This window comes from Embleya sp. NPDC025285 (assembly GCF_055558835.1).
Map to the genome: position 1 here is coordinate 1 of NZ_JBVHLU010000052.1, position 56,939 is coordinate 56,939.

Sequence of the window (56,939 nt, forward strand, 5' to 3'; positions counted from 1 at the left end):
CTTGTGCTCCTGGTGCCGCGCCCGGACAACGGCAAACGTTGCCGGGCGCGGCACCAGCCTCGATGACAGAGCAAACAACGTGGAGGTCCCCCGATGCGGGTCGACGTGCTGACGGTGCAGAGTTGCCCGAACGCTCCGGTCATCGAGGCGAGGGTGGTCGAGGCTCTGACCGGACGGGACGACGTCGACGTCGTGCGCCGCGAGGTGGTCGACGCGGAGCAGGCCGCGCGCCTGAGCATGCACGGCTCTCCCACCCCGCTGGTCGACGGCCACGACCCGTTCGCGGCGCCGGGGACGCCGACGAGTTTCGCGTGCCGCCTGTATCGAGCCGCAGACGGTCGAACGGACGGCGCGCCGTCGGTCGAGGGCCCGCCGCGTCCTGGGCGGCGGGCCGGAAATCGCCGGGGCGGGCGGGCCCTCGGACGCGCCGGCCGGTCCCGCCGAGCGGGGCGGGCGGGGCCGGCTCGCCCCGGCAAGGGCGGCCCGCGGGCAGTGCAACAGGCCGTACTTCGCGCGTTCGCCTGCGGTATCGGTCCGCTGCCGGCCCGACACCGGGGGTGACGCCGTCGCGTCCGCGTACACGGCGGCGGCGGGCGGTGCGGACGTGAGGTCGCCGGGCCGATGGCGAACATGGCGGGGTGTCCACACACCGCGCGCGAGGTGCGATGCCAGGCACGACCGACTCGCGGGCCGACAACTTGACCTTGTCGTAGCGTCAACGTTTCTACTGGTGGCATGCGAATCGGAGAACTGGCCGCCATCGCCGGCGTCACCACGCGCGCCGTGCGCCACTACCACCGCATCGGCCTGCTGCCCGAGCCACCCCGGCAGCCCAACGGGTATCGCGAGTACTCCCTACGCGATGCCGCCGAACTGGCCCGGCTGCGCCGACTGACCGAGCTCGGCCTGAGCCTGGACGAGGTCAAGGACGTGTTGGCGAACGACGCGGGCCGGGATCTCGTGGAAATCCTCACCGAGCTGGACGTCGACCTGGCCCGCCAGGAGGACGCCATCCGGCAGCGCCGCGCCCGCCTGCGCCAACTGCTCGAACAGGCCGAGCGCACCGGACGATTGCCCGCCGAGGCCCCCGTATCCCCCGAACTCGCGGCCGTCTTCGAGGACATGGCCCGCACCTCCGCGCTGCTCCCCGGTCCGGAGCCGGCGATGGCCGCCAAGGAGCGGCAACTACTCGCCCTCTTGGAGACCGGATCACCGGACGGCGACCGAGGCTGGCTCGACGCCCTCGTACACACCCTCGGCGCCGACCCGGAGGCGATGCGGCGCGCGTACGACGTCTACGCCCGACTGGACGAACTGGCCGACGCCGCCGAGGACGACCCGCGGGTGGAGCAGACCGCCCGGGCCGTCGCCGAGAGCATCCCGGACGCGGCGCTGCGTGCGATGGGCATCCCGGACCGGGGCGTGGCGAAAGACGAAAGCGGTTTCCTGGACGCTTTCTTCGAGGATCACTCCCCCGCCCAGGCGGCGGCCATTCGCCGCGCCATCGTGCTGCTCCGGGAGCGTGCCGGATGAAGGGGCCGAGGAAGATCGTGCGTTGGTCCTTCGTCGCGCTCCTCCCCGGGGAGTTCACGGTGATCCTGTGTCTGGTCGGCGGCGTACGGGTCCCTTCGACCGCCCGGGCCGCCACGGCGGCGGCGACGCTCACCATCGTCGTGGCGGCATCCGTCCTGCTTGCCCTCGACCACCGCCGCCACCGGCGTGCCGGGCTCGCACGCCGCCCCGCCTTCCTCGCCGCGATCGCCGACACCGTTCCGGCGCCCGTACGCAGGCTCACCGCCCACGAGTTGTTCCTCTCCACCAGCTTCCTGCGCTGGGCGACCCGTCGCGGCCCGCACGGGGTCCGCGACGGCGACCTGCCCGTCGCGTACGCCCCCGGTCAAACGGCTTTCGTGTACTGCTTCTTCTTCGTCTCCGTCGTCGAGACCCTGGCCCTCGCGTTCCTGATTCCGTGGCCGGTCGTGCACGCCGTCACCCTGGTCGTGGATATCTGGGGCTGCTACTTCATCGTCGCCCTGCACGCCTCGTGCGTGGTCCGCCCCCACGTGATCGGCCCGGACGGTTCCCTGCGTCTGCGCTACGGAGCCCTCCTCGACATCCACATCCCCGCCGACCACATCGCCTCCGTCCGCCTCGAACGGAGGTTCCCCGAAGGCAGGTTGGCCACCGTCGACGACAACGGTCTCGCGGACCTGGCGGTGGCGAGCCAGACCACGATCACCGTCGAACTCACCGCGCCCGTCCCGTACCGACGCCCTCTCGGCAAACCCGCCCAGGCCCGCGCCTTCCGCTTCTACGCCGAACACCCCGAGCCGGCCGTGGCAGCCCTGAAGACCCGTGTCGCATCCCTCGGGAGCAACGCCGGCGCCGAAACCCGCACGTCCACCGCGCCCGAACAGCCCCGGAGCCGCTGACCGGCGGCCCGCCGACACATCGGGGGCGTGTCGGCCATCCGGCCCTGCCCGTCGTCGGGTCGACCGGGTTCGATGCCGCCGTCACCGAACACCGGTCAGCACACCCGTCGTTCGTGAGAGAAAAGTGCATCGTTCGCAGAGAAAGTGGCATTGGCCGCCGGAATCCGGCGTGCATACGCTGATTCGACCGCACGCGTGCGACGCGTGGCCCCACTCCCGCTGGTGTCACTCCGACCTCGCCACTGCGACTCGCCCCGTATCCCCGCCTACCCCATGGACGGACCACAGGGACCACAGACATCCTCGGGAGCCTCCAGTGAGAAGCACACGAATTGTGCTGTGCGCACTGCTCATCACCTGGGTCGTCAGCGTTTCACCCGCCACCGCTTCGTCGACCGCACCGGCGTCGTCGGCGGATCGGAGCGCGTTCGCCCTGTCCAGCGCCGCCTTCGTCGACGGCGGCTTCATCCCCAAGATCCACGAGTGCACCAGCGGGGGCGGCAACGACCCCGCCAAGAAGAACGAGTCCCCGCCCCTGACCTGGTCCGGTGCCCCGGCCGCCGCCAAGAGCTACGCGATCGTCATGCGCGATCTCGACAACGCCAACCTCATCCACTGGGTCATCTACGACATCCCGGCGAACACGACCTCCCTCCCCCAGAACGTCGACCACGCCTACCGCCCCTCGGTCCCCGCGGGAGCCAGGCAGATCTACTACCGGGGAAGCGCGAGCCTCTACGGCTACCAGGGACCCTGTTCACCCTCGACGGTGAACACCTACGAGTTCGTCGTTCACGCGCTCAACCAGCCGTCCCTTCCCAGCCTGAACTCCGGCTCGTCCACCCAGACCGCCGCCAGGACCATCGCCGCGGCCTCGATCGCCTCGACCAGGATCCGCGGCGAGTCGTAGTTCTTCCCGCGACGCTCCGACGATCCCTGACGGTGGTCTCCTGGCCCGGATGGCGTAGGCGCGTGGGTTCGGGCACGGGTGTCCTCTCCGCCGCGGACCCGTGACCGGCGTCCCGCCGTGCCCGAACGCGCCCGTGACCGTCCCCGTCCCCGGGGTGCGGCCCCCGCAAGTGTCGGACCCCATCCGTACGGTTCCGTCGGCGCGTGTGACCGTGCCGCCGGTATCGAGGGGGATTCGTGGGAGCTTCGGGTTGGAGTCACGTCGTGCCGTATCGGACCGACTTGTCGGCGGCCCTTCGAGAACTTCGGGAACAGGTCTTCGAAGCCGGTGAGTTCCACAGCCCGGCCGAGTGGGGGTTGCCGGTACCCGAAACGCTCGCGGAGTTCGACGCTTTGGGCGGCGACGAGACGTACGGCGAATTCCTGGGTACCTGTGGCACGCATTCGATCCTCGACGTCGACGCCGTGATCGTCGACGCCGCAGCAGCCAACCGGTCCTGTGCCTTCCGCCCGTTTGACACCCGCCGAAACACTGGCCGTGTTCGGGACGGAGCGGCCGACGCGCGTGGACTACGAGCGGGTCGGCATGCCGGACAACGAACTCGAGCGGTGGAGCGGTAGCTGTGTGGTCCTCCACCACGACGGGGAGCCCGCCTGGATCGCGTTCTGGGGTTGGTCCGGGGACTGAGTGCGATACCCGGCGCCCACCCGCACCCCTCCCAGGGTGGCCGGCCGCAGTCGCCGAGGCCCGACTCGCATCCACCGATGGGTGTAATCCGGCGCGCCGGAGCGTAGTCCGACCCGCCGTCGACCGGTCCCCGGGTCAGGATGGCAGCGATGCAGCGCCGCGTAGCCGACGCGCGGTGCGCACGGGTCGCCGGGAGATGTGAGCGTATGACGATCGATCGACGGGGGTTTCTGACCGCTCTGGGTGTCGGGGGTGCGCTGGCGGTGACGGGGCCTGCGGCCGCAGCGAAGGCGCGGAGCGGGATGCCGGTGTTGCCGGCGTACGACGCCCGGCCGTTGCGGAGCATCGCAGGGCAGCGGGTGCCCGGGTCCGTGGCCGAACCCCCGGACTGGGCCGCGTTGAAGGCGCGGCTCGATGGGCGGTTGCTGTTGCCGGAGGACCAGGCGTACGGCGTGGCCCGCCTCGGATACAACGAACTGTACGACGATCAACTTCCGGCGGCGGTGGCCCAGTGCACCTCTGCGGCGGATGTTCAGAGTTGCCTGGATGCGGCCCGTGGGCACGGGGTGCCGATCGCCGCGCGCAGCGGAGGGCACAGTTACCTCGGGTACAGCGTGCCCGACGGCGGGCTGGTGATGGACCTGCGGCCGATGGCGCAGGTCCAGGTGCAGGCGGACGGCACCGTGCGAGTCGGGTCGGGAGCCCGGCTGATCGAGGTGTACGCGGCGCTGGCGGAGGCCGGGCGGCTGATGCCGGCCGGCTCGTGTCCGACGGTGGGGGTCAGCGGACTGGCCCTGGGCGGCGGGATCGGGGTGTTGACCCGCAAGTACGGACTCACCTGCGATCGGCTGGTCTCGGCGGAGGTGGTCACCGCCGACTCGCGGGTGCTCACCGTCTCCGAGTGCTCCGAGCCGGACCTGTACTGGGCGCTGCGCGGCGGAGGCGGCGGCAACTTCGGCGTGGTCACCCGGTTCACCTTCAGCACCGAGCCGGCGCCCGAGCTCACCGTCTTCTCGCTGCGCTTCCCGGCCGGTTCGGCCGCGTCGGTGATCGGGGCCTGGCAGGAGTGGGTCTCGGACGCGCCGCCGGAGCTGTGGTCGAACTGTGTGGTGTCCGGCGGTACACCACCGACCTGTCGGGTGGGCGGGTGCTACGTCGGAGCGGAGGGCGGGCTGAATCCGCTCCTGGACCGGCTGATCGCCGCCGCGTCGACCCAACCGAGCTCGCGCACCGTGCAGGGCAGGAGCTATCTGGACACGATGAAGTACATGGCCGGCTGCGCGAACGACACCATCGCGCAGTGCCATCCGACCTTCGAGGGCGGGCGGCTGCCGCGAGCGGCCTTCGTCGCCGTCTCCCGGGTGCTGACCGCTCCGCTGGACGCGCAGGGGGTGGTGCGGTTGATGGCCGGGCGTACCGGGATGGACCTGCTGCTGGACGCGATGGGCGGCGCCGTCTCGCGGATCGCCCCCGACGCAACGGCCTTTCCACACCGCTCGGCCCTCGCCACCGCACAGATCTACGCGAGCACCACACCGGCCGGCAAGGAGGAGGCGACAGCCGCGGTGGACGCCGTCCGGGACGGCCTCGAAGCGCTGGGCGCGTCGGGCGCGTACGTCAACTACATCGACGCGAACCTGCCCGACTGGGGTACGGCCTACTACGGCGAAAACCTGTCGCGGCTGAAGGCGGTGTCCCGACACTACGACCCGGACCAGGTGTTCACCTTCCCCCAGTCGGTGGCGCGGGCCTGAGCGGCGCGGTCCAGGTGGGGCGGTGGAGGTGGGCCTCAGGGGCCGGAACTCGGAACGCACCGCGGCGATGCTCCGCGGGCTGCTCCGAATCCCGGCGTCCGCCTGCGCCGGAGGGCTTCACGACGGCGCGGATTCGGACGCGGACGAGCGGTCCTGGCCACGCCGGGCGGTCGGCCGTCGCTCGTGTCGTGCCGCTCGCACGGCGGTTCCGGCCCTGGGAACCGTCCTTGGTGTCGGGGGTGCGAAAGCACGCGGCTTGGCGCTCGTCCCGAGGATCCGCACGGCGTTGCACACCGCGTTGCACACCGTGGTCCCCGACGCATGGGTCGACGCATGGCGCGGGTGGCAGGTCGGCGGGTGGGAACCGTCTCGGGTGAACTCGCATCCGCAATAGGCACGAATGGGTTTGGACGGCCCGCACGGGAGCGTCCGCATGCCCGACGGCGCCGCACGAACCGAGGGAAGAAGTGGCCATGGAACTGCGTCCGAGTCGGCGTGGGGTACTCGGCGGGGTCGCCGCAGCAACTCTCGGCCTCGTTCTCCCCGTCGGCGGAAGGGCCTTCGCACAGGGCACGGACGACAACGAGCGGATCGTCGGGCGGTTGCGTGCCCTCGAGGAGGCGCATTCCGCACGGCTGGGGGTCTTCGCGTGGGACACGGTCACGGGCAGGACCGTGCACCACCGCGCGCGCGAGTTGTTCCCGATGTGTTCGACGTTCAAGACGATCGCCGTGGCCGCGGTCCTGAGGGACCTCGACCGGGACGGCGAGTACCTCGCCCGGCGCATCCGGTACACACGGAAGGACGTCACGGAGTCGGGCTACGCGCCGATCACGGGTTTGCCCGAGAACCTCGCCGACGGCATGACCGTCGCGAACCTGTGCGCGGCCGCCATCGACCACAGCGACAACACCGCGGCGAATCTCCTGTTGCGCGAACTCGGCGGACCGAGCGCGGTCACCCGCTTCTGCCGTTCGATCGGGGACGAGGTGACCCGGCTCGACCGATGGGAGCCCGCCCTGAACTCGGCGGAGCCGGGCCGGGCGACCGATACGTCGAGCCCCCGCGCGATCGGCCGGACGTACGCCCGGCTCGCCCTGGGAAACGCCCTCGACGCGCAGGACCGCGAGCGGCTGACCGGCTGGCTGCTCGCCAACACCACCGGCGGCAACCGCCTGCGGGCAGGACTGCCCAAGGACTGGATCGTCGGGGACAAGACCGGCACCGGCGGGTACGGCACCACCAATGACGTGGCCGTCACCTGGCCGCCCGGCCGGGGACCCATCGTCATGGCGGTCCTGTCCACCAAGCACGATTCCGCCGCACCCGCGGACGAACCACTGATCGCCGATACCGCCGCGCTGCCGGCGGCGGTACTCGCCTGACCTCCAGCCGCGCGGGACCGCGCTCGGGGCCGACGGGACCCGACGGGCGGCGGACGCGTCGGCGGCCGGCAGGGCCTGTACGCCCACCACCGTCGGCCGCATCGGCCCATCGCCCATCGGCCCGCGACGGCAGTGCAGACCCCTGCGTCGAGCCGGTTCGCCGGGTTCACGACAGCCTGTACAAATCGTTGGCGGCGCCAATGGATTCGGATATAGTTGGCGACGCCAATGTTGGACACGCCAACGAAAGAGGAATGCCATGTCCCCGAACACTCCGATCGACGACCGCAACGAGATCGCCGACCTGCTCATCCGTCTCGCGCGCCTGCTCGACGAGAGGCGGTGGGAGGATGCCGGCACCGTGTTCGCCGACGACGTGGCGGTGCACTCGCCGCACGGAGGCGAACTCCAGGGCCTCGACAAGGTCGTCGACTACATGCGCCGGGCCGAGGTCGAGGGGGAACTCACCCAGCACATGACCACCGACATCCTGGTCGATGTCGACGGCGACCGGGCGGTCGCGTCGGCAAGCTCGCTCGTGTACTTCCACCGCGACGGCCAGGCGCCACATCTGACCAGCGGTCTGCGATTGAGCTGCATCGCGGCACGAACGCCGGCGGGCTGGCGTATCCGCGAGTATCGGATCAAGCTCGCCTGGACGCAAGAGAGTTGAATTCTCCCGTGGGTTCGTATCGAACACGCGGGTCTGCCGGCGAGAGGAATGCGCCGGGACGGTGCGCTGCCGGGACGGTGCGCTGCCGGGACGGCGCGCCGTCCGGATGATCAGGGCAGGGTCAGAATGCGGGGGCCCTCTTCCGTGATGGCGACCGTGTGCTCGATGTGGGCCGCACGGCTGCCGTCAACGGTGTACAGGGTCCAGCCGTCGGGGCCGACGCGATAGTCGTTGTGTCCGCCGGCCATGAGCATGGGTTCGATGGCGAGGGTCAGGCCGTGGCGGAGGGGGAAGCCGCGGCGGGCGCGTCCTCGATTGGGGACGTCGGGGTCTTCGTGCATGCGGCGGCCGATGCCGTGACCGCCGAAGTCGGTGGGCATGCCGCAGCGTGCCGATCGGGCGACGTTGCCGATGGCGTGGGAGATGTCGCCGATGCGGTTGCCGACTTTGGCCGCGGCGATGCCGGCGTCGAGAGCGCGCTGGGTGGCGTTGATCAGGTCCACGTCGGCGGGTCGTGGGGTGCCGACGGTGAAGCTGATGGCGGCGTCGCCGGTCCAGCCGTCGAGTTCCGCTCCGCAGTCGACGCCGACCAGGTCACCGTCCCGCAGGCGGTAGTCGGTGGGGATGCCGTGCACGATGGCGTCGTTGACCGACGTGCAGATCACCGCGGGGAATGGGGTGGGGGCGAAGGAGGGCAGGTAGCCGAGGAAGGGTGAGCGTGCCCCGGCTTCGCTCAGGACGGCGCGGGCCGCTTCGTCCAGTTCCCGCAGGGACACCCCGACGCCGGCGGCTTCCCGGGCGGCGGCGAGGGCGTGGGCCACCACCCGCCCGGCTTCCCGCATCGCGTCCAGGTCCGTATCGGTCTTGATCTCCACCATGTCCTGCGTCTCCATGTCTCACGTGCGGAATCCAATTCTTATACCGGTATTAGTATCACGCACAAGACGAGACTCCTTCGCACCCCGGGGGACGACAGCGCGAAGAGTGTTCGACGCGCGGACGCTTCGTGCCCGGGGCGAGGCGGAACAGGTCTGACCGGCAAGCGCGTTCACCGTGGTCGGGTCGCCGCCGAGGGGCTCGGCGCATCGTGCGGATGATCGGCCGCGATCTGCGACTCGACGTGCCGCCGGCCGGTGCGATACCGCGCACGGCGGCGCCCGGCGAGACCGACGGCGACCCCCGCCCGGCCGCGGCGCCGGCGAGGCCGAAGAGGATCAGGCCGGCCACCAGCGTGGGTTTGCGGCCCAGGCGGTCGCCGACGGCACCGAGCGGCTGCAGGAGCGCGGCCAGGCTCAGGGTGTAGATGTCGATGATCCACAGGATGGTGCCCTGGGACGCGTCGAACTCGACGGCCAAGTCGGGCTGGGCCACGTTGAGCCCGGAGACCGAGGCGATCACCGCCATCAGCGCGACGCACACGGCGATCAGGATCGTGCGGCGCTGCCGCGCGTCCGGCCCGTTGTCGCCGGGGACAGGGGCGGGGGCGGGGACACCGGATGGGTCGGCGCTCGAAGGACATGCGGGGCGCGGCACGGAAAGGCGCACGCGGGACGGTCGATTAGGTGGCCGTGGGCCGTCCGGGGGCGCCGGGAGCGACCGCCCGGGCGGCCGTCACTTGATGCTGGTGTCGCCGAGAGCTTCGAGCACCCGACGGAGGCTGTCGGCGGAGTTCTCGACCACGTCACGGTCCACGTCCGCGAGCAGCCGCGCGTAGCTCGCCAGATGGTCGGCGAACAGAGCCCGGGTGACCTCGTGCCCGCGCTCGGTGAGGTGGATCTTGACGGTGCGCCGGTCCTCCCCGTCGCGCACGCGTTCCACCAGGCCCTTGGCCTCCATCTTGTCGATGCGGTTGGTGATCGTGCCGGAGGACACCATGGACGCCTTGAGGAAGGTCCCGGCAGTGAGGGCGTACGGCGGTCCGGAGCGCTGCAGCGTGGTGAGGACGTCGAACTCGCCGACATCCAAGCCGTGTTTGACGGCGCTTGCCTTGACCGACTTCTCGACCACCAGGGCCAGCCGCTGGATGCGCCCGAAGAGCTGCACCGTCCAGAGCTCATCCACCACGTCGGGGCGCTCCTCGGCCCACTGACCGATGATCGCGTCCACGGCATCGCTCATCGTCGTCACGCCTCTCGACACAGACTCTCTCGGTACGGACTCTCTCGATAGGAACTCTACCAGTAATAACTCTCTTAGATTCGAGATACTTGACCCTGGGAGAGTCGAATGCTTGTATGTAGCTATTGAGATTGTCGGATCCGAGCGGTGCGCCGCCCGAATCGCTCTCCCGACTTCACCGCCGCTCCCCCGCCGACAACCGCCGACCACCCCTGCCGACCACTCCGCTTTCCGGAGGCTGCCGTGTCCCCGCACGCCCAAACCCGTCCCGGCCCCCGCCACACCGCACCGACGAAGCCCCTCGCCTCCACCCCGATCCGGCCGTCCGTCACGTCGTCGGCCGCCGCGCCCGCTTCGCGTCGAGTACCGGTCATGTGGCTTGCGTTGCTGGCCACCCCGATCGCCGCAAGCGCCAACAGCCCGGTCCTGATCCTTCCCGACACGGCCGACTCGCTCGGCGTCCGTACGGCCACCGCGACCTGGCTCGTCACCGTCTTCGCCTGGGCCATGGCGGTCGGCACCCCGCTGATGGCCAACCTGCTGCGCCGCCGCGGCCTGGGCACCACGCTCAAGCTGAGCGCCGCCCTGATCGTGACCGGCACCGCGGTCCTCGCCGCGGCACCCTGGCTGCCGGTGGCCATGGCGGGCCGGGCGGCCCAGGCCGCAGGCGGCGCGGGCCTGGTCACCGCGGCGATGAGCCTGGCGGGCTCGGTCCGCCGGATGGGCGTGATCACGGCAGGCTTCGGAACGCTGGGGGCGGTCGGCCCGCTGCTCGGCTCGACCATCGCGGACATCGCCTCGTGGCGACTGTCCATGGCCGTCGGCACGCTCGCCCTCCTCGCCCTGCCGGCGGTCATGCGCCGCGCCGACCTGTCCACACCGCGGCGCAGCACCCTGTTCGACGGTCGGGGCGCCGCCCTGCTGGTCCTGACCGCGACGGCCCTGGTACTCATTCCGCGCTACCCGATCCCCGCGGTCGCCGCCTCACTGGCAACGGGCGCGCTGCTGGCCCTGCACACCAGGTCCAACCCCACGGGCTTCGTACCGGCGGCACTGCTGCGCACCCGCGCCTTCGTCCTCTCCGCCGCGCTCGCCTGCGCCTTCGCGACCTCGTACTTCACGCTGCTCTTCACCGTTCCGCAGTTGCTGCGCGACCGCACCGACTGGTCGGCCTCCACCATCGGCACGAGCCAGTTGGCCGCTCTCCTCACCGGTTCGGCACTCGCCATGCTGCTGGCTGCGGTGTCGGCTCGGATGAGTCGCCCCCGGGTCCTGACCATCCTGCTCACCGTCGGCGCGCTCGCTCCGCTCACCGCCGCTCTGACCCCGTGGGCGCCGCTGCTCCTGTTGGCCGCGACACTGGCCGTCTTCACCGCGGGCGCGGGCCAGGCCACGCTCGCGGTGTACGCGACCGCAGCTGCGCCGACCACCCAACGCCCCACCGCGATAGGCCTGTTCAACCTCTGCTACCAGCTCGGCGGCGCCTTCGGCCCGGCGATCGCAGCCGCGATCACACTGGGCGGCTGAACCACCACCCCCGATCCACTCCGGCCCTGCACCGCGCGGCACCGTACCCATGGGCGAGTTCGCGCCACCCAGGAGCCCGAAGCCTCGCAGGCGCACTCCCTCCACCGGCTCGCAACCACCGGGAACGACTCACCGGCAAGTACAGCCGCGACGACCTGACCGGGGCGAACACCGCATCCGGCGACGGCACCCGCAAGAGCCTCACCATCGCCAACGGGGCGCTCACCGAACGCAATCTCGCCATCGTGGACGTCGTGAAGGAGGTCGCCACGGAACTGGGCCGCACACCTGCCCAGGTCGGACTGGCCTGGACCCTGCGGAACCCGGGCGTGACGCCACCAACCATCGGCGCCCGAACGCCCGCGCAACTGGAGGGCAATCCGGGCGCCTTGGAGGTCGACTTCATCACGGCCCAACCGGCCCGCCTCGACGAGGCCGGCGCGATCGAACTCGGCTTCCCGCACGAGATGTTCGCCGGTGACGTGGCACGCACGCTGATCCGCGGCGACCTGAAGGTGGAAACCCGCCGCTGATACCCGATCGAGGGCGGTCCCATACGGACCTGCCCTCGATCGTGTGCGGCCCGCTACGCCTTGTGCCGAGATGCACGCGACGCCGGAGGCCGCGCCGTACAGGTCGAGCACGGACCGGTCGGTTCGACCCGCCGGCGGCATCAGGGCACGCACGGGTGCGCCTCATCAGGGCAGGTCCCGAGCACGGGTCGGGTTTGCCTTGACGCCGCGACAACGTCCACCGTTTCCGGCGGGCCGGCTCCCTGCGGCGTTCTCACGCACGATGGGCGTTCTCACGCAGGATGGTTCAGGCTACGAGGAGGCGCAGGCCGAGCTCCGCCGCGTCGAGGGCGACGAGTTCGCGGTTGCGTTCGACCCACCGGCCCGAGGAAAGGTCGTCGCGGAGTCTGTCCACCGCCCGCTGCTCGGCCTCCGGCCCGACTCTGGTCCATACCGATATCGCGCGGCGCACGTGTTCCTCCAGGTACGCCTCGGGGCGGCGCCAGTACGCCTCGAAGAAGCCGTCGGCACAGTCCCACGGGATGAGCACCGGCTCCAGGCGGGCCCCGATCACTTTGGCCAACTCGACCACCGATGGCCGGTCGGCGACCAGGCCGGCGACCTCGGGCAGGTAGTCGCGGGTGAGCCAGAACCGGTGAAGCCAGCCGGTGTCACTGGCGTCGTGCGTGAACACCACCACGCGGCGGGCCACGCGGCGCATCTCGCGCAGCCCGGCGATCGGGTCGTGCCAGTGATGAACGGTGCTGAACGCCATCGCGGCGTCGAAGGACTGGTCCTCGAACGGGAGGTTCTCTGCACTGGCGGTCACGCACGGCGCCGCGCCCGCGGGACGCTGGGCCCGCATGACCGCCGACGGTTCCACCGCCGTGACGTCGCGGTCGGGAGGTTCGTAGGAGCCGGTGCCGGCACCGACGTTCAGCACCGTCCGTGCGTCCCCGAGCGCATCCCACACCCTCTCGGCGATTCGCGGCTCGGTGCGCCGCGTCGCCGGGTAGGCGGACCCGATGGCTTCGTACAACTGCGCGCCGAACACTTTCAGTTGTTCCTCGGGCGTCGTCCTGATCCCCATTGCCCGTGCCTCCAGTTCCCTGTCTATGGCCGTCACCATGGCGGCGGCGCGGTCGCGCTGCTCCGACAACAGGCCGCGCAGCCGGTGCAGATGGGCAACCGCGTCGGTGGTCGGGTCGTCGACCAGATCCGCGATCTCGCGCAGTCCGAAGCCCAGCCGCCGATAGGCGAGCACCTCCCGCAACCGCTCCACGTCGCCCGCCGAGTAGGCCCGGTACCCGGCCGCGGTACGCGCGGACGGCCGCACGAGGTCGATCTCGTCATAGTGATGCAGCGTGCGGACGCTCACGCCGGCCAGCTCGGCCACACGTCCCACGGTCAGGTGCTCTTCCACGCCACCGACAATGCGGCATGACGCCACGTGAGGGTCAAGCACCTGGCTCCGATACCGCGCGCGGCGCGGCCGGTTCGACGAGCAGTCCGCCATGGGCAACAGGACCGGCCGGGGCCCGGCGCTCGACGACCTGCCGGTCACCGCATCTCTGCGTTTCGGGGATGCCGGGGCGTACAAAGGCGGTCATCGTGTGCGCGTGACGGCCGTCGCCTCGTCCCGAAGACCGCGACCACCAGGTCTGCGACGAATCGGTCCGGGTCGTCCAGCCCGGCTGCGGCCAGGATCTCCCGCCCACCGGCCGGCAGGTGCGGGATGGCGCCGTGCAGGCCAGGGTGAGCACGGTCGCGCGCTCCCGCGTCACCGGCAGCCCGGTCGATCGCGAGGCTTGCGCGAAGGACTCGAAGTCGGCGGCGGCGATCTCGTCCAGGAGTACGGCCGGCCACGGCTTGCGGGCCGCCTCGGAGCGGAGTTCGACGTACGCGAGCATCCGTGACCGGCCCGGGCCGGTCACGTTCGCCGGCAGGGTGGTCAGCATCGCCGCCAGGCTGTCCCGTCCGGGAGTTCGGCGGGCGGCCACATGGCGGCGCCGGCCGCGCTCACACCCGGCGAGCCGGCGTACCAGCCCGGCTTCGCGGACGCCGACACCTCCGTCATGGCGGTGATCCCGCGAATGCCTACGCCGCACCCGCCGGACACCGTCGCGGCGCTGCGGTTGCGCGGGACACCGACCGTGCGTCATGTAGCGGTGAATCCGCTGTTCACTGCGGAGGTTGAGGGGCGGGCACGCCGTCGCATCCCGGCGCGGGTGTGGTGCCGCGTAGGCGGGCGGTGACCGTGGCGATGGTCGCCGTGAACCCTGCCAGGTGAGCCTCGGGGATGTCCGCGAACAGGGCGGCGGCCATGACGTCGCGGCCTTCGCGCAGGTGGGTGACGACGGCGGTGCCGTGGTCGGTGAGCCGGACCATCGTGGCGCGGCGGTCGGTGGGGTGGGGCACGCGTTCGACGTGGCCGTCGGTTTCGAGGGCGTCGAGGAGGCCGGTGACGTTGCGCGGAGTCACGCCGAGGGCGTCGGCGAGGGCGCGTTGGGTCATCGGGCCGTGGTGGAGCAGGACCCACAGGAGGCGCGCTCGGGCGGCGGTGAGGCCGTGGGCGTCGATGCCGTGGGTCATCAAACTGCCCAGGACTTCGGCGAGTTCGAACAGCCGGTCCAGGGACACATCCGCCGTGGCCTTTCCGGCGTTATCGTGAATAGAGTTCACTATGTACTCCCTCCCACATCAAGGATAGCGGCCGGACGGCGGCGGCCGGGAAGGTGGTGGTCGATCGTGTACGAGACCAAGGCGTCGGCGAGGTCGGTGCGCAGACCGGTGTTCGCGCGGTTCTACGCGAAGGTGGCCGGTCCGGGTCTGGAGAAGGCGGGGGTCGGTGAGCACCGCAGGCGGTTGTTGGCCGGCCTGACCGGTGAGGTGCTGGAGATCGGCGCGGGGCATGGTGCGAACTTCGAGCACTACCCGCCGTCGGTGGCACGGGTCGCGGCGGTCGAGCCGGAGCCGCGGCTGCGGGCGCTTGCGGTCGAGGCCGCCCGAGCCGGCGCGGTCCCGGTCGACGTCGGGGGCGGCTTGGCCGACGAATTGCCGTTCCAGGACGAGTCGTTCGACGCGGTCGTGTTCTGTCTGACGCTGTGTTCGGTGCCGGACCCGCATGCGGCGCTTCGGGAGGGGTTCCGGGTGCTGCGGCCGGGCGGGCAACTGCGGTTCTTCGAACACGTCCAAGCGGGCGGTGCGCGGATGCGGCGGGTGCAACGCGTTGTGGACGCGACCGTGTGGCCGCTGCTGTGCGGTGGCTGTCATACCGCACGCGACACCGAGGCCGCGATTCGCCGGGCCGGCTTCACCGTCACCGAAATGGACCGCTTCGCGTTCCCGAACACCCGGATCCCGACGCCCGCCGCCACTCACATCCTCGGCACCGCTGTACGTCCACCCGGTCCGGGTGACGGCGACCCGGGGGCCGTGGAGGAGGGCGAGGCATGAGGACCGGGGCTGCGGGATCCGTCGAGTAAGCCGGGCGGACCCGTCGGAGCTACGGGCGCGCACGCGGACGCGGATGTGCGCGGGCACGGGCAGGACACGGGCACGGGCACGGGCACGGTACCGAGCACGCGGTCACACCGAGTGTCCGCACGTAGCCGCGGACGGTCGAGGCACAGCGGTGCGTGGGCGCAAGCAGCCGTGCCTCCGGCGCGCCCGAACCGCGACCGGGCGTGCCCTGCGCCCGTGCCGCCCCCTCGCGCGTCGAACGCCCGAGCGCGGCCCGGGCCGCCGGCGCGCGCTGCCGGATCAACCCGCGGTCGCGGGCGCCAACCCCAGTTGATCGAGGAACGCCAACTGGTCGAAGTACAGCCGATAGTCGACGATCCGTCCGTCCTCGACCGTCCCGGCGTCGCAGCCGTGGATGCGGACCGGTTTGCCGGTCGCCGGAAGCATCTCGCCGTCGGGGAGCTTCAGCGGGCCGGTGTTGGTCCCGTGGAACCACCCTTCGTCGATTGCGGTATCACCCACTTCGTACTCGTGTTCATATTCGAACTCACCATCCGGTACGGCGACGGCGAACTCGACCATGTACTCCGCGATCGCGTCACGGCCGCGGAAATTGCCTTCCGGCGTCGTGGCCACGGCGTCTTCCGCGAAACAGTCCGCGATGGACTTGACGTCCTTGGACTTCGTCATCGCCTCGGTGAGCCGGTCCATGGCCTCACGTGCCTGTCCCATGACCTACCTCCTGTAGGTTCGGCCCCCACCACCATGATCCTCCTCAAAGGTGAGGACGGCCGTCGCCGACGCATTCATGGGCCTCGTGAGCCGCGGGGCTGCCGTCCCCCGGGCGGCGGGCACGGGTCTCCCGCCTCGGCTACGCAGCCGATCGCGCCGACGGGCCGTCTCCCACGCGGCCACGTCATCGCGCCCGACAGGGATGTCGTCGCGCCCGGCCAGGACGAGTGAGCCGGCCCTGACGAATCAGCGGAGCCCTGGCGCGTCCGCAAGCGCCGGGTGGACGGACGCAGCCACGACCGCGAGTCCGCGCGGATTCGGCGAGCGCATCGGGGTGGGCCGACGCCGTCCGCCGACACATCGCGCGCAGCGTGACACCGGCCGCCCAGGCCCGCCCGACGGACGCGACCGCGGCCCGCCCAAGAGCTGATCACACGGATCGGCGTCCTGGCCGGGCCACAGTGGCGCACGATCGCGCACTCGGTGAATTCGGGTCTGTCCGGCGACGTTGCGCAGTGTCCTGCGGGCGCGGTGAACAGCGCGCCCACGCCGACGATCCCGGCGCCGCGTTCGTGTCGCGCATCCGGTCCGCCGGGGAATGCGATGTCGTCTCGTGGGGTTCCGGCATGCGCGACACTCGATACCGCACGCACTGGAGCGTTCATGAAGATCGGCATCATCGGCGCCGGCAACATCGGCGGCAACCTGACGCGTCGGCTCGCCTCCCTCGGACACGAGGTGTCCGTGGCCAACTCCCGCGGCCCCGAGACGCTGACGGCCCTCGCCGAGGAGACCGGCGCCACCCCCGTCACCGTGGCCGAGGCGGCCCGAGACGCCGAAATCGTCGTGGTCACCGTCCCGCTGAAGAACGTGCCCGACCTACCGGCCGGCCTCCTCGACGAAGCCGCCGAGGGCTTCACCGTGATCGACACCAACAACTACTACCCGCGGCAGCGCGACGGCCGGATCGCCGCCATCGAGGACGAGGGTCTGACCGAGAGCCGCTGGGTCGAGAAGCAGCTCGGACACCCGGTGATCAAAGCCTTCAACGGCACCTACGCCCAGGACCTCCTGGAAAGGCCCCTCCCGGCCGGACGGCCCGACCGCATGGCCCTGCCGGTAGCGGGCGACGACGAGTCGGCCAAGAACGTCGTCCGAGCCCTGGTCGACGAGCTCGGCTTCGACTCCGTGGACGCGGGCGGCCTCGACGACTCCTGGCGCCAGCAGCCCGATACCCCCGTCTACGGCCTGCGCGCCGGCATCGAAGCGGTCACCAAGGCCCTGACCGAGGCCGACCCGGAGCGCAAGGAGTCCTTCCGCGGCTGAGGCCGGTCCCCCCATGAGGGCATGAGGGCAACGGCGGGTTTTCCTGACGGTACGGTCGCCGGGTGAAGTCGACGAGGTCGAGCGAGTGTCCGTTGCACGGGGTCGGTGTGCGTCCCGAGTACCTGGTGGGGCGGCGTCTCGAGCAAGTGCTCGCTTCCTGGCACCTGTACGGCGCGGAGGCTCCGTCCGGCCCGCTGGACGTGTGGCTGCTCGACAGCGAAGGCGTCGCCACCCACATCACGACCGGCTCGGACTGGTGCCTGATCGTGGAGACGTCGCCCCCCTTCGCGGCATACGACATGCGGGAGGTCGGCCGCGTCGAGGTGGCACCGATCGGTGGCGAGACCCCGTTCGCGGAGCACCTCGGCGAGACCATATCGGCAATCGACGAACAGCGAGACCCGTACACCGGGCGGCTCGCACTGGAGATCACTTTCGGCTCCGGTCGTGTCCGGTGCGAGACCTGGTCGGGGGACCTCCGCCTGTCCGGCAGCTGATCGGCACGCCGACATCTGCCAGGCCCGTGTGCGGATCTCGCCGTTGTTGCCGGTGCCCATCCGTGTCGACGACGTGCACGGCGGGCGCGGCCGTGTCCGAGCCGCGCGTCGGCACCGCGAGTCGGTTCGGACGCCCGGCTGCCCAGCGCAGGGAACAGGCGGTGCCGAGATCGAAGCGGCCGGCTTCGATCTCGGCAAAGGGGCCGGCTCCGCTCCGGCCGGCGGCCACGTCGAGGAAGGACAAGCCGTCCCTGGACACGGCGGCGACGCGCGACCCGTCCGGACGGAGCGCGGCCATCGAGGCGGGCACGTACCAGCCCACCTCACGGGTACCGGCGTCCACGCAGATCGCGTCGGTTCCGAACAGACGGGTCCCGTCCGGCGACCAGACCGGGTTCTCGATCCACCGGCCGATGCCTTCCCGTACCTCGGCCCGCGTGTTCGGTGCGCCGGCGGGACGGGCTTCGCTGCCTGTTGCAGCGCTCAACGTCGGCGGGCGCGGTGGAGCGTGAAGATCAGTGCCGCGGAGGCGGCGACGATCAGGCCGACGAACGCCGGATGGATGTCCTTGGACAGGCTCTGCGCGCCGTCGGGCCGCACCATCCACACGGTGAGCGGGATCGCGAACGCGACGGTCACGATTACGGCTCCCGCCCGCACCGCCCGGTCGCGAACCCGAGTCAGGGCGCCGACCAGGGCCACCATGACCGGCACGCCGGCGATCAGCGCGAACTGACCCAGGACCATAACCGGAACCGCCCACGCGGAGACGGTCACCGCCCGCGTAATGCGCCGGGCCACCGCGTTCCGCGGCGCCGCGTTCTCGGGGGACGTCGGCGAGGCCGACACGACGTTCGATGGAGCCGACATGACGCTCTCCTCGGATGCGAGTGGCCGGACGTACGGATCCCAAGGACCCGCACCACCACGCTCACTTAGATGATTTGCCGTTCGTTATGAGTTATAACTTTCGTGCACGATCGACGTCAACCGCCTGGGTGATATCTTCTAACCAGAACTTGAATATGTAGCAGATTGGCTCAGGGAGAGGTACGGCGGCATGGCGGACAGCGGCACGGCGACCCCGCGCGAGCGCTATCGCGCCCAGGTGCGCGCGGAGATCAAGCAACACGCGTGGGAGCAGATCGCCTCGGCGGGGGCATCCGCGCTCTCCCTCAACGCGATCGCCAAGCAGATGGGCGTGAGCGGACCGGCGCTCTACCGGTACTACGCCGGCCGCGACGAGCTGATCACGGAACTCATCACGGACGCGTACCGAAGCCTCGCCGACACCCTCCGCGCGGCCGCCCATTCCGGTGGTGACCTGGCCGCGCCGGCCCACGCCCTGCGCGGATGGGCTCTGGCCGACCCTCAGCGGTACTTCCTCATCTACGGCACGCCCGTCCCCGGCTACCACGCGCCCGAGGACGTCACCGCCATCGCGGACGAGATCCTGGTGACTCTGCTCGACGCCTGCACCGCGCTGCCGCCGGACACCCGTGCGACGCCGCTCGACGCGCACCTCGACGATCATCGGCACTGGGCGGGCGACCATCCCGCGTCATCCGCCGTCCTCCGCCGGGTCCTGGCCTTCTGGACCCGGCTGCACGGCGTACTGTCCCTGGAACTCGCCGGACACTTCACCGGAATGCGGTTCGACCCCGCCCTGCTCTTCGCGGCCGAACTGGAAGACCTGCTGAACCCTGGTGCGGTGCCTCCCCGTCACGGGTGAGTGAGCACCCGGGCGTCGGAGCCGGCCGGGCGAGCGCGAGCCGCACGAGCGTGCCCGCCTCCGAGGACGGCGGAGGCGGGCACGGTACGGCAGCGGTCTCGCGTGGTCAGACGGCCGCCGAGTCCTTCTCCATGGGCGCGCCGGCCCCCGCCCCCGGCGAGGTCGCGGCCACCGGCGCCGGGCCGGCTTCGCCGAGCCCGAATCGGTCGTGGAACTTCCGCAGCGGGCGCGGCGCCTACCAGGCCGAACGGCCGAGCAGCCGCATCGCGACGGGCACGAGTACGCCGCGTACCGCGATGGCGTCGATCAGGATGGCCAGCCCGGTGCCCAGGCCGAACATCTGCATGAAGCTGATCTCGGCCGTTCCGAAAGCGAAGAAGCTCACCGCCAACAGGGCGGCCGCCGCGCTGACGATACGTCCCGTGTGCCCGAGGCCGTTGACCACCGCGGACTCGGTCCCCTCGCCCAGATCGTGGAGTTCCTTGATCCGGCTGAGCACGAACACCTCGTAGTCCATCGAGAGACCGAAGGCGATGCAGAACATCAGCACGGTCATCGAGGTGTCCATCGGCTGCGGTGTGAAGCCGAGCAGGGAGGCCATGTGCCCGTCCTGGAAGATCCAGGTCATGGCGCCCAGGGCCGCTCCCAGGCTGATCAGGTTCAGGACCAGCGCGCGCAGCGGCTGCACGACACTGCCGGTGAACAGGAAGAGGAGGAGGAAGGTGGTGACGGCGACCAGGGCCACCGCGATCGGGAGTCGGCCGGCGATGGAGTCCTTGGAGTCCACCAGTTCGGCGTCGGATCCGGAGACCAGGGGGTGTGTCCCGGCCGGCGCCGGCAGCGACCTCACCTCGGCGACCAGGTCCTGGGCGGCGCCCGATTTCGGCGCCAGTGCGCTCACCACGTCGATGCGCTGGGCGTCGGGGCGGCCCAGGGCAGTATTGCCGGGCCCCGGCGCGGTGGAGCGCCCGCCGACGTAGGTTCCCGTGGAGGCCGAGACGCGGATGACGTCCCTGTGCTTGGACAGTTCGGCAGCGTACGCGGCCAACGGGGCCTCGCCCACCGGCCCGTCGATGACGATGTGCACGGCCGCGGCGTCGTTGCCGTTGTAGTTCTCCCGCAGCGCGGTCGAGACCTGACGAGTCTTCGCGTCCTCGGACAACACCCGTTCGTCGGCCGTACCGAAGCTGATCCCCAGGAGCGGGCTCGCGGCCAGCAGCAGCACCGCGAGCACCGGAATCGCGGTGAGCGCGGGACGTCGCATGACGGTGCCGGCGATCCGGCCCCACAGCGGCACCCGGGCGTCGGTGCGCCCGAGTTTCGCCCACGGCATCCGTCCGCTGTCGACCTTGTGCCCCAGGAGGGCGAGGAGGGCGGGCATCACGAACAAGGTGGCGACCGCGGCGACGATGATGACCCCGACGCCGGCGTACGCGAACGAGCGGAGGAAGAACTGCGGGAACACCAGCAGCGATCCGAGCGCGGCGGCGACCGTGGCGGCGGAGAACGTGACGGTGCGACCCGCGGTGCGCACGGTGTGCCGGACCGCGTCGTCCACCTCGGCCCCCGACGCGAGTTGCTCGCGGAACCGGCTGATCATCAACAGCGCGTAGTCGATGCCCAGTCCGAGGCCCAAAGCCGTGGTCAGGTTGATCGCGAAGATCGACACGTCGGTGACGCTGCCGAGGACGGCGAGGACGGCGAACGTGCCCAGGACCGCGACGGTACCGATCACCAGCGGCAACAGCGCCGCGACCACGCTCCCGAAGACGACCAGGAGCAGCACGAGCGTCAGCGGCACGGCGATCGCCTCGGCCAGGACGAGGTCCTTGCCGCTCTGTGTCGCCAGTTCGTCGGCTACGGCGGTGGCCCCTCCGGCCCGGACGGTGAGCCCGTCCCCGTACCGACCGGTGTAGGTGTCGACGATGCTCTTGACGTTCTTTCCCTGCTCCGTGTCGTCGCCCTTCACGTGGGCGAGCACGATGGCCTCGCGGCCGTCCTTGGAGCGCAGGTTCGGGTTGTCCGTGTCCCAGTACGAGATCACGTTGTCGAGCTTCTGTTCCTTCTGGAGGTCCGCCACCAGGGCTCGACCGCTCTGTTTCGCGGCGGGACCGTCGACGCCGCCGTCGGCGGGGCGGACCAGCAGGACCAGGTTCGGCTCCCCGCCGAACTTCTCGTCGATGACCCGCCCGGCACGGGTGGACTCGGAGGCCGGATCGTCGAAGCCGCCCCCGCCCAGCAGCTTGCCGAACGCGCCGAAGCCCACGACGCCCATGAGGACCACGGCCAGGGCCGCGACCACGAGTACCGCCTTGGGCCGGCGAACCACCAGCTCGGCTATGCGGTCGAACACGCACTTCTCCTCTGCACTCTCACTGCGAAAACGACACGACAAAGGTCGGAACGACCTGATGGGGGTGGGGCCGGGCGTCCTTCCGAGCAGCGGAAGCGGGCGTCCGGGCCGGCGCCGACGAGGCGGGAGAAACCGCTCCTCCGCGTCCACGTGTTTCGCGTTCTCGGGACGGGATGCGATGTCGCCTTCCCTGTCTCCATGGACGACATTAGTGAGGTACAAGAATCTTTGGCAGTGTTAGATTTTCTTCACGGAGTGCGATTTTTGGTGCGGTGCGCGAAGGTTCGTCGTACGGTCGTCGCATGCCTCCAGCAGAAGCCCCAGCGGCCGTGCCCACCCTGCGCCAGCGGCGCCGGGCCGTCGCCGTCCAGGAGATCCTGAGCGCCGCCGAGAGCCACATCGCCGAACACGGACCTCACGCGTTGTCCCTACGAGCGGTCGCCCGGAGCCTCGGCATGACCGTGCAGGCGCTCTACCACTACTTCCCGAGCCGGGACGACCTCGTCACCGCGCTGATCACCAAGGCGTACGACGACCTGGCCGACGCCGTGCAAGCCACGGTCGACGCCGCGCACGACACGGCCGTACCGCGCCTGGTGGTGGCGGCCGAGGGTTACCGCCGATGGGCCATCGCCAATCCCGAACGGTTCCAACTGATCTACGGGGCCCCGTTGCAGCACTACCGGGCGCCCGCCGACGGCCCCACCACGCAGGCGGTCCGCCGGATGAGCGCTATCTTCCAGCAGGAACTGTTCGCCGGGCTGACCACGGAACAACTGGGCGCCGCCGACACGCCCGCGCTCTCGCCCGCGCTCCGGAAACACCTGGAGGGCCTGCCACCGGACGGTCTGGGAGATCTGCCGCCGGCCGCGGCCGCTCTCATCCTCAGCTCGTGGGGGCACATGCACGGCCTCGTCGCCTTGGAAGTGTTCGGGCACACCGCGTTCATCGGCACGCACCAGGCCGAGATCTTCCGCATGGCGATGCTCGACATGTACGACGACGTGCACCGCCGAATTCCTGCCGCCGAAGCGGGCGTTGCGCCGCCGGAGCCAACCGCCTGACCGGGCGGCGAGGCTCGATGCCCTGCTCACGGCGGGACAACCGAGCCCGATCCGCGTACGGCCGGCCCGCACGCATCCGCTGCCGCCGCCGCGCACGGGACCGGGTTACGGCTCTCGCAGGGGGAGTCGGACCGCCGGCGATCGCATCGAAGCGTCGTCGGTCGGCGAAGGCGCGGCACGGGGACGGAGGACCATGAGCGAGTCCTCCAAGGTCGCCACCATCGCGAAGGGGAACCGGTCGAGTTCGAGACAGAGTGCGACGTCGTCGGGATGGGCTCCCGCACGCACCCCCTCCGTCAACTCGGCGGCGGCGCGCGACTCGCCGGCGCGGCGGAGGAACTCGGCTGCGTCCGTGCCGGCCCCGGTGGCCCTGCGAGCGATGTATTGAGCGCAGGCCAGATCTTCGTCGGCCTGCCCGTCGTCGCCGGTGACCACGAACGTGACACTCTCACACTCGTGTGTCCGCAGGAGTCGAGCCGTTGCCTCCGCCACCACGAAGCTCGCGCACAGCACCAGCGACGCCTCCTTGACCGCAAGGGCACCGACCGTCCCTGCAGTGGTCTTCTGCACAACGGTCCGTCCGCCGAGGTCGATGGACCGCAGCAGGCCCGGCGAGTTGACGGTGTCGAACCCGGGCGCCGGCGGGCCGTCCTTGAGCGCCACCCAATCCGGGTGGCGACCCTTGAGCGCCAGGGCTTCGGCCGGTGACTCGGCGAGCACGATCCTTTCCGCCCCCTGGGCAAAAGCCCAGGCAGCCACCGTGAAAGCACGCATGACGTCGACCACGACCGCCACGGACGGGGGTTCGACCAGCTCGGCGATGCCGAGGAAACGAGCGTCCATCCGGCGATGATCGCGCATACCCGCCCCCCGGCGCCGTTAGGGCGCGTTCAGGGCGTCGAGGTCGGCCAGGCGCATCCGCACGATGGCACCGGCCGCCTACGCCCGCGGGCCCGACGCGCCTCGGGTGGACATCATCTTCGGCGGGTCCACCGACCGGGCCGACCACATCCGCGACGGCCGGGCCGATGTCGTCGCCTGGGCGCAAGACGACCGTCGAAGCCTGGTCGCCTCCTTCGTTGCCGCCGCCGCGGAGGCGGCAGGGATCGAGGACGCGCCAACGACCCGGATGCGCAGTCGACCACCGGACCACTGACGACGCGCCGCCGACCGACGTCGGCGGCCGATCGGCCGCACGGCGCGGAGGTGGATGCCCGCCCGTGCCGCCCGAGGGCTCGGTCCCGCCGGCGCTACGCCGACGGTGCCGGTGTCGCCGCGGCGAGGATCGCCTCGATCGCCTGCTCGTAGAGGTACCCGTGTCCGTCCACCATCAGCTCCATGCGCGATCCCGGACCCACCTCCCGGTCCGGGACGCCGAGCCGGACCACCCCGGCCGGCGTACGCAGCGTGAACGCCTCGTAGCGTCCACCGCAGGCATCCACGTCGACGTTCACCTCCTCGTCCCGCAACGCCAGGCCGCGCCGGGCGAGTTCGGCGCGCAGCAGTGCGACGTTCCGGCCGAAGGCGCGCAACCCTTCGGCTCCATCGGCCAGTTCCTGCACCAGGTCGGCCCACACGTAGGAATCGCCCTCGCACTCGATCGACCAGGGTCCGTCCGGCTCGGCGCCGCGAACCACCGCGAGTTCCACACCGGGTATGGCGATCCACTGCTCGTAGCCCTCGTACGGCCGAACCACGAACAGCCGATACTCGGCCCGCCCGTCGTCGTCCTCCTCGGCCGCGTCCAGGTCGACCAGCCCCTCGGCCGCGCAACCACGCTCGACGAGCTCGGCCGCGAACGCAGCCATGTTCGCCCGCGCCAACGCATCGACGCCCGCACTCTCGGACTCGCGCGAACCGGTCGTGGCCCCCAGGGAAATCGGCGTGGCCGAATTCGACTCCTCGGTCATCGACTCGCCCCTCCTCGCATCACCGTCGTCGTCTTCGCCGTACACGATCCCATCCTGGCCGGCCCGACGCGCGGACACGACGGGGACATCCATCAGGCTGGGGAGGCGAGGCGGATGAAGTCCGCGTCGCCGAACTCGGCGTCGCTTTCGGGGTGTCCACGAACCGAACCCGGCCCGGCGCGGGATCACCCGGTCCCGCGCCGGGCCGCGATTCGTCCGGTGGTCAGCCCGCGATGTCGGCGAGGTTGCCGGGTTCGTAGGAACCGCCCTGGTTGTTCAGGATCACGCCGAGGCGGTTGGTCGCGTTGATCATCGCGATCAGGGAGACGAGCGCGATGGTCTGGTCGTCGTCGTAGTGCTCGCGTACTCGGGCCCAGGTCTCGTCGGACACACCCTCATGGGCGTCGGCGATCCGGGTACCCTCCTCGACGAGCGCCAGCGCGGCCCGCTCGGCCTCGTCGAAGGCGGTCGAGTGGCGCCATGCGGCGACCAGGTTGAGCCGGGCGAAGGTTTCGCCGGCGGACACGGCGTCCTTACCGTGGATGTCGACGCAGAATCCGCAGCCGTTGATCTGACTGGCCCGCAGTTGCACCAGTTCCTGGGTGGCCTTGGGCAGCGACGACTCCTGGATCAGCAGACTGACGGCGTAGATCCGCTTGCCGATCCTGGTGCCGAGCTCGTTGTCGAACAGGTTCATCCGGGTTTCCATGACGGGTCCTCACTTGTGGGGCTTCGTGCCGCGCGGATCGTTCGCACGGCGTTCCGACGAACACGAGATGCCGGCCGCCCGACCCCTGTGACAACGCGGTCTTGTGACGAAGGCCACCGCCCGTCCACGTCACAAGGCAACCGGGGCCGGTGTCTTGTGCGTGACACGATCGAGGGCGAGCGGACGGGAGTGGGCTGTGGGCAAGCGCGGCGAGCAAACCGGGGACATGGTCGAACCGTCCGTGGGCGACGGCGGCATGGGCCCGGCCACCGAGGCGTTCGTCGCCCACCGCAACCTGCTGTTCACCGTCGCCTACGAGTTGCTCGGCTCGGCCGCCGACGCCGAGGACGTGCTACAGGAGACCTGGTTGCGTTGGGTGGGCGTCGACCTCGACGCGGTGCGGGATCCGCGCGCCTACCTGGTCCGGATGACCACCCGCCAGGCGCTGGGACGGCTGCGCACACTTCGCCGGCGCAAGGAGTCCTACGTCGGCCCCTGGCTGCCCGAACCGCTGCTGACCGCGCCGGACGTGGCCGAGGACGTCGAACTGGCCGACAGCGTCTCGATGGCGATGCTGCTGGTGATGGAGACGCTCACCCCGACCGAGCGGGCGGTGTTCGTCCTGCGCGACGTGTTCGACCTGGAGTACGACGAGATCGCGGAAGCCGTGGACAAGAGCCCGGCCGCCGTCCGCCAGATCGCGCACCGGGCACGCACCCACGTCGCGGCGCGCCGCCCGCGTGGAGTCGTCTCCCCGGCCGAATCCCGCGGCGCGCTGGCGGCGTTCCGGCGCGCGATCGAAACGGGAGATCTGCAGCGCCTGCTCGACATGATCGCGCCGGACGTCGTCCTGCTGACCGACGGCGGCGGAGTCGTCCAGGCCGCACTGGCGCCCGTCGTGGGGGCCGCTGCGGTGGCGCGGGTCCTGGGCCGGATCGACACCGCGGCGTTCCTCCAGCCGGCGCAGGTCAACGGCCACCCGGCCCTGATCCTCCGCCTGGACGGCGCCGTCGACACCGTCATCGCGCTACGCGTCGACGACGGCCTCATCAGCGAGCTCTACGCCGTCCGCAATCCCGAAAAGTTGTCACGCATACGGATCGAGCGGGAAACCGCCGTGAGCCGTTGACTCCGTGAGCCCTGCTCCGGCCCTCGCTCCGGCCTTCGCTCCGGCCCTGGCTCCGGCCTTCGCTCCGGCCGCAACGACGGGAAACGGGTGCTGACGGTTGCGACGGCAACGACGCCCTCACCACGTGGCCGGCCTCCCGAGGTGCCGGCACCGACGGTCTGAAGGTCGTCACCGCCGACATCACACGTCCGCTTTCGGGGCTGCCGCAGGCACGCGACGTCCACAACGCGGCCGCTCGCTTCGCCTTCGGCCTCGACGCTCGGGACGCGGGCGACGACCCACCCCGCCCTGCTTGCCCACCACCTCGCCGCCGCCGGGGCCGCGACCGACGGCTGACCCCGGAAGTGCACGCACACAGTCCGCACGCGCGGCCCGTGGAGACGGCGTCGACCTTCGTCGCACGCCTGCGGTGGTCGACGTAGCCGGAGTGGCGGATCTGCGAACGAGCAAGCAGGGGTGGATGGTTCGACGATCGGGTCAGGAAAAGGCCCTGCCGTCGACGGTGAAATCCAGCTCACCGACCATCCCGATGCGGCCCTCGCCCCGAGCCATCCGGTGCCGGGGCCGCACCCGCACCCGGGGTCCGCATGCCGACGGCCCCGAGGACGTCCGGCACAACCCGAACCCCGTCGAAGCGCCACGCGACAAGCTCGGCCCGATCCACGTCGAGCCCGCCCAGGTCCAACCTCCGCCGAGCGGCAACCCAGTCCACGAGAGCCTCGGGGCGGTCGATCGGGCCGGCGAAGTGCACCAACGTCAGATACCAGACGTCGCGCGGGTGGTCCGCCTCGAGCCACCCGTCCGCGCCCAACGTCCGCGCGAGAGCCCCGGCGAACTCGTCGGCGCAGCCGTCCTCCGGCCCCAGACACAACATCACGCTGTTCGCCGTCAAGGTCAGGCCCCGCACCCGGAAGCGGATGCTCGGACACCGCGCCGCGGCTCGGCGCAGCGCAGAGAGGTAACGTGCCGCCGCCGGATCGTCCGCGGGGATCGGCGTGCGGTGCGGCTCCACCGCGCGGACGGTGATGTGGGCCGAGCCGCGGGCGCCGGTCGGCCAGTGCCCGCTTCCCGTGGCGGCCAGTGCCTCGAACGCGAGGGCGTGCACCCGATCCGTGCCGGCGGCCTCCGGTCTCAGGACGATCGAGGTTCCCCATCGCGGTCCGTTCACCCTCGGCGGTTCCTGCGCCTGGACCGCCCCGTCGAGAACGGCCTCCCGACCGGCCCGAAACAACCTGTCGAACACCTCGTCCATCTGCGCATGATGGCCCACTCGGCCCTCGGGGAGGGTGATCGCCTCGTCGCCGAATTCGCCCACTCCCCTCGGCATCCCCTCGCCGAGTACACCATCCGACCAGGATCCGCCGCAGCCCGCACCGCCTGGTGTCCGTCACCCGGTGCCCGAACTACCCTATGCGTCCGCCGCCTTGACGATCATCTTCCCCGTGTTGCCGCCGCGCAGCATGGACAGGAACGCCTCCACGATCCGTTCGAATCCCACGACGACCGTTTCGTCCGACGCGAGCCGCCCATCGAGCAGGTGGGGGACCGCGAACGTGTACAACTCGTCGCGCACGTCGCCGTGGTCGCGGACCAGGAAGCCCTCCATGCGCAGGCTCTTCTCCACGAAGTCCGCGTGATCGAAGCACACGGGCGGGGTGTCCGGCCGGTTGTACTGGCTGATCGTGCCGACCCGGACGATGCGGCCGCGCTCGCGCAGGGCACCCACCGCGGCCGCGAGGTGGTCGCCGCCGACGTTGTCGACGAATACGTCGACGCCGTCCGGCGCGGCCCGCGCGAGCAGGTCCGCGACCGCGCCTTCCCGGTAGTCGAAGACCTCGTCGTAACCGACCTGCTCGGTCAGGTATGCCGCCTTGGCCGCCGATCCCGTACTGCCGACCAGTCGCCCGACGCCCAACAGGCGCGCGAAACGGCCGACGGCGGTGCCGACCCCGCCCGCCGCGCCGGAGACGAACAGGTCGTCGCCCGCGCGGAGCCGAGCGATGCGGGTGAGGGCGACGTACGCGGTCAGTCCCGTACCGCCCAGCAGGCCCAGGTGCGCGGACGGCGGAATGCCCGGCAGTTCGGGAAGAAGTTGCACCTCGTCCGGACCGACCACCGCGTGCGTGCGCCAACCCCGGCGGTGGAAGACCAGCGCGCCCTCGACCAGCCCGGGATCTCGGGAGGCGACGACCCGGCCGACCGTGCGCCCCTCCAGCGGGGCGTTCAGAGTGAACTCGCCGTCCATCATCTCGCGGTGGTACGGGTCGACCGACCAGTACAGGTTCTCGACCAGCGCCGTGCCCCGAACCGGCTCGGGCACCGGCGTCTCGACGAACCGGAACCGGTCGCGCGTGGGGAAGCCGCTGGGACGGGCGATCTGTTGGACGGTGACCGCCGTGCTGTTCGGCGGGAGCGAGTTCATGGCACGGACCGTATGCGGGAATGGGCGGGCCGGGCAGAGGGTTGCGCTCATGACCGATTCGTTTCCATGAGCCACGCTCATGGCAGCAGGTGGGAGCCCTGATGACGGCCCGAGCCGACCTTTCTCCGCAAGAGCTGCGGATCCTCGTCGCCGTGGCCGACGAGGGAGGGTTCTCGGCCGCGGCCGCGGCGCTGGGCACCACTCAATCGGGTGTCTCGCACGCGGTGCGCGGCATCGAACGCAAGGTCGGTGCGGTCCTGTTCGAACGCGGCCGGACCGGGGCCCGACCCACGCCGGCGGGTACGACGGCCGCGGCCCACGCGCGGCGCGTGTTGCGGATGCTGGACGTGCTGGTCGCCGACGCACGCGGCGCCGGTCGGGGCACCGGCATGGACGAGGGGGACGTCCGCGGGTCGCTGCACATCGCCGCGTTCCGCAGCGCCGCCCTGCACCTGCTGCCGCCGGTGCTGGCCCGGCTCACCGCCCGCCACCCGGGCATCGAACCACGGGTGCGGATCGTGCGCGAGATCGGTCCCGGCACCGCCGGGGAGGTTGCCGAGGGGCGCGCGGACGTGGGCATCGCGACCCTGGAGACGGCGACGCCGACGCCGCCGGGCCTGGTCGGCGGCGTCCTGCTGGAGGAGCCCTACGCGTTGGTGCATCCCGCCGGGCATCCCGATCCGCGCTCACTGCCGTTGGTCGACTGGTCCGAGAACTGTTCCTCGTACACGCGCGAGTGGTGGGCGATCCAGGATTGGATCCCCCGCGCCACGGTGGAGGCGGAAGACGACGGAGCCGTCCTCGCCATGGTGGGAAGCGGTTTCGGCATGGCGATCATGCCCGCGCTCTCCCTCGCCGACGCGCCGCCCTCCGTGGAGATCGCCGACCTCGGCCCGAAGCGCCCGACCCGCTCGGTGGGTTACCTCACCACGCCCGAACTCGCCGCGTCCGCCGCGGTCCGCGCACTCGTCCGCGAACTCCGCCTCACCAACGCGCCCCGAATACCCCCGAACCCGCCGTCGCGGGTCGATGCCGAGTGACGTCCTCGAACACGACGGGCGGACGCGCCGCCGGACACACCGTCCGACGCCGCATCCGCCGTCGCCTCCGACACGGTGGCCCGCCTCGGCCCGCCGACGGCCGGTGGCGGGTCCTGCGTGTCCGGCTGGGGACCCACCACCACGCCTTCCCCGATGCGGGCCGACAACGTGGCCCGCGCCGGCCCGACCCGCGGGACTACGGAGCCGGCACCGAGGACAGCTCGTCCGCCAGATCGTCGAGCCCCAGCGACCCCTGCGACAACGCCGCCATGTGCCAGGCCTTCAGATCGAAGGCCGCGCCCTGGGCCTTGCGCGCGTTCTCGCGACCCAGGAGCCAGACGCGTTCGCCGAGCTTGTAGCCGATGGCCTGCCCGGGAATGGTCAGATAGCGAGTGAGCTCGCTCTCCACGAAGTCGGCGGGCCGACTGCTGTGCATACCGAAGAACTCCTGCGCAAGTTCCGGAGTCCAACGCTCGCCGGGGTGGAACGGGGAGTCCGCGGGGATCTCCAGCTCCAAATGCATCCCGATGTCGACGATGACCCGGGTCGCGCGCATCATCTGGGCGTCGAGGTAGCCCAGGCGCTGCTCGGCGTCGGTGAGGAAGCCGAGTTCGTCCATCAGGCGCTCGGCGTACAGTGCCCAGCCCTCGGCGTTGGCACTCACCCCGCCGATGGTGGCCTGGTAGCGGGACAGGTCGCCCGCGACGAGCGTCCACTGCGCGAGCTGGAGGTGGTGGCCGGGCACGCCCTCGTGGTACCAGGTCGACACGAGGTCGTAGACCGGGAACCTGGTCCGGCCCATGGTCGGCAGCCAGGTGCGGCCCGGACGGGTGAAGTCCTCGGACGGCGGCGTGTAGTACGGCGCGGCGGCGCTCCCGGGCGGGGCGATGCACGACTCGACCCTGCGCACCTGCGGGGCCAGTTCGAAGTGCGTGCCGTCGAGGCGGTCGATCGCCTGGTCCATCAGGCCCTGCAGCCATGCCCGGACCTCGTCGACGCCTTCGATGTGCGTGCCGTGCTCGTCGAGGTGGGCGAGCGCGACCCAGGGCGTCGCGGCGCCGGGGAGGACCTTCTCGGCCTCCTCGCGCATCTCGCCCAGGAGACGGTGGTACTCCGACCAGCCGTAGGCGTATGCCTCGTCCAGGTCGAGGTCCGTGCCGTTGAAGAAGCGCGACCACAGGGCGTACCGTTCGCGCCCGACGATGTCGGGCGCGTCGGCGATGGTGGGGGCGTACACGTCCCGCATCCAGTCGCGCAGTGCCGTGACGGCGGCGGTGGCGGCGCGCGCGGACTCGTCGAGTTCGGTACGCAGCGCCTCCGGTCCGGCGGCGGCGAAGTCCTCGAACCAGCCGCGTCCGTTGCCGTCGGTGTCGGCCCACTCGCCGAGTTGCTCGACGCACGTCGCGGTCGGGCGAGGGCTCGCGTACAGCTTGCGCTCCAGGCCCAGGGCGAGCGACGCGCGGTAGCCCTCCAGCGCGCCCGGCACCGCGCGCAGTCGCTCGGCGATCGCGGCCCAGTCCTGCTCGGTCTCGGCGGGCGTCACGGGGAACACCTCGCGGACCTCGTGCAGCGGCGTACCGAGGTTGCCGACGGCGCGCAGGCCCTCGCCGGCCTCGTGCACCGCGAGTTGCGCGGTCAGCCGCTCGCGGAGCAAGCGCGCACAGCGCCGCTCGATGTCGCTGTCCGCGCCGGGCAGTTGCTCGGCTTCGGCGAGCCCGGCGAGGGTGGCCCGCGCGAGATCGGCGCGCGCCTCCTGCCCGGCGGGAGAGAGATCGGGCAGCTTGGCGGAGCTGGCCGGGACACCGAGGTAGGTTCCGGTGACCGGGTCGAGCGCGATGAGTTCGTCGACGTACGCGTCGGCGACCTGACGGGGCAACGAGGGGCTGTTGTCTGACATGTGGACATCCTCATACGGCGAGGGCACCGACGTCACGCGGAGTTCCCATTGCATCCGCGATCGCACGCGCCCGAGGCGCACGCCGAGGTGCTCACCAACCGTGAGCGTCTGGACGCGCTCGCACACTCCGCCATATCGTGTCGTCGCTACGACGACACGATATGGCGTCGCCGAGGAGACGACTCCGGCCGAGGAGACGACTCCCATGGGGCACACAGGGAACGGGGCGCGAGGGGACGGGGCACACGGACATGGGAAACGACGAGCGCGACTCGGGGCCGACGCTCGGCACGGCATCCGGCCGTGCCCCCGCCGCCCCGACCGCCCTGGACACCGGTGTGGCCCTCGGGCGGATCCGGGACGCGATGCGCGCGGTCCGGGAGCCGATGCGTTCACCCGATACGTCCGACCCGCCGTTGAGCGCGAATCAGGTGCTGGTCGCGCTCACCCTGCTGCGCGAACTGCGCTTGGAGATCGCCGGCTGGGAGCCCGATCTGATCGAGGCCGCCCGGCGGTTGGGCACGAGCTGGGCGGATCTGGCACCGGCCCTGGGCGTGGCCGGCCGGCAGGCGGCCGAGCGGCGCTATCTACGGCTTCGACCCGCGCCCGACGGTTCGGCGGCCACCGGCGACCAGCGGGTGGCCGCCGAGCGGGACCGGCGGGCCGGTGACCGGGCGGTGGCCGGCTGGGCCCGGACCCACGCCGCCGGCCTGCGGCAATTGGCCGGGCAGATCGGCGCCTTGACCGACCTGCCGGCCGGCGCCGAGCCCGACCTGGCCGCGCTGCGGCGGGCGCTGGGCCGGGACGATCCCGCGGACCTCCTGGGTCCGTTGGCCGAGGCTCGCGGCCATCTACAGTCCGGCCATCCGACGCTGGCCGAGCGGGTCGGCGCCGTGGTTCGCAGTACCGCCGAGGTGCGCCGGGCGTGTGATCACCGCCGCCGGGCACGGCAGCGGTGAACGCCCCGCGCGTTCCCGGTCCGCGCCATATCGGTTCATCGTCGTGTTTTCATCCGGTCGGGTTTCACCCCGACATGTTTCATCCCGAAAGGAGACCCCAGGGTGGGTAGCAGCGTCGAAACGCTGGAATTCCAGGCCGAGACCCGTCAGTTGCTCCAGTTGGTGATCCACTCGATCTACTCGAACAAGGACATCTTCCTGCGCGAGCTGATCTCGAACGCCTCCGACGCACTGGACAAGCTGCGGTTGGAGTCCCTGATCGACTCCGACCTCGAGGTCGACACGTCCGACCTGCACATCGCCTTGGTCGTGGACAAGGACGCCCGCACGCTGACCGTCCGCGACACCGGGATCGGCATGAGCCGGGACGACCTCGTGGACCTGATCGGCACGATCGCCAAGTCCGGCACCGCCGGTCTGCTGGAGAAGATCAAGGAGGCCAAGGAAGCCAAGGACACCGTCGCGGCGCAGAGCCTGATCGGGCAGTTCGGCGTCGGCTTCTACTCGGCGTTCATGGTCGCCGACAAGGTCACCCTGCGCACCCGGCGGGCCGGCACCGACTCCGGCACCGAGTGGGAGTCCGACGGCGAGGGCACCTACACCATCGCGGCCGTCGACGACCTGCCCGTGGGTACCTCGGTCACCCTCCACCTCAAGACCGCCGACAGCGAGGACGGGCTGGCCGACTACCTGGCCGATTGGAAGATCCGCCAGATCGTCAAGCAGTACTCGGACTTCATCCGCTGGCCGATCCGGATGGCCACCGAGCGCACCGACGCCGACGGCGTCACCACGCACGGGGTCGACACGCTCAACTCGATGAAGGCGCTGTGGGCCCGGCCGCGCAGCGAGGTGACCGAGGCCGAGTACAGCGAGTTCTACCAGCAGATCAGCCACGACCGGCTCGACCCGGCCGAGACCATCCACATGCGCGCCGAGGGCAACTTCGAGTACGAGGCGCTGCTGTTCATCCCGTCGCAGGCCCCGTTCGACCTGTTCTCCCGCGAGACCAAGAGCGGCGTGCAGCTGTACGTCAAGCGCGTGTTCATCATGGACGACTGCGAAGCGCTGATGCCGAACTACCTGCGCTTCGTCAAGGGTGTCGTGGACGCGCACGACCTGTCGCTGAACATCTCCCGCGAGATCCTGCAGCAGGACCGACAGATTCGCGGCGTGCGCCGGCGCCTGGTCAAGAAGGTCCTCGGCGCGATCAAGGACATGCAGGCCAAGGACGCCGAGCGCTACGCGACGTTCTGGGCCCAGTTCGGCCGCGCGTTGAAGGAGGGCCTCTTCGAGGACCCCGACAACACCGAGGCCCTGCTGGAGCTGGTGTCCGCCGCCTCCACGCACGACGCGGAGAAGACCACCACGCTGCGCGAGTACGTGGAGCGCATGAAGGACGGTCAGGACGCGATCTACTACCTGACCGGCGAGACCCGCGCGATGGTGGAGAACTCGCCGCACATGGAGGCGTTCGCCGCCAAGGGGTACGAGGTCCTGATCCTCACCGACCCGGTCGACGAGGTCTGGGTCGACCAGGTCCCGGCCTTCGACGGGCACAGCCTGCAGTCCATCGCCAAGGGACAGGTGGACCTCGACGAACCGGCCGACGGCGACGAGGAGGCGGGGTCGGAGAAGGCCAAGCGCGAGCAGGACTTCGCCGCCCTGCTGCCGTGGCTGACCACCACCCTGTCCGAGCAGGTCAAGCAGGTCCGGCTGTCGTCGCGGTTGACCACGTCGGCGGCGTGCATCGTCGGCGACGCCAACGACATGACCCCGACCCTGGAGAAGATGTACCGGGCGATGGGTCAGCAGATGCCCCCGGTCAAGCGCATTCTGGAGCTCAACCCGACGCACCCGCTGATCACCGCGCTGCGCTCGGCGCACGAGGCGAACGCCGACGACCCGGCGCTGGCGGACGTCGTCGAGCTGGTGTACGGCGGCGCGCTGCTCGCCGAGGGCGGCGACCTGCCCGACCCGGCCCGCTTCACCCGCCTGCTGACCGATCGCCTGGCCCGCGGCCTGTAAGCGACGGCCGACGCCCCGCCACGGCCTGAACCACCGGCCGAGCGGCGGCCATGCCGACGGCACCTGCACACACACAGGCCCCGGAACCCGAACACGGGTTCCGGGGCCTGCGGCCGTGCGGGGGCTCGACTCACCGACACGGTCGCGGTGGTGCTCTCGAGCGGCCGGGTCAGCGGATGCGGTCGTAGACGACGGACATCGTGCCGTGTTCGCCCGCCGTCTGGCTGACGAGTTCCCACTTCCCCGTGGGCAGGCCGTCGTCGAACAGGCGCGGTCCGCCGCCGAGGAACAGGGGGAAGATCGTGAGCGCGAGGCGGTCGACCTCGTCGGCGGCCAGCAGGGCCTTGATGACGCTAGCGCTCGCGAGTACGAGGATGTCGCCGCCCTCGGTCGCCCGCAGATCGGTGATCGCCTCGGCGGTCGGCTTGTCGACGATCGTCGTCCGCTCCCAGGGCGCCTGGTCGAGGGTGGAGGAGAGGACCACCTTGTCGGCCTCGACGAGCCACTCGGCGAAGCCCACGTCGCGCGGGTCGGCGCCCTCCATGTCGATGACGGTGGGCCAGAAGCCGAGGAAGCCCTCGGCGTTGACCCGCCCGAGCAGGGCCGTCGTCGCCGGCTCACAGAGGGCGGTCAGGTGGTCGCGGGCGACGTCGGTGTGCGCGTACGGCATCACCCAGCTCATGTCGAGCGGGTTGTCCGGCCCGGCGTAGTGGCCGTCGAGGGAGAGGGCGATGTTGGTGACGACCCGACGGTTGGCGGTCTGCTCGGTCACTTCGTGCTCCTGGTGTGGGCGTCGTACTCGGTGTTGTCGGTGTCGTCGGGCCCGCTGTCGGTGTCGGCGGTGTTCCGTGCGTCGGCGGCCAGGATCGCCGCCAACGTGTCGAGACTCTGGCCGAAGCCGATCTCGATGCCGGCGACGAAGTCCGCGGAGTCGATCGTGCTGTCGGTGATCCGCCAGTGGGTGTCGAGTTCGGTGCCGGTATCGGTGGGCCGAAGGACGAGTTCGACATGGGCGGTGAAGGCGAGGCCGCCGTCGGGTAGCAGTGGGGAGAGCCGATAGGCGAGGCGCTCACCGGGGCGTACCTCCTCGACGACGCCCTCCGCCCGCCCTGCGACCGGTTCGGTGCCGTCGGCGTCCTCGGCGTCGCGGTACTCCAGGACGACCCGCCCACCCGGTCGCGCCTCGAAGACGAGTTCGGAGACCCGCAGGTCGTCCGGCGTCCACCAGCGGGAGAGCGGGGCGGTCTCGGTCAGGTGGCGCCAGACCGACTCCGGGCGTGCGGGCAGCGATCGGCGGAACCCGAACGAGCGGCCGTCGGCCCACCCCGTCCCGTCCGCGGCGAGCCGCTCGGCGTGGAGGCCGAGCCCATAGCGCTCGTAGGTCGAATCGGGACCGGCGACCCGGTCCGCGGTGTCGGCGAGCCGCACGAGTGCGGCTGCCAGGTCCCGCAGCGGACCCGGACGGAGGGCGTACACGCGGCGCTGGCCGGTGCGTTGGGAGGTGACGACGCCGGCGCGCTCGAGGGTCTGCAGGTGCTTGGTGGTCTGCGGCTGGCGCGCGTCGGCGAGCTGGGCGAGGACGCCGACCGAGCGGGGTCGCTCGGCCAGCAGGCTCACGAGCCGCCAACGGGCCGGATCGGCCAGTGCGGTGAGGAGTGCGTCCATGTCCCGTAGTATTCACGATGACGAATATTCGAGTCAAGGAATAGATCCGGATTCCTGCCCACACCCTCGACGGCGAGATCCGACCGACGGCGCACCGGGGGTCGGATTCCGCGAAAGGATGGGGTCGGACCCGATCGAGACGAGTGGACGGACGGACACCGCGTATGGAACCCGGCAAGACATCGCCCGAGGCCCTGATCGCGTCGCTCGATGACGCGAACGCCCGACTCTTCGTGCGACTGCTCGGCCGTCCCGATGGCCGCGACATGCTCTATCGCATCAGCGGAACCGTGCACAACCACGTGCCCGGTGACGTTCACGGCAAGGTATTCCCGCACGGCCGGGTGCTGTTCGGCGTCGAGGGCTACAACATTCGCCGGCTCGTCCACACGCCGGGCACCGACGACCTGCACATGGTCTCGCGCGAGATCGTCTTCTACACCGATCCGAAGGACGGCAGCGTCCTGACGGAGTGGACGAACCCGCTGGACGGACGGACCCGCCCGCTTCCACCGATCGCCAACGACCGCGTGCAGTTGTCGTATCGCATCCGTGCCGGCGCCCTGTTCGCGCTGTTCGGCCCCGCCGAGGTTCCGCTGGCCGGCTCCGTCGCCCCGCGTCGAGTGCACCGCAACCTGGTCTGGACCCTGGACGTGCCTCCCGTCTACCGCCTCGCCGACCGGTACGGCATCGACGACGACTTCGGCCTCGCGAACTCGACGTACACGTCATGGGAGTTGTTCGACTTCCTGGTGCACGAGGACGACGCCCGCGAGTACTCCGGTACGGACGCCGACACCCGGACGGGAGCGATGCCGGTCACCAACTGCTGGAGCCGGATCTGCCCGTACGTGCCGGCGATGGGCATCGCGGAGAGCGAGACACCGGGCAACCTCGTCTACCACGCGCGCGCATGGACGCTGGACGGCTTCGACGCGCTGGAGCCGTGGCTGGCCGACCTGGTACGCACCCGGCATCCGCTCTACACCAGTGCCCCCGACACCCCCGGCACCGGCCCCAACACCACCACCTGGACCGCGTTCCACGCCGGCGAACTGGCCCCGCGCGGCCTCACCTGGCACGAGTGGCGCGACTCGACCCGCTGAGCCACACGGGCACTTCCGGCCGTCAGCGGGTGAGGGGCAGGCGGTCGCCGGTGGCGCCGACTTCCAGGGTCGCGTAGTCGGGGTGGTCCAAACGGTGGTGGACATAGATCTGGTCGGCCCACGGGGGGTCGAGGGGCATGAACGCGCGCAGGCCCAGGACCCGGCCGATCACCCGGTCCGGGTGATCGGCGTTGAACTCGGCGATCGCGGCGGCCTCGCCGATCCGGTCGATGGTGCCCGGGAGATCGTCGAGGTAACAGGTGACCCGGGGCAACAGGTGGCCGTGACCGGGCCTGCGGAAGAGATCCAGCGCGGTCGCCGTGGAGGTGTAGTGGTCCAGATCCAGGGAGACGAACCCGACGGGGTGGGCCCGGAGTTCGTGCTCGTGGGTGTCCAGGTAGTCCGGCAGCGTCCGCGCGAGGTCGCCGATCACCAACTCGGTCTCGCCCAGGCGGGGGTGCAAGCGCTCGTGGTCCATCGGGTAGAAGCCGGGGCCGAACAGATAGGGCAGATCCCGGGGATCCTTGGCCGGCGGCATACCCGCCCCGCCGTCGAAGCCCACCACCCGCACCGCGACGCCCGTGGCGGCGGCGTAGTAGCGGGCGTGCTCGGCGAGCGCCAACAGCCCGTTGCCGCCGGCCACCCCGAACTCCACGACCGTCACGCCCCGATGCCCCAGACGCGCGGCAGACTCGGTGGCCCGGCGCACCCCGTACGCGTAGTGCGCCCGCTCCACCAGGCCGAACCGGTACGCGGTCGCCGACCCGACACCGGGAAGCCGGCGTAACACCCGGTTCAAGGCCGCGTGTCGGGTACCGGACTTCGACCAGTCCCACACCACATCGGCCCACCCGCCGGAGGGCCGACGACCGAACGGATGACCCTTTTGGGCACTCGTACCCGAACCACCCTTGCGCACCACGGACATTCCCCCTCGACGCGACGGACCATCGTCGAGAGCCTTCCCGCTTCCCTCCCCCGCCCAACCCGGCGGTCGATCGACGCCGGGTTCAGGTGGTGAACTCGCCGAGCCACTCGCGGTTCAGCAGGTACTTGGGCAGGTACGGCAACGTCTTGTCGACGTCCACGGGAAAGCCCATCTCGTACGCGAGGCACGCCATCGCCAGCGGACCCAGCGCCACCCGACCACGCGGCGCGCGCGAGCCGTTCCAGTAGGTGTCGTGGTGGGCGAGCGCTTCGGTGAGGGCCTCCGCGAAGGCCGCGTGCTCCTTCGTGACGAGGCGATGGAAGAGAGCCACTGGCTGATAGTCGATCAGATCCAGGAAGTCCCGGGGAGTACGGGTGGCCACATCTCGCCCGGACGTGTTCATGGTGGCGACCAACTTCTGCACGATGTCGTCCATGGGCCGCCCGAGCCAGTAGCTCTGCAGGGTGTCGATCCAGTGGAGGACGTAGTCGTCGACCGGATCGGCACTGCGCAGATTTTCCACCGGCACCCGGCACAGGGTGGTGATCCGCTCCTGTTCGCGGCAGACGACCGCGAGCCAGAAGGCATCGAGCCAGGCACGGGCATGAGCGTACGGCGCGATGCCGGTGGCGGTGGCGGTGCCGGGGAGGGCGAGCACGCGGTCGCCGATCCGGCACGGCACGGTCCCCTCCCGGGCGAGGGCGGTGGCGAACAACGCGCTGCCGACCTGCATGGCGGTGACCCAGGCTTCCCACGTCTCCAGCTTCGCCGACGCGGCGTCGTCCGCACAGCGGGCGTGGGCAAGGTCCACGGCCGCCCCGAAGCCGTCTGCGAAGCCGCTCGCGTCCTGCTCCAGCCGTGCGGTGAACTCGGCCACGGTAAGCGCGAGTTGCTCGACGGTGGCGGGCTCGGGTTGCTCGACGTCGGTCCTGCCGCCGGCGACCTCGGGCGCCGAGCCTCCGCCGCCGTCCCGGTCGCGCAGGTTTCTCATCAGCTCCATCAGTTCCTGCGGCGGCACCACGGAGAAGGTGCGCCGGTCGTGGTCGAAGACCGTGAGCGAGACCAACTGCCCCTGGTGCCACCAGTACAACCTCGGGGACAGTGAGCCCGGTCCGTCCTCGTATGCGCCGAGGGCATACGCACCGAGATCGTTGACCGCGTCCACCACGGTCCCGTCGACAATCGCGTGGAACGCCAACAGGTGCCTCGTGGGCACGGCGACGAGCGCCCCGGCGGCCGGCAGTTCTCGTCCGGTGACGGATCGAACCAGGTCGGGCAGTACCAGCGCCCTGCTCGCGACGAAGTGGGAGCCACCGCTGACGGAGTGCAGCAGCGCACCCTGCGGCCCGCGCACCTCCACGTGTTCCACGGGGTCGCACCGCAGGTTCGCCACGCCCGCCGTCCACAACTCCCGGTGCCCGGCACCCGCCACGTCCCGGTCGGTCAGGATCCGCACGGAAGCGGGCGCGTCCAGTGCGAAGGCCAGGATGAGCCCCTCGGCCACCGGCTGCACGTAGCGAAAGCCCGACGCGGCGTCCGCGGGAAAGAAGTCGTCGGGCAGCAGCCGCGGATAAGCCGCTCGCAGCAACTCCTGCGTGCTCTCCTCACCCCGGGACGCGGTCTCCAGGTTGCCGAAGTGTTGCTCCACCAGCGCGGGCCACTGCTCCTCGCCCACCGCGCGACACCGCTGCGCCAGGTTCTTCAGCGGGCTGAGACGGCCCGCGTGCTCGACGACATCGCCCTCGACGGCCGGGCGCACCCCATGCCGGGTGAAGAAGAAGTCGGCCGTCAGCTCGCGCAGATACACGGCCTGCGGCACGGTCAGCATGGACAGGTGCGGATCAGGTATGTCGTGTCGAGTCACCCGAAGACTCTACGCAGGCGGGCCGGGCCGGCCCGACACGGTATCGGCCGCCGGCGTCCCTCACGCCTGCGGTGGAGTCCGCCGAGCCGAGTCCGTGAGCCGGTCGGCCAGTGCCACGACGAGGTCGCGGAGTTCATCCGGTCGCTCGATGAGGAACGGCCGGTCCAGCGACGCGAGCACGGCGGGCAGCCAGTCGAGTCGTTCCACGCGCTTCGGGTGCGCTCAGCGCGGCCCCGGCCGAGACCCCGCCGCGCCGCCGAAGGACGGCCCCACCGCACACGGGCGAATGTCGACGTCCCGCCAGACATCGCCGGTCATGTACGGCTCGACCGCCAACCAGGCGTCGAGCTCCGCGCGCGTGGGGAAGTCCAGGACCAACATCGATCCGATCATCCGTCCATCGGCGTCGAGGATCGCCGTACCGAACAACATTCGCCCCGCGGCGACCATCGTGTCACCCAGTTCGATGTGCCGTGGCCTGGCCGCGAGCCGACGGGTCGCGGCGTGCTCGTCGGTTCCGTCGTGGGCGATCAAGAGGAATTGCATGTGGGTCATCCTCCCGCAGGACACCCGCCGATCGACACCCACACGATCGATCGACACCCACAGATCGATCGGCGCCCGCACCATCGATCGTCCGCCACGCGACGAGTCGTCGCCCCCACGTCATCGAGCCACGGCCGAGCAGTAGTCCGCGTCCGTGGCGAGCAGGTTCCGATGGGTGTCCTCGGCCGTGATGACGCCGTCGTCCAGGACCAGCACACGGTCCGCGACGTCCAGGAGGGCCGGACTGCCGGTGATCACGATGGTCGTGCGGCCTCGGCGCAGCTTCGCGATGTTGCGCGCGATGAGCTGTTCGGTGACCGCGTCGACGGCCGTCGTCGGATTGTGCAGGACGAGGACGTCGGTGTCGGCGGCGAGGGCGCGGGCCAGGGACAGCCGTTGCCGCTGCCCTCCGGACAGGTTCGCGCCGCGGTCGCGGACGCCGTACTCGAGTCCTTCGCGGTGCAGGGCGACGACGTCGGTCAGCATCGACGCCTCGACGGCCTCGGGGATCATCCGACTGCCGCCCGACGGGTCGATGTTCGTACGGAGCGTGCCCGCGAAGATCTCCCCGTCGTACGGGTTCACCAGCATGTGTTCTCGGACCGCCTCGATCGACAGGTCCGCGATCTCCCGCCCGCCGACCCGTACGACTCCCTCGTAGGCGTCGGGCGGGACCTGTACGGCCAGAATCGACGCGAGTTCGGCCGCCGCGCGCGGCTGGTAGGCGGCGAGCGCCACGAACTCGCCGGGGCCTACCCGGAACTTCACCTTGTGCAGCGACCCGTATCGCACGCAGTCGATTTCGAGGTCTCCGCCCGACGCCGGGCGCTCCGAGCCCGGGATGGTCGCCGGCGGCGCGGCCAGCACCAGCGCCATCCGCTCGGCCGACGCGCGCGCGATCATCACGTACTTCGGCATGTCCGAGAAGAGCTTGAGCGGTTCCATGATGAACTGCGCCAGCCCCACGGCCATGACGAGTTGGCCGATCGTGATCGCCCCGTCGAACGCCAACAGACCCGCCGTGACGGTCACCGCTACGGCGAGGATCGCGTTGAGGGCCTGGGCGGTACCCGCGTACGCGCCGTTCACCCTGGCCACGGTGATCGCCTGCCGCCGCGCCTCCGCGCTGACTTTGCGGTAGGACAGGAACGCCGCGTGGTTGCCGCCGAAGCCGTGCAGCGGGCGCAGGCCGGTGATCAGGTCGGCGACCTTCGCGCCCGCCCGGGCCACCCGGGCCTGCTGTTCGCGCGTACTGGCGCCGATGCGCTTGGACATCACACTCAGAATGGACAGGATCGCGACGGTCCCCACGATCACCAGCAGGCCGAGCCGGATGTCGGCCAGGCCCAGCGCGATCGCCGCGACCAGTACCGCGACCAGGGAGCTGATCAGCAGCGGCACCACTTCGATGATGTCGGCGGTCTGGTCGGCGTCCTCGGTGGCGATGGTGAGCACCTCGCCGGACTTGAGGTCGACGTCCCTGGCCACCGGCTGGAGACCGCAAGCCGCGACCTCCACCCGCCAGTGGTGCGCCTCGGTCGTGTTGGCCTTCTGCAGGATGCGCATCCCGAACCGCCACGACAACGACACGGTCGTGATGATCACGGCCAGCGCGGCGATCGCCAGGGCGAGTGAGCCCAGGCTTCGGTCGCGCAACGTGTGCTCGACGATCAGGCCGATCGCGATGGGGAAGGCGGTCTCTCCCGCCTGGTACATGCCCATGAGGACGGTGCCCCAGGTCATGGCGCCGGCGTTGCGACGGATCGCGGTGCGCAGGATGGCGGACCCCGAGCGGGGCCGCTGCGTGTCGGGAGTGTTCATCGAGGTGACGGGCATTCGCTTTCCGGTCGGCGGAGTTCGCGGGACTCGCGGAGCTCTCGGGGTTCACAGGGTTCGCGGGGTCGGCGGAGTTCGCGGGATGGACGGAGCCGCCCGTCAACCACCTTCTCGCCAGGCCCGCCACAGCCGGGCGTACCGCCCGCCCAGCGCCACCAACTCCTCGTGCGTTCCCTCCTCCACGACGCGTCCCGCGTCCAACACGGCGATCCGGTCCGCCGCCATCGCCTGGGTCAGCCGGTGCGCCACGAACAACGTGGTCCGGCCCGCGCACGCGGCTCGCACGGCCCGCTCCAGTTCGGCCGCGCCCGCGCTGCCCGCCTCCGCGGTCGACTCGTCGAGCACCACCACCGGCGACCGGCCCAGTACCAGCCGGGCCAGCGCGATCTGGGCGACCTTGGTGACGTCCAGGCGTTCGCCGCCCTCGCCGACCGCGGTGTTCAGCCCGTCGGGCAGCGCGTCGAGCCAGCCGTCGGCGCCGACCGTACGCAACGCGTGCGTCAGTTCGGCGTCCGTCGCCGCCGGTGCGGCCAGCCGCAGATCGTCGGCGAGGGAGCCGGAGAAGACGTGCGTCTCCTGGGTCAGGATGCTCACCAGGGCCCGCGCCCCGGCCTCGTCCAGATCGGCGAGGTCGGTCGACCCCACGCACACCGACCCGGCCTGCGGCGTGCCGATGCCCGCGATCAGCGCCGCCAGCGTCGACTTGCCCGCACCCGTCGCCCCCACCAGCGCGAGCGAACCACCGCCCGGGATCGTCAGGTCGACGTCCCGCAGAACCGGCTCCTCGGTGTCGGGATAGCGAAACGTCAGCCCTCGCACCGTCACCGAGTACGGCGCGCCGTCCACGAACGCGCGGCCCGTGGACGCGACTTCCGCGGATCCGATGCCGGCAGCCGCGACGCCCGAGGGCGCGCCCTGCGCGGACCCGACGCCCACGGTCGCGACACCCGCGTCGCCCACCAGTCGATCCTCGCCCGCCTCCTCCAGCACCCCGACCAGCCGGGTCAGGCTCGCGCCCGACTTCTGCGCCTCGTCGAAGGTGAACATGATGGAGCCCAGCGGAGTGAACAACCGGTGGAACATCAGTGGGGCCGCCGACACCTCGCCCAGGGTGGCGGCACCGGCCTCCAACAGGGCGTACCCGACCACGATGATCAGGACCAGCCCGATGAACTCGGCGCGGTTCTCCCGGCCGACGAACCGGCCGAAGAACCGGAACACCTCGATGCCGAGTTCGCGCACCCGCCACGACTCGCGGGTGACCTTCTCCCGGAAGGTGTCCTCGAGGCGGTACGCCCGTACCGTGTCGATCCCGTCCAACCCGCTGATCAACGCCTGCGCACGGTCGGCCTGCGCCACCCGCTGCTTCCGGTAGAGCGGGGCGGACCGGGGCAGATACCAGCGCAGGGCCAGCGCGTACGCGGGCAACGCGCCGGCGCCCGCCAGTCCCAGTCGCCAGTCCAGTCCGAACATACCGGCCGTGGCGATGACGACCAGCACTCCGGCCGAGAACACCGTGGGGACGGCCGCTCGGATGCCCTTGGACAGCACGGCCACGTCGTCGCCGACCCGGGAGAGCACGTCGCCTCGGCCGACCTGCTCGACGCGTGCGCTCGGCATGCCCAGCACCGCCCGGACCGCGCCTTCGCGCAGCCGCGCGAGCAGGTCCGCGCCCAGTCGTCCGATCAGGTACGTCGACGCGGCGCCGGCCGCCGCGCCAAGGATCGCGGCGGCTCCCAGCAACAGCCCGATGGTGACCAGGATCGAGCGTGACTCGCCCTCGATCACGCCGTCGACCACCCGGCCGAGCAGGAGCACGGGAAGCACTTGGAGCGCCGCCCCGGCCACCGTGGTGAGCACGGTTCCGGCGGTCAGCCACGGCACTTCGCGGCAGTGCGCCGCGACCCATCGGGTGGCCCGGCGTCCGGTCGCCGTGCGCAGGGTCGCCTGCGCCGGACGCGTGTCGGTGGTACTCATCCCCGGCCCGAGGTGGACCGGGGACGGATTATGCCGATCGACATGACTAGCCGGCCGCCTTGACGAGTTCGTCGATGGCGTACGGCAGGGACAGCAACGTGCCCTGGGACATGGCCGCGCCGACCGCCGGGCCCTCGCCGTCCAGCAGGTACGACACCTTCCCGCTCTTGGCCGCGGGCAGGTTGGTGAAGAGCTGGAACTTCTTCAGCGCGTCCTGGTCCACCTGGTCGTTGATGACGAAGATGCGGTCGACGTTGAGCAGATCCATGCGCTCGGGGGAGAGCACCGTGAAGAACTTGCCGTCCGCGATCTTGTCGATCTCCGTCGCACCCTTGAAGCCGATGCCCGTCAGCAATCGTCCGCGCACGTCGGTGGTGGTGAACGGCGCGACCGAGTCCTTGTACCAGGACACCGCGACGGCGGTCTGGTTGGCGAACTCCGGGTGCGCCTTGCGGGCCGCGTCCAGCTTGTCCTGGATGCCCTGCACCATCTTGGTGCCCTCGTCGGACTTGCCCAGCGCCTTGGCGATGTGGATCGCGTTGTCCTGCCACGGCGCGCTGAACGGCTCTTTCTCGGCCTTGGTGCGGCCCACCGTCGGGGCGATCTTGGCGAGCTTGTCGTAGGCGGCCTGGTCGATCTCGGAGTAGACCGCGATGATCAGGTCCGGCCGCAGCGCGGCGATCTTCTCGTAATTGGGGGCGGAGTCCCCGTTGTTCATCACGACCTCGGGGCGGGTGTCGCCCCACTTGTCCTTGGTCCAGGCCCACTGGGTGTTGACGTCGGGGGTCTTGCCCGGCGGGTTGGGGTACTGGTCGACCATGCCGACCGGCTTGATGCCGAGCGCCAGGATGGCCTGGTCGTCGGTGTAGCCCACGGAGACGACCCGCTTGGGGGCCTTCGCCACCTTCGTGGATCCGAACGCGTGCTCCACCGTGACCGGGAAGACGCCGTCGGCGGCGGCGACCGGGGCGTTGCCGCTCGACGTGTCCGCCTTCTTGTCCTTGTCGTCCGAGTCGGACCCGCAACCCGCGAGAAGGCCGACTCCGAGCGCCGCGGCGGACAATATCGCCGCCAACCGTCGCCGGGACCCCATACGCGTCGTTCGATGGTGGAGCATCCGAAATCCCTTGCTTTCGTGCCGTTCGCCGCCCCTCTTGTTAAAGGGCAGGCAAACCATACAGGTACAACTTAGGCAAGGCTAGCCTAAATTGTCGTTGGTCTTCCTATTTTTGATCTTCGTCGGACCCCTGGCCGAGTACGACGTGCGTACGGCCGATCGGCACGATCAACGGTCGGTCGCCCACCGGGTCGTCGATCACTCGCGCACGCAGTCCGAACGCCTCGTGCAGCAAGTCGGCGGTGATCACGTCCCGCGGGTGCCCCTGCGCCAGGATCGACCCCGCCTTCATCACGATGAGGTTGTCGCTGTAGCGCGTGGCCAGGTTGAGATCGTGCAGGACCATGACCACGGTGCGCCCCGCCTCGTGCAGGTCGTCCACCAGGTCGAGTACGTCGATGGCGTGCGCCAGGTCCAGGTAGGTGGTCGGCTCGTCCAACAACAGCAGGTCGGTGCCCTGGACCAGGGTCATCGAGATCCAGACCCGCTGACGCTGACCGCCGGACAGCGCGTCGACCGGGCGGTCCGCCAGGTCGGCCACCCCGGTCATGGCCAGCGCGCGCTCCACCACGGCGGCGTCGTCCGACGACCACTGGCGCAGCCAACTCTGGTGCGGATGGCGGCCCGTGGCGACCAGGTCGGCCACCGTGAGCCCCTCCGGCGCGACCGGGGCCTGCGGCAACAGCCCGAGCTTCTTGGCCACTTCCTTGGTCTTGAGCCTGCCGATGTCGTCGCCGTCCAGCAGCACCATGCCCTTGGTCGGCTTGAGCAGCCGCGACAGGGTCCGCAACAGGGTCGACTTCCCACAGCCGTTGGGCCCGATGATCGTGGTGACCAGCCGTGGCGGTATCACCACGTCGAGGCCGTCGATGACGACCCGGCCGCCGTACCCCACCGTGACGCCCTCGGCCGCCAGCCGTGACACGTGCCCGACCTCGGACTCGTCTTCGGTCTCGGTCATGAACTGAGCGGCCACTACGTCCCCTTGTCTCGGATTTGCTCGACCTTGCATCCACGAAATGCGCTGTGTCCGCCGTCTCGGCTCGTCATGGTTCGCGGCTGCCCGCACCGGCCCCGTCGGCTACCTGAGATTCGCCCGTACCAGCAGATACACGAGGAACGGTCCGCCGATCGCGGCCGTGACCACACCGACCGGGAGGGTGATCGGCAACGCCGTACGCGCGACCAGGTCCGAGCCGATCAGCAACAACGCCCCCACCAGCGCGGAGGCGACCATCGGCGGTGTCGGACATCGCACCAGCCGCATCGCCACCTGTGGCGCCACCAGCGCGACGAACGGGACGGGACCCGCCGCGCTCACCGCCACACCGGCCAGCAGTACCGCGCACAACAGCAGGACCGCGCGCACCGCCCCATACCGCACGCCCAGGCCCGCGGCGACGTCGTCGCCGAAGTGCAGCGGCTTGAACTGGAACGCGACGACCGCCACGACGATCATCAGGACGAGCGTGCACCACAGCGCGATCCGGACCTCGTCCCACGACCGATCCTCCAGCGAGCCGACCAACCACGCCTGGGCCCGGGCCACATCCCTGATGTCGGCCGAGACCAGCAGCCAGGTCGTGACGGCCTGAGTCACGGCGCTCACCGAGATGCCGATCAGGATGAGACGGAGGCCGTCGATCCCGCGCCGCCACGACAGGACGTACACCAGCAGACCCGCGCCGAGACCACCCGCGAGCGCCGCCGCGGACAGCCCCACGGTGCCCGCGATCGCCGCGGATGCCCCGCCCGAAACCGTCACCAGGAACACCGCGACCGCACTGGCGCCCCCGGTGACGCCCAGAACGTCCGGGCTGGCCAACGGATTGCGGGCGATCGACTGGGTGATCGCCCCGGACACCCCCAGCGCGATCCCCACCACGAGACCGGCCATGGCACGCGGCATCCGCAGGTCCATGATCACGAACTCGTCGACCTGCTCACCCCGGCCGAAGATGGTGGCGACCACCTGCGGCAGCCCGATGGGGAAGTCCCCGATGCCGATGGACAGGCAGAACACCAGGAAGGTCGCCGCCGCCAACAGCAGTGTGACGAGCACCATTCGGGGTCGCCACACGAACGACACGTGCCCCAGCCGTACACCCGGTATCGACGATCGTTCGACGTCTGTCGCGCTCATGTCCTCTTGAACTTTCCGCGCCACACCAAGGCCGCGAAGAACGGGGCGCCCAGGAGGGCGACGACGACACCCGCGTCCAACTCGCCCGGTCGCGCCACGACCCGCCCCACGACATCGCAGACCAGGAGCACGACGGCACCGAGCAGACCCGCGTACGGCACCGACCAGCGGTAGTCCGGCCCGGTCAGATACCGGGCCACGTGGGCCACCATGAGACCCAGGAACGCGATCGGACCGCACGCCGCGGTCGCCGCGCCCGCCAGCAGGGTGATGGCGACGATGCCGATGATCCGGCTTCGCGTGATGTTCACGCCCAGCCCCCGCGCCACGTCGTCACCGAGGTTGAGCAGGTTGATGGTGGGAAGCGTGGCCAGGGCCAACACCAACCCGACCCCGACGAAAACGGTCACCGGCCGGATGACGTCGAATCCGACACCGGCCACCGAGCCCGAGTTCCAGAACCGCAGCGCGTTCAGCGACGCCTTGTCCGACAACGCGACCGCGGTGGTCATCGCCGCGAGGAATACCGTGATGCCCTGCCCGGCCAGTGCCAACGTCAACGGGTTGCCGGCGCCCCGGCCGATACTCGCCAATCCGAACACGACGACACCGGCAACCCCCGCACCGAGGAAGGCGAACCAGACATACTGCGTCGGGTCGGCGAACCCGAACACGGAGACGACGGAGACCACCGCGAAGGAGGCGCCGGCGTTCACCCCCAGCAAGCCCGTGTCGGCGATCGGATTGCGGGTGTAGCCCTGGATCAGCGCCCCGCCCACCCCCAGCGCGAGGCCCGCCACGATCGCGAGCACCGTCCGGGGCACCCGCACGGTCTGCACGATGAGCCTGACCTCGTTCTGCCGCTGGTCCGCGTCCGGCGCCGCGAACAACCCGTGCCACACCTCGGCCGGACTCAACGCCCGCGCGCCGACAACCAGCGACACCAGCGCAGCGACCACGAGGACCACCACGAGCGCGACCAGACCCACCACCCGCCGGCGTCGGACCTCCGCGCCGGTGGGCACGACGTGCTCGACGGCGGCCAGGCCCGAATCGACGCGCGTCATCCCTTCGATCCATCGGGGACACACGACCGACGCGAGGCGAACTCCCCGACCGCGCCCCGCCCGTCGACGCGCACGCGGTGCCCGCGGAGTACGACCGGCGCGGCCTGGTCGAACGATCCGAAGCGGAAGCCGGCGAGGTCGAGGACCAACGGTGCGTCATCAGGAAGACCCTGCGACATACCACTCCCATCGTGCGGGGCAGTCGCCTGTCAGGCGTGCAAAAGACATGAAAGGTGGGCACGTCGACAGAGCGGCACGCCGGGACTTAGGTGAGCCTAAGTTAAACGCATGAAACTGTCGATAGGGCAATACGGACACTTGATCATCGACGCCCGTCAAGTCCGGAGAACCCGGGGCTCACCGTCGTCGAATGTGGCGCATCCCACCAATACCGAAACCATCGCCGCTTCCGACGCCGATCGGTCGACTCCGATCAACTACCCCACCGGTACGGGCCGTCCCCGCCGACCGAACGCCCGGCGCGCCGAACCCTCGCGCCGCCACCCATCACATCCGACGCGCGCTCCTCCCCGCCCGACGTCCGCCGAACGAACGGCGGACGGACGGACGGGCGGACATACGCGGCCCGGGCGCCCGCGCCCGGGACGGCGGGCCGTTGGGGTCGAGCGCGTGATCACGGGTGCAACGGGCCGAAGTCCACGTCGGTCCAGGGTGCGTGGACGGGTGCGTGGGGCCGGTCCCGCGTATCCCAGATGTGGGTGTGCCGGCTCGTGTCGTCCAGATGCGGCCAGCCGGGGTCGCCGCCGGCGGCGAAGGCGGCCCAGGCACGCACCATGCGTTGCGAGAGTCCGCGGTCCGCGTCGTCGGGTGGGCCGCCGATGAGGAATCGCACCTCGTCGAGATCGAGGTTGCCGAACGCGAAGGGCACGTCCGCGCAGTGCCAGGCGCGCGGCACCGCACCCGGGGCGCTCGGACGGCGGGTGAAGCGGGACAGGAAGGCCCGGCCACCCGCGCGGGCGTGCCGTTCGGCCAGGCGCCGGCTGTACTCGCCGAACATCACCTCGCCGAGAATCGTGAGATAGACGTCCAGGACCGGCGCCTGCGGCATCGCCGCGCGGTACGCCGTCACCAGGTCCTCGGACAGGCCGAAGTCGGCTGCGAAGACAGCCAGTTGCCGTTCGGTGGTGACCTTCGCACTGCTGCCCACGGCGTCGAGGAGCCAATACTCCTCCGCGGTGTGGCAGACCAGCAGGTCCACTCCCCGCGCCCGGCCGTCGGCCAGGCCGGTGAGGGGGTCGGCGGGCAGCACGTCGCCGTCGACCACCGGTGCGTGGATGACCGGGTCGTAGTGCCGGCGGCCGGAGTGTGGATTGCGCCGGTAGTCGTCGACGACCCGATCGCAAGCGGCCACCAGCGCGCCGGGCGTAGCCGCCGTCAGCGCCTCGGCGGTGACCCGACAGCCGGCCGCCGCCGCGACTTCGGCCGTCGTCGCGGCGGCGAGCTCACGCGAGTGGATCGGAGCCGCGGGACTGTGTGCGATGACGCGGCGGAACAGGCCCCGTGCGCGATCCATCACCATCAGGCAGGCCGCGGCGGTGGCACCGGAGGACTGGCCCGCCACCGTGACGTTGTCGGGGTCACCGCCGAAGCCCGCGATGTTGTCCCGGACCCAGCGCAGCGCGGCGACCTGGTCGAGCAGGCCCCGGTTGTCGGGCAGGCCGGCGCTCGCGCCGCCCGGTACGTGCCCGAAACCCTCGAAGCCCAGCCGGTGGTTGGCGGTGACCACGACCAGTCCGGCCCGGGCCAGAACCACACCGTCGAAGTCGGGCTGCGCGGAGGAACCGAAGGTATGGGCGCCGCCGTGGATCCAGACCAGGACGGGCAGCCGTTCGCCGGCGAGGGCAGGGGTCCAGACATTGACGGTGAGCACGTCCTCGTCCCCCGGCGACCACCCGGGTGTGCCCGGAAGGCGTGCCGATTGCGGGGCGATCGGCCCGAAGCGCGCGCCGTCGCGGATCCCGGTCCACGTCGCCGGCGCGCGGGGTTCGCGGAACCGGTCGACGCCGAAGGGTGGGGCGGCGTACGGAATGCCGAGGATCGCGACCATGTCCGGAACGCGTCGATGCCCGCGCACCGCGCCGTACCGCGTCGCGAACACATCGCCGACCGCGGTCGCGCCCTCACCTTCCACTCCGGCACCCGCACCGACTCCCATATCGGCATTGGCCTCATATCCGGCATTCACACCATTGCCGGTCTTCCCGACATCCACCGGATCACCTTTCGACACACGACGAACCGCCGCCCTCGGGAACAACGCCCGGAGAAAAACGACGCCCCGCACCGGCCGAAGACCCGCCGACCGGCGACACCCCCGCAAGTCGCGCACGCGCTCTTGCTGAAAGTTCTTGCAAGCCGATGTGAACCTAGGCCCGCCCTGACGCCACGTCAATATGCGGCAACCCCAAGGCCCTTCCCCCGAGATCGGGCTCGACCGGGGACAAAACGGAAGCGCCGGGAGCCGTCTCCACCCCGCGACACCCCGCCTCCGCCAAGCATCACCCCAGACATCGAGCCGCCCACACGACCTTCCCCGCACTCGGCGCGTTCACCCAATGGCAATCCGCAAACCGTTGCGGAAATATCTTGCAAGCTCTTCCACTGGAGGACCTCCCGTTGCTACGTTCCTTCCCGCAGTCCGGTGGCCGCCCCGGCCAACGGACGGTCCGATGCCCCGGTGGCCGGACCCATTCCCGAGGAGTGCAGATGCGACGGAGCATTTCCGCGGCGGCCGCAGCCGCGGCGCTCACGCTCACGCTCACCGCATGTGGCGGTGACGACGGCGGCGCCAAGGGCGGACAGCCCGCGGCGGCCAAGGACCCCGCGGCGGTGTCCGGCACGGTGACCTGGTGGGACACCTCCGACTCCACCAGCGAGGCGCCCGCCTACAAGGAACTGATAGCCAAGTTCGAGGCGGCGTACCCCAAGATCAAGATCAAGTACGAGAACGTCCCGTTCGACGACGCCCGCGACAAGTTCAAGACCGCGGCCCAGGGCGGCACCGGCGCACCGGACGTGCTGCGCTCCGACGTCGGCTGGAACCCGGCCTTCGCCGAACTGGGGTACCTCCAGCCGCTCGAAGGCACGCCCGCGCTGAACCGCCGGGAGGGCTTCCTGCCCAGCTCGTTCGCAAGCACCCAGTACAAGCAGAAGACCTACGGCGTCCCGCTCGTGACGGACACCCTCGCGCTGCTCTACAACAAGGAACTGCTCGCGAAGGCCGGCATCACCAAGCCGCCGGCCACGTGGGACGAGGTCAAGGCCGCGGGGCTCGCGGTCAAGGCCAAGACCGGGAACGCGGGCGTGTTCATGAAGCCGCAGGGCTTCTACGCGCTGCCGCTCATCTACGGCGAGGGCGGTGGGCTGGTCGACGTGCAGGCGAAGAAGATCACCGTCAACGACGACAAGGCGCAGAAGGCCATCGGCATCGGCAAGGACCTGATCGACTCCGGCGCGGCGGTCACCGACGTGACCAAGGATGCCTACTCGAACATGCAGGCCATGTTCAAGGAGGGCAAGCTGGCCATGATGATCAACGGCCCCTGGTCGATCGGCGACGACCTCAAGGGTCCGGCGTTCGCGGACAAGGCCAACCTGGGCATCGCCCCGGTCCCCGCAGGCAGCACGGGCAAGGCGGGCTCCCCCACCGGCGGCCACAACCTGGTCGTCTACGCGGGCTCGAAGAACCTCGACGCGTCCTACCTGTTCGTCGAGTTCCTCACCCGGCCGGAGAACCAGGCGTTCACGGCGGAGAAGAACCACGTTTTGCCCACCCGGACCGAGGCGTACTCGATGGGCACGGTCTCCTCCGATCCCACCATCACCGCCTTCCGCGCCGCGCTCGACACCGCCGTGCCGGGACCGCCCCTGGCCCGCGCGAGCGACCTGTTCGACCCGATGGACACGACGATGGAGAAGATCTACAGCGGTCAGGTCTCGACCAAGGCCGGTCTCGACGACGTCGCCAAGGCGGCCCGGGGCATCCTGCCCGACTTCAAGTAGCGACGACGGGCGTCTCCTCACACCCGCACCCGGGCCGAGGAGACGCCCGGACCGCCGCGTCCGACCGGCGCATCCGACCCCGCGTCCGACCGGCGAGTCCGACCCCCGACGTCCCGACCGGCCCGTCCGACCTCCGCGTACGTCCGGCGGTCCGCGCACGTCGAACGGGTGGGCGCGTGCTCGATCCCCGCGCCCACCCGCCCCAACCCCCAGGCACCGCACCGTGGCTGACGCTGCGTCAGGAACACGGACGGTGCGGTCGCAGGCTACGAGGCAGGACCATCATGACCACCACCATCGAGGCACCGGAGTCCCCCGGGTCGCCCTCCGTCCCCGAAGGCAAGACACCGCGCAAACCCGCCGCGGGCCGCTTCCGTCGGATCCTGCGCCGGTTGCGCAGGTCGTACGACTCGCACTGGTACGCCTGGGCCATGGTGCTCCCGGTCGTCCTGGTCCTGGGTGTGCTGGTGGGATACCCGCTCGTCCGCGGGCTCTACTACTCGTTGACCGACATCAACGAGGCCAACATGGGCCGCACGATCGGGGTCAACCACATCCCCGCCACCTACGAGTGGGTGGGCCTGAAGAACTACCGCAACGTGCTCTCCGGCAGCGACGGCAACTTCTACCCGAAGCTGCAATGGACGATGATCTGGACGGTCTCCTGCGTCGTCCTGCACTACACGCTCGGCCTGGGCCTCGCGGTGCTGCTCAACCGCAAGGTCCGGTTCAGCGGGATGTACCGGATCATGCTCGTCGTCCCGTGGGCGGTGCCCGCGTTCGTCTCCGCGTTCGCGTGGCGGCTGATGCTCAACAAGGACAACGGCGTGATCAACTCGATCCTCGGCGGCGCGGGCATGGACCCCGTCGACTGGCTCGGGCAGCCGACCACGGCCAAGATCGCCGTGATCATGGTCAACGTCTGGATCGGCGTGCCGTTCAACATGGTGGCGATCCTGGGCGGACTCCAGTCGATCCCCCAGGAGCAGTACGAGGCCGCCGAGATGGACGGGGCCACGCCCTGGCAACGCTTCCGCTACGTCACCCTGCCCGGCCTGCGCCCGATCAGCGCGACGATCATCCTGCTCGGCGTGATCTGGACGTTCAACCAGTTCGCCGTCATCTACCTGGTCACCGAGGGCGGGCCGTTCGGCTCCACGGAGATCCTGGTGACGTTCGCCTACAAGCTCGGGTTCGCCAACATCCGCGACTACGCCGGGGCCGCGACCTACGGGGCGATCATCCTGTCGATGCTCATCCTGTTCGCGACCGCCTACCGTCGCACCCTCGACCGCAAGGGGCAGGCGGCATGACCACGACCAGCACACCCCGAACCGCCCGGGCCGAGCCCACCATCCCCGGCCGGCGACCCACCGCACGGCCGCGCAGGCGGGCCCGCGGCGAACGCGGCCGACTCGCCTCCATCGCGCTGCACACCGCCCTCCTGATCGCGAGCGCGATCGGGATCTTCCCGGTCCTGTGGGTTGCGCTGACCTCGCTCAAGCCGGGCGACGACTGGCAAAAGCCGGGCAGCTTCGCCGGGTTGTCCCTGGACAACTACCGAGACGTGCTCTCCGACGGCTCGTTCGTGCGCTGGTTCGGCAACTCGATCGTCGTCGCGCTCGGCACCACGCTGCTCGGCGTGTTCATCGCCGCGAGCGCCGGCTACGCCCTGTCCCGGATGCGATTCCCCGGCCACAAACCGCTGATGTGGGCCTTCCTGGTCGTGCAGATGTTCCCGGTGGCCGTGCTCATCGTGCCGATGTACACGATCATGGCGAAGCTGCACCTGATCAACACCTACGGCAGCCTGATCCTCGCCTACTGCACGGTGGCCGTGCCGTTCTGCGCCTGGATGCTCAAGAGCTACTTCGACACGATCCCGCGCGAGATCGACGAGGCTGGACGGGTCGACGGACTGACCCCGTTCGGCACGTTCTGGCGGCTGATCATGCCGCTGGCCCGGCCCGGCCTCGCGGTGACCGCGTTCTACAGCTTCCTCACCGCGTGGGGCGAGGTCGCCTACGCGACGACCTTCATGAACGACCGCAAGCACTACACCCTCGCGGTCGGCCTGAGCACCTGGGTGGGCCAGTTCAAGAGCGAGTGGGGCCTGATGACCGCGGCCTCGGTGCTCATCACCATTCCCGCGGCGCTGGTCTTCTTCTTCGTCCAGCGACACCTGGTCTCCGGCCTCACCGCGGGCGGGACCAAATCCTGACCCCGACACCGGGCACTCGGAACCGGCCGCGCCCGGACACCATCCCTTCGCACCTCACCGCATCGCACCGCGTCGCACCGCGACACACCGCACCGCAACGCACCGTGAGCCGACCGTACGACAGGACGACAGGACAGCCATGAACCTCCCCCTGACTCTCCCCGAGCCATCGCGGACCCGGGACAACCCCGAGCCCTGGTGGCGGGACGCGGTCATCTACCAGGTGTACGTGCGCAGCTTCGCCGACGGCAACGGCGACGGCGTGGGCGACCTGCTGGGCATCCGCACCCGGCTGCCCTACCTGCGCGACCTGGGCGTGGACGCACTGTGGATCACTCCCTTCTACGCGTCGCCGATGGCCGACGGCGGTTACGATGTCGCCGACTACCGGGCGGTCGACCCGACCCTGGGCACGCTCGGCGACATCGACGCCCTGGTACGCGAGGCGCACGCACTGGGTCTGCGGGTGATCGTCGACATCGTGCCCAACCACACCTCGGACCGACACGCCTGGTTCCGCGAGGCCCTCGCCGCCGCACCGGGCGACGCCGCGCGCGAGCGCTACATGTTCCGCGACGGTCGGGGCGCGGACGGCGAACTCCCGCCCAACGACTGGGAGTCCGTCTTCGGCGGCCCGGCCTGGACCCGGCTGCCCGACGGCTCCTGGTACCTGCACCTGTTCGCCCCCGAACAGCCCGACCTCAACTGGCACCACCCCGAGGTCCGCGCCGAGTTCCTGGACATCCTCGCCTTCTGGCTCAACCTCGGCGTGGACGGTTTCCGGATCGACGTCGCACACGGCATGTTCAAGGAACCCACCCTCGCCGACATCGGGCACGACCGGCAGATCTCCCTGCTCGGCACGCAGGCCCTGCCGTACTTCGACCGCGACGAGGTACACGAGATCTACCGCGACTGGCGGGCCCTGCTCGACACCTACCCCGGCGATCGGGTCGCGGTCGCCGAGGCATGGGTGCCCGATGCCGCGCGGCTCGCGCTGTACCTGCGCCCGGACGAGTTGCACCAGGCCTTCAACTTCCACTACCTGGGCACCGATTGGTCGGCGCCGGCCTTCCGCGCGGTGGTCGACGACTCGCTCGCCGCCGTCGCGGACGTCGGCGCGCCCGCCACCTGGGTGCTCTCCAATCACGACGTGCAACGGCACGTCACCCGGTACGGCGGCGGGCC

The 56,939-nt window shown here is 70.7% G+C and carries 52 protein-coding genes and 2 pseudogenes (1 of these 54 running past the window's edge); 25 read left to right on the plus strand and 29 right to left on the minus strand.

What is annotated here, in order from left to right; translation table 11 throughout:
* Positions 1-93: 93 nt before the first annotated feature.
* The 8 genes from ACZ4FV_RS29890 to ACZ4FV_RS29925 all read left to right on the plus strand — a co-directional run bounded on the left by ACZ4FV_RS29890 (position 94) and on the right by ACZ4FV_RS29925 (position 7,841).
* Positions 94-561, plus strand: coding sequence for a hypothetical protein (locus ACZ4FV_RS29890; protein WP_395860357.1), 468 nt, complete (start codon positions 94-96; stop codon positions 559-561).
* Between the two features lie 174 nt (positions 562-735).
* Positions 736-1,533 carry a MerR family transcriptional regulator gene (locus ACZ4FV_RS29895; RefSeq protein WP_402233532.1) on the plus strand — a complete coding sequence of 266 codons (798 nt, stop codon included), beginning with the start codon at positions 736-738 and terminating at the stop codon, positions 1,531-1,533.
* Positions 1,530-2,432, plus strand: a complete 903-nt coding sequence (locus ACZ4FV_RS29900) for a hypothetical protein (RefSeq protein WP_465323749.1) — start codon at positions 1,530-1,532, stop codon at positions 2,430-2,432. The genes ACZ4FV_RS29895 and ACZ4FV_RS29900 overlap by 4 nt, the downstream gene beginning before the upstream one ends.
* A 316-nt stretch (positions 2,433-2,748) precedes the next feature.
* Positions 2,749-3,342, plus strand: coding sequence for a YbhB/YbcL family Raf kinase inhibitor-like protein (locus tag ACZ4FV_RS29905; protein ID WP_395860363.1), 594 nt, complete (start codon positions 2,749-2,751; stop codon positions 3,340-3,342).
* A 513-nt stretch (positions 3,343-3,855) separates the two neighbouring features.
* The gene (locus ACZ4FV_RS29910) at positions 3,856-4,029 is read left to right on the plus strand and encodes a hypothetical protein (RefSeq protein WP_465323750.1); all 174 of its coding nucleotides are present in this window, start codon (positions 3,856-3,858) and stop codon (positions 4,027-4,029) included.
* 206 nt (positions 4,030-4,235) lie between these two features.
* Positions 4,236-5,783: an FAD-binding oxidoreductase gene (locus tag ACZ4FV_RS29915; RefSeq protein WP_465323751.1), complete on the plus strand. Its 1,548-nt coding sequence runs from the start codon at positions 4,236-4,238 to the stop codon at positions 5,781-5,783.
* Between the two features lie 473 nt (positions 5,784-6,256).
* Positions 6,257-7,168: a class A beta-lactamase gene (gene bla, locus ACZ4FV_RS29920; protein ID WP_465323752.1), complete on the plus strand. Its 912-nt coding sequence runs from the start codon at positions 6,257-6,259 to the stop codon at positions 7,166-7,168.
* A gap of 259 nt (positions 7,169-7,427) precedes the next feature.
* Entirely contained in the window at positions 7,428-7,841 is a 414-nt protein-coding gene (locus tag ACZ4FV_RS29925) for a nuclear transport factor 2 family protein (RefSeq protein WP_465323753.1), read from the plus strand.
* Positions 7,842-7,951: 110 nt separating this feature from the next.
* Here ACZ4FV_RS29925 and map read toward each other — a convergent pair whose 3' ends face one another.
* The 3 genes from map to ACZ4FV_RS29940 form a co-directional block, all read right to left on the minus strand.
* Entirely contained in the window at positions 7,952-8,719 is a 768-nt protein-coding gene (gene map / locus ACZ4FV_RS29930) for a type I methionyl aminopeptidase (protein WP_402233785.1), read from the minus strand.
* A gap of 55 nt (positions 8,720-8,774) precedes the next feature.
* Positions 8,775-9,260: an MFS transporter gene (locus ACZ4FV_RS29935; protein ID WP_395860373.1), complete on the minus strand. Its 486-nt coding sequence runs from the start codon at positions 9,258-9,260 to the stop codon at positions 8,775-8,777.
* A 192-nt stretch (positions 9,261-9,452) separates the two neighbouring features.
* The gene (locus ACZ4FV_RS29940) at positions 9,453-9,959 is read right to left on the minus strand and encodes a MarR family winged helix-turn-helix transcriptional regulator (protein WP_395860375.1); all 507 of its coding nucleotides are present in this window, start codon (positions 9,957-9,959) and stop codon (positions 9,453-9,455) included.
* A gap of 372 nt (positions 9,960-10,331) precedes the next feature.
* Between ACZ4FV_RS29940 and ACZ4FV_RS29945 the strand changes: the two genes are divergently transcribed.
* Together ACZ4FV_RS29945 and ACZ4FV_RS29950 are read left to right on the plus strand one after the other, a co-directional pair.
* Positions 10,332-11,486 carry an MFS transporter gene (locus tag ACZ4FV_RS29945; protein ID WP_402233544.1) on the plus strand — a complete coding sequence of 385 codons (1,155 nt, stop codon included), beginning with the start codon at positions 10,332-10,334 and terminating at the stop codon, positions 11,484-11,486.
* Between the two features lie 155 nt (positions 11,487-11,641).
* Entirely contained in the window at positions 11,642-12,019 is a 378-nt protein-coding gene (locus ACZ4FV_RS29950; RefSeq protein WP_465323771.1) for an aldo/keto reductase, read from the plus strand.
* Positions 12,020-12,305: 286 nt separating this feature from the next.
* Here ACZ4FV_RS29950 and ACZ4FV_RS29955 read toward each other — a convergent pair whose 3' ends face one another.
* The 4 genes from ACZ4FV_RS29955 to ACZ4FV_RS29970 form a co-directional block, all read right to left on the minus strand.
* Positions 12,306-13,394: a MerR family transcriptional regulator gene (locus ACZ4FV_RS29955; RefSeq protein ID WP_465323772.1), complete on the minus strand. Its 1,089-nt coding sequence runs from the start codon at positions 13,392-13,394 to the stop codon at positions 12,306-12,308.
* Between the two features lie 61 nt (positions 13,395-13,455).
* Positions 13,456-13,956, minus strand: a complete 501-nt coding sequence (locus ACZ4FV_RS29960) for a hypothetical protein (protein WP_465323754.1) — start codon at positions 13,954-13,956, stop codon at positions 13,456-13,458.
* Positions 13,950-14,075, minus strand: a complete 126-nt coding sequence (locus tag ACZ4FV_RS29965) for a hypothetical protein (protein ID WP_402233547.1) — start codon at positions 14,073-14,075, stop codon at positions 13,950-13,952. Before ACZ4FV_RS29965 ends, ACZ4FV_RS29960 begins: the two co-directional genes overlap by 7 nt.
* 104 nt (positions 14,076-14,179) lie before the next feature.
* The gene (locus tag ACZ4FV_RS29970) at positions 14,180-14,680 is read right to left on the minus strand and encodes a MarR family winged helix-turn-helix transcriptional regulator (protein WP_395860385.1); all 501 of its coding nucleotides are present in this window, start codon (positions 14,678-14,680) and stop codon (positions 14,180-14,182) included.
* Positions 14,681-14,743: 63 nt separating this feature from the next.
* Between ACZ4FV_RS29970 and ACZ4FV_RS29975 the strand changes: the two genes are divergently transcribed.
* Positions 14,744-15,454, plus strand: coding sequence for a class I SAM-dependent methyltransferase (locus ACZ4FV_RS29975; protein ID WP_402233789.1), 711 nt, complete (start codon positions 14,744-14,746; stop codon positions 15,452-15,454).
* A gap of 306 nt (positions 15,455-15,760) precedes the next feature.
* Here the strand turns inward: ACZ4FV_RS29975 and ACZ4FV_RS29980 are convergent, their stop codons facing one another.
* Positions 15,761-16,192: an ester cyclase gene (locus ACZ4FV_RS29980; protein ID WP_395860387.1), complete on the minus strand. Its 432-nt coding sequence runs from the start codon at positions 16,190-16,192 to the stop codon at positions 15,761-15,763.
* Positions 16,193-16,855: 663 nt separating this feature from the next.
* On the opposite strand from ACZ4FV_RS29980, the gene ACZ4FV_RS29985 reads away from it, so the two are divergent.
* Together ACZ4FV_RS29985 and ACZ4FV_RS29990 are read left to right on the plus strand one after the other, a co-directional pair.
* Positions 16,856-17,518 (plus strand): NADPH-dependent F420 reductase, encoded by a 663-nt coding sequence (locus ACZ4FV_RS29985; protein ID WP_465323755.1) that lies wholly within the window; start codon positions 16,856-16,858, stop codon positions 17,516-17,518.
* 62 nt (positions 17,519-17,580) lie between these two features.
* Positions 17,581-18,015, plus strand: a complete 435-nt coding sequence (locus ACZ4FV_RS29990) for a hypothetical protein (RefSeq protein WP_395860390.1) — start codon at positions 17,581-17,583, stop codon at positions 18,013-18,015.
* Positions 18,016-18,498: 483 nt separating this feature from the next.
* Here ACZ4FV_RS29990 and ACZ4FV_RS29995 read toward each other — a convergent pair whose 3' ends face one another.
* Positions 18,499-18,885 (minus strand): hypothetical protein, encoded by a 387-nt coding sequence (locus ACZ4FV_RS29995; RefSeq protein WP_465323756.1) that lies wholly within the window; start codon positions 18,883-18,885, stop codon positions 18,499-18,501.
* A gap of 190 nt (positions 18,886-19,075) precedes the next feature.
* On the opposite strand from ACZ4FV_RS29995, the gene ACZ4FV_RS30000 reads away from it, so the two are divergent.
* Entirely contained in the window at positions 19,076-19,747 is a 672-nt protein-coding gene (locus ACZ4FV_RS30000) for a TetR/AcrR family transcriptional regulator (protein WP_395860393.1), read from the plus strand.
* Positions 19,748-19,853: 106 nt separating this feature from the next.
* Here the strand turns inward: ACZ4FV_RS30000 and ACZ4FV_RS30005 are convergent.
* Positions 19,854-22,100: pseudogene (locus tag ACZ4FV_RS30005) on the minus strand (MMPL family transporter).
* A gap of 302 nt (positions 22,101-22,402) precedes the next feature.
* Between ACZ4FV_RS30005 and ACZ4FV_RS30010 the strand changes: the two are divergent.
* Positions 22,403-23,164 carry a TetR/AcrR family transcriptional regulator gene (locus tag ACZ4FV_RS30010; RefSeq protein ID WP_465323757.1) on the plus strand — a complete coding sequence of 254 codons (762 nt, stop codon included), beginning with the start codon at positions 22,403-22,405 and terminating at the stop codon, positions 23,162-23,164.
* Positions 23,165-23,269: 105 nt separating this feature from the next.
* Here ACZ4FV_RS30010 and ACZ4FV_RS30015 read toward each other — a convergent pair whose 3' ends face one another.
* Entirely contained in the window at positions 23,270-24,007 is a 738-nt protein-coding gene (locus tag ACZ4FV_RS30015) for a 2-phosphosulfolactate phosphatase (RefSeq protein ID WP_465323758.1), read from the minus strand.
* An 82-nt stretch (positions 24,008-24,089) separates the two neighbouring features.
* On the opposite strand from ACZ4FV_RS30015, the gene ACZ4FV_RS30020 reads away from it, so the two are divergent.
* Positions 24,090-24,320, plus strand: a complete 231-nt coding sequence (locus tag ACZ4FV_RS30020) for a hypothetical protein (RefSeq protein WP_395860398.1) — start codon at positions 24,090-24,092, stop codon at positions 24,318-24,320.
* A 94-nt stretch (positions 24,321-24,414) separates the two neighbouring features.
* Here ACZ4FV_RS30020 and ACZ4FV_RS30025 read toward each other — a convergent pair whose 3' ends face one another.
* Both ACZ4FV_RS30025 and ACZ4FV_RS30030 read right to left on the minus strand, forming a co-directional pair.
* On the minus strand, positions 24,415-25,074 hold the full coding sequence (locus tag ACZ4FV_RS30025) for a hypothetical protein (RefSeq protein ID WP_465323759.1): 660 nt from the start codon (positions 25,072-25,074) through the stop codon (positions 24,415-24,417).
* A gap of 223 nt (positions 25,075-25,297) precedes the next feature.
* Complete coding sequence (locus ACZ4FV_RS30030) at positions 25,298-25,783, minus strand: carboxymuconolactone decarboxylase family protein (protein WP_395860402.1); 486 nt, start codon at positions 25,781-25,783, stop codon at positions 25,298-25,300.
* A 226-nt stretch (positions 25,784-26,009) separates the two neighbouring features.
* On the opposite strand from ACZ4FV_RS30030, the gene ACZ4FV_RS30035 reads away from it, so the two are divergent.
* Positions 26,010-26,912 carry an RNA polymerase sigma-70 factor gene (locus ACZ4FV_RS30035; RefSeq protein WP_465323760.1) on the plus strand — a complete coding sequence of 301 codons (903 nt, stop codon included), beginning with the start codon at positions 26,010-26,012 and terminating at the stop codon, positions 26,910-26,912.
* Between the two features lie 514 nt (positions 26,913-27,426).
* Here ACZ4FV_RS30035 and ACZ4FV_RS30040 read toward each other — a convergent pair.
* Together ACZ4FV_RS30040 and ACZ4FV_RS30045 are read right to left on the minus strand one after the other, a co-directional pair.
* Positions 27,427-28,164, minus strand: coding sequence for a hypothetical protein (locus ACZ4FV_RS30040; RefSeq protein ID WP_402233572.1), 738 nt, complete (start codon positions 28,162-28,164; stop codon positions 27,427-27,429).
* A 156-nt stretch (positions 28,165-28,320) separates the two neighbouring features.
* Positions 28,321-29,334, minus strand: coding sequence for a zinc-binding dehydrogenase (locus tag ACZ4FV_RS30045; RefSeq protein WP_402233575.1), 1,014 nt, complete (start codon positions 29,332-29,334; stop codon positions 28,321-28,323).
* Positions 29,335-29,435: 101 nt separating this feature from the next.
* Between ACZ4FV_RS30045 and ACZ4FV_RS30050 the strand changes: the two genes are divergently transcribed.
* Positions 29,436-30,374, plus strand: a complete 939-nt coding sequence (locus ACZ4FV_RS30050; protein ID WP_395860409.1) for a LysR family transcriptional regulator — start codon at positions 29,436-29,438, stop codon at positions 30,372-30,374.
* A gap of 196 nt (positions 30,375-30,570) precedes the next feature.
* On the opposite strand, the gene ACZ4FV_RS30055 is transcribed toward ACZ4FV_RS30050, so the two are convergent.
* Entirely contained in the window at positions 30,571-32,271 is a 1,701-nt protein-coding gene (locus ACZ4FV_RS30055) for a DUF885 domain-containing protein (protein ID WP_402233578.1), read from the minus strand.
* 251 nt (positions 32,272-32,522) lie between these two features.
* Here ACZ4FV_RS30055 and ACZ4FV_RS30060 point away from each other — a divergent pair, with 251 nt between their 5' ends.
* Together ACZ4FV_RS30060 and htpG are read left to right on the plus strand one after the other, a co-directional pair.
* Entirely contained in the window at positions 32,523-33,230 is a 708-nt protein-coding gene (locus ACZ4FV_RS30060) for a type III effector protein (protein WP_402233580.1), read from the plus strand.
* A 102-nt stretch (positions 33,231-33,332) separates the two neighbouring features.
* Positions 33,333-35,258, plus strand: coding sequence for a molecular chaperone HtpG (gene htpG / locus ACZ4FV_RS30065; protein WP_465323761.1), 1,926 nt, complete (start codon positions 33,333-33,335; stop codon positions 35,256-35,258).
* A 169-nt stretch (positions 35,259-35,427) separates the two neighbouring features.
* On the opposite strand, the gene ACZ4FV_RS30070 is transcribed toward htpG, so the two are convergent.
* A complete protein-coding gene (locus tag ACZ4FV_RS30070) occupies positions 35,428-36,030 on the minus strand; it encodes a dihydrofolate reductase family protein (protein WP_465323762.1) in 603 nt (200 codons plus the stop codon).
* Complete coding sequence (locus ACZ4FV_RS30075) at positions 36,027-36,923, minus strand: metalloregulator ArsR/SmtB family transcription factor (protein WP_402233588.1); 897 nt, start codon at positions 36,921-36,923, stop codon at positions 36,027-36,029. Before ACZ4FV_RS30075 ends, ACZ4FV_RS30070 begins: the two co-directional genes overlap by 4 nt.
* A 164-nt stretch (positions 36,924-37,087) precedes the next feature.
* Between ACZ4FV_RS30075 and ACZ4FV_RS30080 the strand changes: the two genes are divergently transcribed.
* Complete coding sequence (locus tag ACZ4FV_RS30080) at positions 37,088-38,029, plus strand: DUF1838 family protein (RefSeq protein WP_465323763.1); 942 nt, start codon at positions 37,088-37,090, stop codon at positions 38,027-38,029.
* Between the two features lie 22 nt (positions 38,030-38,051).
* Here the strand turns inward: ACZ4FV_RS30080 and ACZ4FV_RS30085 are convergent, their stop codons facing one another.
* The 11 genes and pseudogenes from ACZ4FV_RS30085 to ACZ4FV_RS30135 all read right to left on the minus strand — a co-directional run bounded on the left by ACZ4FV_RS30085 (position 38,052) and on the right by ACZ4FV_RS30135 (position 51,659).
* Positions 38,052-38,951, minus strand: a complete 900-nt coding sequence (locus ACZ4FV_RS30085; RefSeq protein ID WP_395860422.1) for a hypothetical protein — start codon at positions 38,949-38,951, stop codon at positions 38,052-38,054.
* An 88-nt stretch (positions 38,952-39,039) separates the two neighbouring features.
* Positions 39,040-40,821: an immunity 49 family protein gene (locus ACZ4FV_RS30090; RefSeq protein WP_465323764.1), complete on the minus strand. Its 1,782-nt coding sequence runs from the start codon at positions 40,819-40,821 to the stop codon at positions 39,040-39,042.
* 60 nt (positions 40,822-40,881) lie between these two features.
* Positions 40,882-41,031, minus strand: a pseudogene (locus ACZ4FV_RS30095) (transcriptional regulator); the annotation flags it as partial.
* Between the two features lie 12 nt (positions 41,032-41,043).
* Positions 41,044-41,367 carry a YciI family protein gene (locus ACZ4FV_RS30100; protein ID WP_395860426.1) on the minus strand — a complete coding sequence of 108 codons (324 nt, stop codon included), beginning with the start codon at positions 41,365-41,367 and terminating at the stop codon, positions 41,044-41,046.
* Positions 41,368-41,487: 120 nt separating this feature from the next.
* Positions 41,488-43,188 (minus strand): ABC transporter ATP-binding protein, encoded by a 1,701-nt coding sequence (locus ACZ4FV_RS30105; RefSeq protein WP_395860428.1) that lies wholly within the window; start codon positions 43,186-43,188, stop codon positions 41,488-41,490.
* A 114-nt stretch (positions 43,189-43,302) separates the two neighbouring features.
* A complete protein-coding gene (locus tag ACZ4FV_RS30110; protein WP_465323765.1) occupies positions 43,303-45,180 on the minus strand; it encodes an ABC transporter ATP-binding protein in 1,878 nt (625 codons plus the stop codon).
* Positions 45,181-45,226: 46 nt separating this feature from the next.
* Positions 45,227-46,297, minus strand: a complete 1,071-nt coding sequence (locus ACZ4FV_RS30115) for an iron-siderophore ABC transporter substrate-binding protein (protein ID WP_402233603.1) — start codon at positions 46,295-46,297, stop codon at positions 45,227-45,229.
* 106 nt (positions 46,298-46,403) lie between these two features.
* Positions 46,404-47,273 carry an ABC transporter ATP-binding protein gene (locus ACZ4FV_RS30120; RefSeq protein ID WP_395860434.1) on the minus strand — a complete coding sequence of 290 codons (870 nt, stop codon included), beginning with the start codon at positions 47,271-47,273 and terminating at the stop codon, positions 46,404-46,406.
* 105 nt (positions 47,274-47,378) lie between these two features.
* Positions 47,379-48,440, minus strand: coding sequence for a FecCD family ABC transporter permease (locus tag ACZ4FV_RS30125; protein ID WP_402233606.1), 1,062 nt, complete (start codon positions 48,438-48,440; stop codon positions 47,379-47,381).
* Positions 48,437-49,507 (minus strand): FecCD family ABC transporter permease, encoded by a 1,071-nt coding sequence (locus tag ACZ4FV_RS30130; RefSeq protein ID WP_395860438.1) that lies wholly within the window; start codon positions 49,505-49,507, stop codon positions 48,437-48,439. The genes ACZ4FV_RS30125 and ACZ4FV_RS30130 overlap by 4 nt, the downstream gene beginning before the upstream one ends.
* A gap of 634 nt (positions 49,508-50,141) precedes the next feature.
* Positions 50,142-51,659: a carboxylesterase/lipase family protein gene (locus tag ACZ4FV_RS30135; protein ID WP_402233608.1), complete on the minus strand. Its 1,518-nt coding sequence runs from the start codon at positions 51,657-51,659 to the stop codon at positions 50,142-50,144.
* 575 nt (positions 51,660-52,234) lie between these two features.
* Between ACZ4FV_RS30135 and ACZ4FV_RS30140 the strand changes: the two genes are divergently transcribed.
* The 4 genes from ACZ4FV_RS30140 to ACZ4FV_RS30155 all read left to right on the plus strand — a co-directional run.
* Positions 52,235-53,530, plus strand: a complete 1,296-nt coding sequence (locus ACZ4FV_RS30140) for an extracellular solute-binding protein (protein WP_395860442.1) — start codon at positions 52,235-52,237, stop codon at positions 53,528-53,530.
* Between the two features lie 284 nt (positions 53,531-53,814).
* Positions 53,815-54,843, plus strand: coding sequence for a carbohydrate ABC transporter permease (locus ACZ4FV_RS30145; protein WP_395860444.1), 1,029 nt, complete (start codon positions 53,815-53,817; stop codon positions 54,841-54,843).
* The gene (locus ACZ4FV_RS30150; RefSeq protein ID WP_395860446.1) at positions 54,840-55,751 is read left to right on the plus strand and encodes a sugar ABC transporter permease; all 912 of its coding nucleotides are present in this window, start codon (positions 54,840-54,842) and stop codon (positions 55,749-55,751) included. The genes ACZ4FV_RS30145 and ACZ4FV_RS30150 overlap by 4 nt, the downstream gene beginning before the upstream one ends.
* A gap of 139 nt (positions 55,752-55,890) precedes the next feature.
* On the plus strand, positions 55,891-56,939 hold the 5' portion of the coding sequence (locus ACZ4FV_RS30155; protein ID WP_395860449.1) for a glycoside hydrolase family 13 protein. Its footprint extends 586 nt past the window's final position; the window shows 1,049 of its 1,635 coding nt (coding positions 1-1,049); the start codon lies at positions 55,891-55,893; its stop codon lies beyond the right edge, outside the window.

Coding starts and splice junctions, on each gene's coding strand:
- ACZ4FV_RS29890 (WP_395860357.1), top strand. CDS start 94: ATGCGGGTCGACGTGCTGACGGTGCAGAGTTGCCCGAACGCTCCGGTC.
- ACZ4FV_RS29895 (WP_402233532.1), top strand. CDS start 736: ATGCGAATCGGAGAACTGGCCGCCATCGCCGGCGTCACCACGCGCGCC.
- ACZ4FV_RS29900 (WP_465323749.1), top strand. CDS start 1,530: ATGAAGGGGCCGAGGAAGATCGTGCGTTGGTCCTTCGTCGCGCTCCTC.
- ACZ4FV_RS29915 (WP_465323751.1), top strand. CDS start 4,236: ATGACGATCGATCGACGGGGGTTTCTGACCGCTCTGGGTGTCGGGGGT.
- bla (WP_465323752.1), top strand. CDS start 6,257: ATGGAACTGCGTCCGAGTCGGCGTGGGGTACTCGGCGGGGTCGCCGCA.
- ACZ4FV_RS29925 (WP_465323753.1), top strand. CDS start 7,428: ATGTCCCCGAACACTCCGATCGACGACCGCAACGAGATCGCCGACCTG.
- map (WP_402233785.1), bottom strand. CDS start 8,719: ATGGTGGAGATCAAGACCGATACGGACCTGGACGCGATGCGGGAAGCC.
- ACZ4FV_RS29940 (WP_395860375.1), bottom strand. CDS start 9,959: ATGAGCGATGCCGTGGACGCGATCATCGGTCAGTGGGCCGAGGAGCGC.
- ACZ4FV_RS29945 (WP_402233544.1), top strand. CDS start 10,332: ATGTGGCTTGCGTTGCTGGCCACCCCGATCGCCGCAAGCGCCAACAGC.
- ACZ4FV_RS29960 (WP_465323754.1), bottom strand. CDS start 13,956: ATGCTGACCACCCTGCCGGCGAACGTGACCGGCCCGGGCCGGTCACGG.
- ACZ4FV_RS29965 (WP_402233547.1), bottom strand. CDS start 14,075: ATGACGGAGGTGTCGGCGTCCGCGAAGCCGGGCTGGTACGCCGGCTCG.
- ACZ4FV_RS29980 (WP_395860387.1), bottom strand. CDS start 16,192: ATGGGACAGGCACGTGAGGCCATGGACCGGCTCACCGAGGCGATGACG.
- ACZ4FV_RS29985 (WP_465323755.1), top strand. CDS start 16,856: ATGAAGATCGGCATCATCGGCGCCGGCAACATCGGCGGCAACCTGACG.
- ACZ4FV_RS29995 (WP_465323756.1), bottom strand. CDS start 18,885: ATGTCGGCTCCATCGAACGTCGTGTCGGCCTCGCCGACGTCCCCCGAG.
- ACZ4FV_RS30000 (WP_395860393.1), top strand. CDS start 19,076: ATGGCGGACAGCGGCACGGCGACCCCGCGCGAGCGCTATCGCGCCCAG.
- ACZ4FV_RS30010 (WP_465323757.1), top strand. CDS start 22,403: ATGCCTCCAGCAGAAGCCCCAGCGGCCGTGCCCACCCTGCGCCAGCGG.
- ACZ4FV_RS30015 (WP_465323758.1), bottom strand. CDS start 24,007: ATGGACGCTCGTTTCCTCGGCATCGCCGAGCTGGTCGAACCCCCGTCC.
- ACZ4FV_RS30020 (WP_395860398.1), top strand. CDS start 24,090: ATGGCACCGGCCGCCTACGCCCGCGGGCCCGACGCGCCTCGGGTGGAC.
- ACZ4FV_RS30025 (WP_465323759.1), bottom strand. CDS start 25,074: ATGACCGAGGAGTCGAATTCGGCCACGCCGATTTCCCTGGGGGCCACG.
- ACZ4FV_RS30030 (WP_395860402.1), bottom strand. CDS start 25,783: ATGGAAACCCGGATGAACCTGTTCGACAACGAGCTCGGCACCAGGATC.
- ACZ4FV_RS30035 (WP_465323760.1), top strand. CDS start 26,010: ATGGTCGAACCGTCCGTGGGCGACGGCGGCATGGGCCCGGCCACCGAG.
- ACZ4FV_RS30040 (WP_402233572.1), bottom strand. CDS start 28,164: ATGGACGAGGTGTTCGACAGGTTGTTTCGGGCCGGTCGGGAGGCCGTT.
- ACZ4FV_RS30045 (WP_402233575.1), bottom strand. CDS start 29,334: ATGAACTCGCTCCCGCCGAACAGCACGGCGGTCACCGTCCAACAGATC.
- ACZ4FV_RS30050 (WP_395860409.1), top strand. CDS start 29,436: ATGACGGCCCGAGCCGACCTTTCTCCGCAAGAGCTGCGGATCCTCGTC.
- ACZ4FV_RS30055 (WP_402233578.1), bottom strand. CDS start 32,271: ATGTCAGACAACAGCCCCTCGTTGCCCCGTCAGGTCGCCGACGCGTAC.
- ACZ4FV_RS30060 (WP_402233580.1), top strand. CDS start 32,523: ATGGGAAACGACGAGCGCGACTCGGGGCCGACGCTCGGCACGGCATCC.
- ACZ4FV_RS30075 (WP_402233588.1), bottom strand. CDS start 36,923: ATGGACGCACTCCTCACCGCACTGGCCGATCCGGCCCGTTGGCGGCTC.
- ACZ4FV_RS30080 (WP_465323763.1), top strand. CDS start 37,088: ATGGAACCCGGCAAGACATCGCCCGAGGCCCTGATCGCGTCGCTCGAT.
- ACZ4FV_RS30100 (WP_395860426.1), bottom strand. CDS start 41,367: ATGCAATTCCTCTTGATCGCCCACGACGGAACCGACGAGCACGCCGCG.
- ACZ4FV_RS30105 (WP_395860428.1), bottom strand. CDS start 43,188: ATGAACACTCCCGACACGCAGCGGCCCCGCTCGGGGTCCGCCATCCTG.
- ACZ4FV_RS30110 (WP_465323765.1), bottom strand. CDS start 45,180: ATGAGTACCACCGACACGCGTCCGGCGCAGGCGACCCTGCGCACGGCG.
- ACZ4FV_RS30115 (WP_402233603.1), bottom strand. CDS start 46,297: ATGCTCCACCATCGAACGACGCGTATGGGGTCCCGGCGACGGTTGGCG.
- ACZ4FV_RS30125 (WP_402233606.1), bottom strand. CDS start 48,440: ATGAGCGCGACAGACGTCGAACGATCGTCGATACCGGGTGTACGGCTG.
- ACZ4FV_RS30130 (WP_395860438.1), bottom strand. CDS start 49,507: ATGACGCGCGTCGATTCGGGCCTGGCCGCCGTCGAGCACGTCGTGCCC.
- ACZ4FV_RS30140 (WP_395860442.1), top strand. CDS start 52,235: ATGCGACGGAGCATTTCCGCGGCGGCCGCAGCCGCGGCGCTCACGCTC.
- ACZ4FV_RS30145 (WP_395860444.1), top strand. CDS start 53,815: ATGACCACCACCATCGAGGCACCGGAGTCCCCCGGGTCGCCCTCCGTC.
- ACZ4FV_RS30150 (WP_395860446.1), top strand. CDS start 54,840: ATGACCACGACCAGCACACCCCGAACCGCCCGGGCCGAGCCCACCATC.